The organism is Shewanella sp. SR43-4 (assembly GCF_014163845.1).
In the GTDB taxonomy this organism is placed as follows: Bacteria; Pseudomonadota; Gammaproteobacteria; order Enterobacterales; family Shewanellaceae; genus Shewanella; species Shewanella vesiculosa.
Genome location: NZ_JACJEB010000015.1, coordinates 1 through 57,671, shown reverse-complemented (window position 1 = coordinate 57,671; position 57,671 = coordinate 1). Strand labels below are relative to the sequence as shown.

General features: G+C 41.8%; 47 protein-coding genes and 1 riboswitch (1 of these 48 running past the window's edge). Of the genes, 16 read left to right on the top strand and 31 right to left on the bottom strand.

Annotation, left to right across the window (positions count from 1 at the left end; genetic code table 11):
• Positions 1-531 carry the 5' portion of a dihydroorotase gene (gene pyrC, locus H5123_RS15985; RefSeq protein WP_182698608.1) on the bottom strand. Its footprint begins 507 nt before the window's first position, so the window shows 531 of its 1,038 coding nt (coding positions 1-531); its start codon is at positions 529-531; the stop codon falls past the left edge of the window.
• Positions 532-820: 289 nt separating this feature from the next.
• Between pyrC and H5123_RS15980 the strand changes: the two genes are divergently transcribed.
• The 4 genes from H5123_RS15980 to H5123_RS15965 all read left to right on the top strand — a co-directional run bounded on the left by H5123_RS15980 (position 821) and on the right by H5123_RS15965 (position 4,453).
• Positions 821-1,726 (top strand): WD40 repeat domain-containing protein, encoded by a 906-nt coding sequence (locus H5123_RS15980; protein ID WP_259395681.1) that lies wholly within the window; start codon positions 821-823, stop codon positions 1,724-1,726.
• A gap of 205 nt (positions 1,727-1,931) precedes the next feature.
• Positions 1,932-2,216, top strand: coding sequence for a DUF134 domain-containing protein (locus H5123_RS15975; protein WP_124017354.1), 285 nt, complete (start codon positions 1,932-1,934; stop codon positions 2,214-2,216).
• Positions 2,217-2,257: 41 nt separating this feature from the next.
• Positions 2,258-2,698 (top strand): transcriptional repressor, encoded by a 441-nt coding sequence (locus tag H5123_RS15970; protein ID WP_124017353.1) that lies wholly within the window; start codon positions 2,258-2,260, stop codon positions 2,696-2,698.
• Between the two features lie 45 nt (positions 2,699-2,743).
• Positions 2,744-4,453 (top strand): FAD-dependent oxidoreductase, encoded by a 1,710-nt coding sequence (locus H5123_RS15965; RefSeq protein ID WP_182698607.1) that lies wholly within the window; start codon positions 2,744-2,746, stop codon positions 4,451-4,453.
• Between the two features lie 135 nt (positions 4,454-4,588).
• On the opposite strand, the gene lysS is transcribed toward H5123_RS15965, so the two are convergent.
• The 6 genes from lysS to H5123_RS15935 form a co-directional block, all read right to left on the bottom strand.
• Positions 4,589-6,091: a lysine--tRNA ligase gene (lysS, locus tag H5123_RS15960; protein ID WP_124017351.1), complete on the bottom strand. Its 1,503-nt coding sequence runs from the start codon at positions 6,089-6,091 to the stop codon at positions 4,589-4,591.
• Between the two features lie 54 nt (positions 6,092-6,145).
• A protein-coding gene (prfB, locus tag H5123_RS15955; protein WP_165870142.1) for a peptide chain release factor 2 occupies positions 6,146-7,244 on the bottom strand; the annotation gives its coding sequence in 2 pieces (ribosomal slippage) (positions 6,146-7,168 and positions 7,170-7,244; 1,098 coding nt in all).
• A gap of 351 nt (positions 7,245-7,595) precedes the next feature.
• Positions 7,596-9,260 (bottom strand): methyl-accepting chemotaxis protein, encoded by a 1,665-nt coding sequence (locus H5123_RS15950; RefSeq protein ID WP_124017349.1) that lies wholly within the window; start codon positions 9,258-9,260, stop codon positions 7,596-7,598.
• 138 nt (positions 9,261-9,398) lie between these two features.
• On the bottom strand, positions 9,399-10,550 hold the full coding sequence (gene chrA / locus H5123_RS15945; RefSeq protein ID WP_182698606.1) for a chromate efflux transporter: 1,152 nt from the start codon (positions 10,548-10,550) through the stop codon (positions 9,399-9,401).
• A gap of 322 nt (positions 10,551-10,872) precedes the next feature.
• The gene (rlmC, locus tag H5123_RS15940; RefSeq protein ID WP_259395682.1) at positions 10,873-11,949 is read right to left on the bottom strand and encodes a 23S rRNA (uracil(747)-C(5))-methyltransferase RlmC; all 1,077 of its coding nucleotides are present in this window, start codon (positions 11,947-11,949) and stop codon (positions 10,873-10,875) included.
• Positions 11,950-11,998: 49 nt separating this feature from the next.
• Positions 11,999-12,490, bottom strand: a complete 492-nt coding sequence (locus tag H5123_RS15935) for a MarR family winged helix-turn-helix transcriptional regulator (RefSeq protein ID WP_124017346.1) — start codon at positions 12,488-12,490, stop codon at positions 11,999-12,001.
• Positions 12,491-12,654: 164 nt separating this feature from the next.
• Here H5123_RS15935 and H5123_RS15930 point away from each other — a divergent pair, with 164 nt between their 5' ends.
• A complete protein-coding gene (locus tag H5123_RS15930; RefSeq protein WP_124017345.1) occupies positions 12,655-12,849 on the top strand; it encodes a cytoplasmic protein in 195 nt (64 codons plus the stop codon).
• Positions 12,850-12,979: 130 nt separating this feature from the next.
• On the opposite strand, the gene H5123_RS15925 is transcribed toward H5123_RS15930, so the two are convergent.
• The 3 genes from H5123_RS15925 to H5123_RS15915 form a co-directional block, all read right to left on the bottom strand.
• The gene (locus tag H5123_RS15925) at positions 12,980-13,360 is read right to left on the bottom strand and encodes an STAS/SEC14 domain-containing protein (RefSeq protein WP_124017344.1); all 381 of its coding nucleotides are present in this window, start codon (positions 13,358-13,360) and stop codon (positions 12,980-12,982) included.
• 290 nt (positions 13,361-13,650) lie between these two features.
• Positions 13,651-15,060 carry a multidrug transporter subunit MdtD gene (gene mdtD / locus H5123_RS15920; protein WP_182698604.1) on the bottom strand — a complete coding sequence of 470 codons (1,410 nt, stop codon included), beginning with the start codon at positions 15,058-15,060 and terminating at the stop codon, positions 13,651-13,653.
• An 11-nt stretch (positions 15,061-15,071) separates the two neighbouring features.
• On the bottom strand, positions 15,072-15,626 hold the full coding sequence (locus tag H5123_RS15915) for a TMEM165/GDT1 family protein (protein ID WP_124017342.1): 555 nt from the start codon (positions 15,624-15,626) through the stop codon (positions 15,072-15,074).
• 98 nt (positions 15,627-15,724) lie between these two features.
• A riboswitch (yybP-ykoY riboswitch) is annotated at positions 15,725-15,834 on the bottom strand.
• Between the two features lie 236 nt (positions 15,835-16,070).
• Between H5123_RS15915 and H5123_RS15910 the strand changes: the two genes are divergently transcribed.
• Both H5123_RS15910 and H5123_RS15905 read left to right on the top strand, forming a co-directional pair.
• On the top strand, positions 16,071-17,273 hold the full coding sequence (locus H5123_RS15910; RefSeq protein WP_182698603.1) for an aromatic amino acid transport family protein: 1,203 nt from the start codon (positions 16,071-16,073) through the stop codon (positions 17,271-17,273).
• A 204-nt stretch (positions 17,274-17,477) separates the two neighbouring features.
• Complete coding sequence (locus tag H5123_RS15905; protein WP_182698602.1) at positions 17,478-19,634, top strand: S46 family peptidase; 2,157 nt, start codon at positions 17,478-17,480, stop codon at positions 19,632-19,634.
• A 19-nt stretch (positions 19,635-19,653) separates the two neighbouring features.
• Here H5123_RS15905 and H5123_RS15900 read toward each other — a convergent pair whose 3' ends face one another.
• The 3 genes from H5123_RS15900 to H5123_RS15890 all read right to left on the bottom strand — a co-directional run bounded on the left by H5123_RS15900 (position 19,654) and on the right by H5123_RS15890 (position 22,621).
• Positions 19,654-20,361, bottom strand: a complete 708-nt coding sequence (locus tag H5123_RS15900) for a 23S rRNA pseudouridine(2604) synthase RluF (RefSeq protein ID WP_182698640.1) — start codon at positions 20,359-20,361, stop codon at positions 19,654-19,656.
• Between the two features lie 48 nt (positions 20,362-20,409).
• On the bottom strand, positions 20,410-21,093 hold the full coding sequence (locus H5123_RS15895; RefSeq protein WP_182698601.1) for a hypothetical protein: 684 nt from the start codon (positions 21,091-21,093) through the stop codon (positions 20,410-20,412).
• Between the two features lie 184 nt (positions 21,094-21,277).
• Positions 21,278-22,621 (bottom strand): Na+/H+ antiporter NhaC family protein, encoded by a 1,344-nt coding sequence (locus H5123_RS15890; protein WP_182698600.1) that lies wholly within the window; start codon positions 22,619-22,621, stop codon positions 21,278-21,280.
• A gap of 433 nt (positions 22,622-23,054) precedes the next feature.
• On the opposite strand from H5123_RS15890, the gene H5123_RS15885 reads away from it, so the two are divergent.
• A complete protein-coding gene (locus H5123_RS15885; protein ID WP_182698599.1) occupies positions 23,055-23,339 on the top strand; it encodes a hypothetical protein in 285 nt (94 codons plus the stop codon).
• A 91-nt stretch (positions 23,340-23,430) separates the two neighbouring features.
• Here H5123_RS15885 and putA read toward each other — a convergent pair whose 3' ends face one another.
• The 4 genes from putA to H5123_RS15865 all read right to left on the bottom strand — a co-directional run bounded on the left by putA (position 23,431) and on the right by H5123_RS15865 (position 29,714).
• Positions 23,431-26,625 (bottom strand): bifunctional proline dehydrogenase/L-glutamate gamma-semialdehyde dehydrogenase PutA, encoded by a 3,195-nt coding sequence (gene putA, locus H5123_RS15880; RefSeq protein ID WP_182698598.1) that lies wholly within the window; start codon positions 26,623-26,625, stop codon positions 23,431-23,433.
• 392 nt (positions 26,626-27,017) lie between these two features.
• The gene (locus tag H5123_RS15875; protein ID WP_182698597.1) at positions 27,018-27,599 is read right to left on the bottom strand and encodes a TIGR04211 family SH3 domain-containing protein; all 582 of its coding nucleotides are present in this window, start codon (positions 27,597-27,599) and stop codon (positions 27,018-27,020) included.
• A 140-nt stretch (positions 27,600-27,739) separates the two neighbouring features.
• Entirely contained in the window at positions 27,740-29,008 is a 1,269-nt protein-coding gene (locus tag H5123_RS15870; protein WP_182698596.1) for an inorganic phosphate transporter, read from the bottom strand.
• Between the two features lie 25 nt (positions 29,009-29,033).
• The gene (locus H5123_RS15865) at positions 29,034-29,714 is read right to left on the bottom strand and encodes a TIGR00153 family protein (RefSeq protein ID WP_124017333.1); all 681 of its coding nucleotides are present in this window, start codon (positions 29,712-29,714) and stop codon (positions 29,034-29,036) included.
• A 236-nt stretch (positions 29,715-29,950) separates the two neighbouring features.
• Here H5123_RS15865 and H5123_RS15860 point away from each other — a divergent pair, with 236 nt between their 5' ends.
• Positions 29,951-31,435, top strand: coding sequence for an inorganic triphosphatase (locus H5123_RS15860; RefSeq protein WP_182698595.1), 1,485 nt, complete (start codon positions 29,951-29,953; stop codon positions 31,433-31,435).
• Between the two features lie 195 nt (positions 31,436-31,630).
• Here the strand turns inward: H5123_RS15860 and H5123_RS15855 are convergent, their stop codons facing one another.
• The 5 genes from H5123_RS15855 to H5123_RS15835 all read right to left on the bottom strand — a co-directional run bounded on the left by H5123_RS15855 (position 31,631) and on the right by H5123_RS15835 (position 34,411).
• Complete coding sequence (locus H5123_RS15855; RefSeq protein ID WP_124017331.1) at positions 31,631-31,873, bottom strand: YgjV family protein; 243 nt, start codon at positions 31,871-31,873, stop codon at positions 31,631-31,633.
• A gap of 184 nt (positions 31,874-32,057) precedes the next feature.
• Entirely contained in the window at positions 32,058-32,495 is a 438-nt protein-coding gene (locus H5123_RS15850) for a PaaI family thioesterase (RefSeq protein ID WP_124017330.1), read from the bottom strand.
• 144 nt (positions 32,496-32,639) lie between these two features.
• Entirely contained in the window at positions 32,640-33,308 is a 669-nt protein-coding gene (locus tag H5123_RS15845) for a response regulator transcription factor (RefSeq protein ID WP_124017329.1), read from the bottom strand.
• A 259-nt stretch (positions 33,309-33,567) separates the two neighbouring features.
• Positions 33,568-33,711 carry a hypothetical protein gene (locus tag H5123_RS15840; protein WP_182698594.1) on the bottom strand — a complete coding sequence of 48 codons (144 nt, stop codon included), beginning with the start codon at positions 33,709-33,711 and terminating at the stop codon, positions 33,568-33,570.
• 79 nt (positions 33,712-33,790) lie between these two features.
• Complete coding sequence (locus H5123_RS15835; RefSeq protein ID WP_182698639.1) at positions 33,791-34,411, bottom strand: DUF2238 domain-containing protein; 621 nt, start codon at positions 34,409-34,411, stop codon at positions 33,791-33,793.
• Positions 34,412-34,591: 180 nt separating this feature from the next.
• Between H5123_RS15835 and serA the strand changes: the two genes are divergently transcribed.
• The 5 genes from serA (at position 34,592) to H5123_RS15810 (ending at position 41,546) form a co-directional block, all read left to right on the top strand.
• Positions 34,592-35,821, top strand: a complete 1,230-nt coding sequence (serA, locus tag H5123_RS15830; protein WP_124017328.1) for a phosphoglycerate dehydrogenase — start codon at positions 34,592-34,594, stop codon at positions 35,819-35,821.
• A gap of 164 nt (positions 35,822-35,985) precedes the next feature.
• Complete coding sequence (gene ygfZ / locus H5123_RS15825; protein WP_182698593.1) at positions 35,986-36,948, top strand: tRNA-modifying protein YgfZ; 963 nt, start codon at positions 35,986-35,988, stop codon at positions 36,946-36,948.
• A 147-nt stretch (positions 36,949-37,095) separates the two neighbouring features.
• The gene (locus tag H5123_RS15820; RefSeq protein ID WP_124017326.1) at positions 37,096-37,800 is read left to right on the top strand and encodes an ABC transporter ATP-binding protein; all 705 of its coding nucleotides are present in this window, start codon (positions 37,096-37,098) and stop codon (positions 37,798-37,800) included.
• A gap of 3 nt (positions 37,801-37,803) precedes the next feature.
• Complete coding sequence (locus H5123_RS15815) at positions 37,804-40,383, top strand: ABC transporter permease (RefSeq protein ID WP_182698592.1); 2,580 nt, start codon at positions 37,804-37,806, stop codon at positions 40,381-40,383.
• A complete protein-coding gene (locus H5123_RS15810) occupies positions 40,380-41,546 on the top strand; it encodes a lipocalin-like domain-containing protein (RefSeq protein ID WP_404948321.1) in 1,167 nt (388 codons plus the stop codon). The genes H5123_RS15815 and H5123_RS15810 overlap by 4 nt, the downstream gene beginning before the upstream one ends.
• 199 nt (positions 41,547-41,745) lie before the next feature.
• Here the strand turns inward: H5123_RS15810 and H5123_RS15805 are convergent, their stop codons facing one another.
• Entirely contained in the window at positions 41,746-41,901 is a 156-nt protein-coding gene (locus H5123_RS15805) for a hypothetical protein (protein WP_165870140.1), read from the bottom strand.
• A gap of 94 nt (positions 41,902-41,995) precedes the next feature.
• Here H5123_RS15805 and H5123_RS15800 point away from each other — a divergent pair, with 94 nt between their 5' ends.
• A complete protein-coding gene (locus tag H5123_RS15800; RefSeq protein ID WP_182698591.1) occupies positions 41,996-42,880 on the top strand; it encodes a LysR family transcriptional regulator in 885 nt (294 codons plus the stop codon).
• Positions 42,881-42,985: 105 nt separating this feature from the next.
• On the opposite strand, the gene fusA is transcribed toward H5123_RS15800, so the two are convergent.
• From fusA to H5123_RS15785, 3 genes are all read right to left on the bottom strand, one after another.
• Positions 42,986-45,079, bottom strand: coding sequence for an elongation factor G (gene fusA / locus H5123_RS15795; RefSeq protein WP_124017323.1), 2,094 nt, complete (start codon positions 45,077-45,079; stop codon positions 42,986-42,988).
• Between the two features lie 392 nt (positions 45,080-45,471).
• Positions 45,472-46,923 carry a diguanylate cyclase domain-containing protein gene (locus H5123_RS15790; RefSeq protein ID WP_259395680.1) on the bottom strand — a complete coding sequence of 484 codons (1,452 nt, stop codon included), beginning with the start codon at positions 46,921-46,923 and terminating at the stop codon, positions 45,472-45,474.
• A 157-nt stretch (positions 46,924-47,080) separates the two neighbouring features.
• Positions 47,081-51,634 (bottom strand): biotin carboxylase N-terminal domain-containing protein, encoded by a 4,554-nt coding sequence (locus H5123_RS15785; RefSeq protein WP_124017321.1) that lies wholly within the window; start codon positions 51,632-51,634, stop codon positions 47,081-47,083.
• A 129-nt stretch (positions 51,635-51,763) separates the two neighbouring features.
• Here H5123_RS15785 and H5123_RS15780 point away from each other — a divergent pair, with 129 nt between their 5' ends.
• Positions 51,764-52,675: a LysR family transcriptional regulator gene (locus H5123_RS15780; RefSeq protein ID WP_124017320.1), complete on the top strand. Its 912-nt coding sequence runs from the start codon at positions 51,764-51,766 to the stop codon at positions 52,673-52,675.
• A 166-nt stretch (positions 52,676-52,841) separates the two neighbouring features.
• Here the strand turns inward: H5123_RS15780 and H5123_RS15775 are convergent, their stop codons facing one another.
• Genes H5123_RS15775 through H5123_RS15755 form a run of 5 tightly spaced genes read right to left on the bottom strand, consistent with a single transcriptional unit; the run spans position 52,842 to position 57,421 of the window.
• Positions 52,842-54,170 carry a DUF3187 family protein gene (locus H5123_RS15775; protein WP_220487666.1) on the bottom strand — a complete coding sequence of 443 codons (1,329 nt, stop codon included), beginning with the start codon at positions 54,168-54,170 and terminating at the stop codon, positions 52,842-52,844.
• Between the two features lie 29 nt (positions 54,171-54,199).
• Positions 54,200-54,913: a hypothetical protein gene (locus H5123_RS15770; RefSeq protein ID WP_182698589.1), complete on the bottom strand. Its 714-nt coding sequence runs from the start codon at positions 54,911-54,913 to the stop codon at positions 54,200-54,202.
• A gap of 10 nt (positions 54,914-54,923) precedes the next feature.
• Complete coding sequence (locus H5123_RS15765) at positions 54,924-55,622, bottom strand: C39 family peptidase (protein ID WP_182698588.1); 699 nt, start codon at positions 55,620-55,622, stop codon at positions 54,924-54,926.
• A gap of 55 nt (positions 55,623-55,677) precedes the next feature.
• A complete protein-coding gene (locus tag H5123_RS15760; protein ID WP_182698587.1) occupies positions 55,678-56,778 on the bottom strand; it encodes a hypothetical protein in 1,101 nt (366 codons plus the stop codon).
• Between the two features lie 25 nt (positions 56,779-56,803).
• A complete protein-coding gene (locus H5123_RS15755; protein WP_182698586.1) occupies positions 56,804-57,421 on the bottom strand; it encodes a hypothetical protein in 618 nt (205 codons plus the stop codon).
• Positions 57,422-57,671 lie beyond the last annotated feature (250 nt).

The following is a 57,671-nucleotide window of genomic DNA, read 5'->3' as shown; positions in this document are numbered from 1 at the left end:
TTTTGTGGTGATATGCTCAAACACGACTTTAAGGCTAGGAATAGCTTCGACAATACGCGATAAGTAGCGATCGATAAATAACTTTTCACGATCAAAAATATCAATATGCGATTCGGTCACTTCGCCATGCACCAGTAATAACATACCTTGCTGTGCCATCACCTCAAATATTGGGAATAACTCATCTAATGCTTTAACTGCGGCATCGGAGTTGGTTGTCGCCCCAGCAGGGTATAATTTGCAAGCTACAACACCTGCCGCTTTCGCATCAATAATGTCTTGAGCGCTGGTATTATTGGTTAAAAATAGCGTCATTAATGGCTTAAAGTCACTTCCAATTGGACGAGCGGCTAAGATACGCTCCTTATAAGCCATAGCCATAGCAGCTGTCGTCACTGGTGGAACTAAATTCGGCATCACAATGGCGCGTTTAAATAATCTAGCTGTAGCCGGAACCGTCTCACCTAACATGTCCCCATCTCGAAAATGAAGATGCCAATCGTCGGGAGCGGTTAAGGTAATGTGCGTCATGTGGGTTCCTTGGCTTAAATAACATATTGTTAGCTGTTATTGTGCCTGAATTCGGATTTTCTTAATAGATGCATAATTTGAACGCAGACTTTTCTATATCAAAAAATCAGCCTATGTTGACGAATAGATCTAGGAATATGTCGCTATGCTATTATGTTAAAAGGACGTTTTTTATAAAGAGATGACATTGTTAACTAATATCGGATCAAAATTCCTGCTTAATACATGCCTTATTATCGCCAGTATCATGGCGATAATAGCGATTTCTGGCTGCGACAAAATGGTGGTAATGAAAACGCCTGATCATCTGCAGCGGCTGGTTAATGAGACGCTCATTGATGGCGTACTATCAAGCGATGCCAGCATAGCGGTGACATTAAGCAGAAGCCGTACATTATCGATATGGCAAGTTGCGACTGGCAAATTATTGCAGCAATGGTCTGACGATGACTTTGATGAAACCAATTACCTCGTGGCGTTGTCAGCGAATAAACATTACCTTGCGACGGCCAGTAAACACCAAATATCTATCTTTAACCTTAACACAGGAAAATTAGACATACGTTGGTTCGCTCAGGGTTTCAATCCTGATGCCAGTATTTCGAGCCTTGCTCTGAGCCAAACAGGCAGTACTATTTTGGTGGGGATGAATGATGGCTCAATTACTGTGATCCAAAGGAGCAGCATGACAATGTCATTATTTAAACAACATAGCGCTGCCGTTAATCATGTTGAGCTATCCAATTTTGAACAACAAGTACTATCGACTGGGATTGATGGCGATGCACACATTTGGGCCACGTATAGCGGAGAATTAATAAGCAGCTTTTCTCGCCCGCAGCAGATCACTAGCGTGAGTTTTGATGAAGCCAATCGACGCTTGTTCATTGCCGATGCCCTCGACAATAATGTCATTATCGATACTCAAACCACGCAACCCATTAGCCAACTTGATTACCTTGAACGTTACCGCTATTTTCGACAGGCGTTATTCATTAACCATGGTAAAAACCTAATTACCGCAACCTCAAAACAAAGTGTTATCTATTGGGATGTCGACTCAGGAAAAGAGCTTTCTCATTGGGACATTACCGCTTATAACGCTGGTACAACCGTATTTTCAATGGTGCTACAAACCAATGGAAAATTATTAACCCTAAGCTCAGACGGCGCGCTTGAAACTTGGAGTTTATGAGTGAGTATTGACTTGGAATTATCAATAATAAGTAGCAATATTGTTGTTATTTTGGCTAGCACTATGATGCAATAAACCTCGTATAAAATTAAATTTTGCTGGTGAGTTCAAAGATCTGTTTATATGTTAAATCGACATAAACAATAATCTTGCATGTACAAACTAAACTCAGTATATATAGCATATGCTATAAATGAGGTGCTAAATGGCAAGACCCAAAATCCCCCGAACCATATGTGGTCAATTAGCCAATATTTGCTTTAAGCCTAATGGTATTCCTATGGTGCAATTAGAGCAGGTTCCACTTGCAGAAGATGAAATTGAAGCTTTGCGCTTAGTTGACTTGCTAGGCATGCAGCAGCAAGAAGCCGCTAAGTCGATGGGAATATCCCGCCAAACCTTGGCTAACTTAGTGAAAGGAGCTCGATATAAAGTGGTTGATAGCCTTATTTATGGCAAAGCGTTGATGACAAATATATCAACTAAATAGTAAACACTGGTAACACGCATTGGCGTGTTTAGGTAAGTCTAATGCAAGCAGTATTAAAAGACTCTGGCCTCAAAATAACCACACAAAGATGTAAGTTACTTGAGTTTTTAACTCAAGTCGATGAGCAGCATTTCACAGTAGAAAATATCTATCAGGGGTTAAATGCTCGGGGAGAAGCAATTGGCCTTAATTCTGTATATCGAATTATGACCCATTTTGAGCGGGCTGGCCTCGTTGTTAGACGACTATTTGAATCTGAAAGTGCCGTTTATGAACTCAATAATAAGCCCCGCCATGATCATTTACTTTGCTTAACTTGCGGTAAGTTAATTGATTTTATCGATCCCTTGATTGAGCTGCGCTTAGGGTTAGCGGCAGAGCATCACGGTATGAGTATTCATCACCATAGCCTCAATATGTATGGTTATTGCTTTAATTGCCAACATGCACTTGACAAAAAATCAGATAAACAGAAAACCTAATAAATAGTCACTTCATTATTAATCAATTTTTTCTTGGAGACAGCTATGACTAAAATAGTCATTATTGGTGGTGTTGCCGGTGGTGCATCTGCAGCAGCAAGAGCAAGACGGGTATCTGAAACGGCTGAAATCATCATGCTAGAGCGTGGCGAGTTTGTTTCATTTGCCAACTGCGGTTTGCCATACCATATAAGCGGCGAAATCGAATCGCGCGACTCACTATTACTGCAAACACCAGAAAGCTTCAAGTCACGTTTCAATATTGATGTGCGTGTATTTAACGAAGTAATTGCTATCGACAGACAAGCAAAGCAACTTAACGTACGTAACCTTATTACTAATGAAACATATCTAGAGTCTTACGATAAACTATTACTCAGTCCAGGTGCATCCCCGATTAAGCCTCCAATCAGTGGCATTAATCATCATTTTGTTCATAGTCTACGTAATATTCCTGATATGGATAAAGTGTTATCTACCCTTTTACTGCATAAACCTAAACACGCAACTGTGGTGGGTGGAGGTTTTATTGGTTTAGAAATGGTAGAAGCGTTACGCCATCTCGGATTAGAAGTGAGCTTGCTCGAACTTGCTGACCAGGTAATGGGGCCAGTAGATATTGAAATGGCCAATATGATGCATCAAAAGCTTGTCGATAACGGGGTTGATTTACGCTTAAAAACAGGCTTGGCCGCTGTCAATGATTGCCCTATAAAACTCTCTGAAGCCGATAATACTGATAACTACGATAAACCTGTCTCTCCCCATTACCATTTGACATTAGACTTAACAGATAACAATAGCTTAGCAACAGATTTAGTCATTCTCGCCATTGGTGTAAAACCAGAAACTCGCTTGGCCTCTGAGTGCGGTTTAGTATTGGGGCCGCTGGGTGGTATTGCGGTTGATGCTGGGATGCAAACCTCTGATGCTGATATTTATGCTGTTGGTGATGCTATCGAAACAGCTGATTTTGTGACTGGTAAGCCGACACTGATCCCACTTGCAGGGCCAGCAAACCGCCAAGGCAGATTAGCCGCAGATAACATGCTCGGGGGGAAGAAATTATATCGTGCGACTCAAGGCACAGCTATCTGTAAGCTTTTTGATATGGCCATATCCTCTACTGGATTAAATGAAAAAAGTTTACTCAAGCAAGCTATTCCTTATGAAAAAATCTATGTGCACACTGCCAGTCATGCCAGTTATTATCCTGGGGCGCATCCTATTACCTTAAAATTATTATTTTGTCCTGATTCTGGCCGTATTTTAGGCGCTCAGGCCGCGGGAATTGATGGCGTGGATAAGCGTATAGACGTATTGGCCGTGGCACAACGTGCGGGCATGACAGTGTATGATTTAGCCGACCTTGAGCTGACTTACGCGCCTCCTTTTGGTTCTGCACGAGATGTGGTTAACCAAGCAGGCATGGTCGCTGCCAATGTATTATTGGGTGATGAAGCTGTTTGTCATGTTCAAGATCTACATCACTTGACTGCAACACAAATGATTGTCGATGTGCGAAATCCTGGTGAATTAACTGCCGTGGGCGCAATTGAGGGGGCGATTAATATTCCGCTACCAGAACTTCGAGATCGACTCAATGAGCTCCCAAAAGACAAAGAATTACTGGTGTTCTGCCAAGTCGGTTTACGCGGGCACGTTGCCTATTGCATGCTAGTCCAGCATGGTTTTAAAGTGCGCAACCTCAGCGGCGGCTATAAGACCTACCAGATGGTTAATGCGCATTTTTAGTCCATATAAAACGCTTAAATAAATACCTCAGCTAATGTGCTTATTCTGTAAGTGATAAAAAAAAAACCAGCCTGTTGGCTGGTTTTTACTTTTTATTGTTAGGCGACTAACTCGACGGCTAGCCGACAAGTACAATTACGCTTGTGGGCGCATCGCTGGGAATAAAATCACGTCGCGGATAGTATGAGTGTTAGTGAATAGCATCACTAAACGATCGATACCAATACCTTGACCCGCTGTTGGCGGTAAACCGTGCTCAAGTGCGGTGATGTAGTCAGCGTCATAGAACATTGCTTCGTCATCGCCTGCATCTTTAGCATCAACTTGCGCTTTAAAGCGGTTGTCTTGATCTTCAGCATCGTTCAGCTCGCTAAAGCCGTTTGCCACTTCGCGGCCACCAATGAAAAATTCAAAACGGTCGGTGATAAAGTCATTGTTATCATTACGGCGTGCTAAAGGCGAAATATCCGCAGGGTAACCAGTAATGAACGTTGGTTGCATCAGCTTAGTTTCAGCGGTTTCACCGAAAATCTCTTCTAATAACTGACCACAGGTCCAGAATTTCTCTAGCTTGATGCCTAGGCTCGATGCTAAGTCGCGCATAAACTCTACGTCTTTCACTTGCTCGTAAGTCATCGCTTGAATAGTCGCATTGTCAGGGTTGTACTTTTGAATAGCTTCTAACATGCTTAAACGTGCATAAGGGCCACCAAAATCTACTGTGTGCTCGCCGTATGGCATTTGCGCACTACCCGTTAACTCAATGGCGATTGAACTGAGCATTTCTTCAGTTAAGTCCATTAAGTCTTTGTAATCAGCATACGCCATATAGAATTCCATCATAGTGAATTCTGGGTTATGACGTGGTGACAAACCTTCGTTACGGAAGTTACGGTTAATTTCGAATACGCGCTCAAAACCACCGACCACTAAACGCTTAAGGTATAGTTCTGGCGCAATACGTAAGTACATGGCCATGTCTAATGCATTGTGATGAGTCACAAATGGACGTGCAGAAGCACCACCAGGAATAACGTGCATCATTGGGGTTTCAACTTCCATGAACTCTTTTTTGATCATGAAGTTACGAATGGCAGAAACCACTTTAGAGCGCATAATGAACGCGTTGCGCGAGTCTTCGTTAACGATCAAGTCAACATAGCGCTGGCGATAGCGAGTTTCTTGGTCGGTTAAACCGTGGAATTTCTCAGGTAACGGACGCAATGCTTTGGTCAGTAATTGATACTCTTCCATATTAACGTACAAGTCGCCCTTGCCAGATAAATGCAGCTGACCTTTAACACCAACAATGTCACCGATGTCTAAACCTTGATAACGCTCTTTTAAATCGCCTTGGACTGGCTTACCAGCATAAGCTTGAATACGACCAGACACGTCTTGAATCACTAAAAATGGACCACGCTTAGCCATAACACGGCCTGCAATGCTGGTTTGAAAAGCGAGTTCTTCTAACGCTTCTTTGGTCTGCTCACCATATTGCGCCTGTAACTCAGCCGCTTTATGGCTACGTTGCCATGTATTTGGATGCGCATTAGCAGGACAACTGGTGCGAATGTGCTCTAATTTAGCGCGACGTTCAGCAATCAGTTTGTTTTCATCTTGTACGTGTTCAGTCATGTTATATTCTCGCGTTTACTCGCCACACTTACATGGCGGAAAAAGTTAATTTAATTAAAGTCCTGATTTTAGGCTGGCTTCAATAAACTTATCTAAATCACCATCCAGCACTGATTGAGTGTTGCGGTTCTCAATCCCTGTACGTAAATCTTTAATGCGGGCGTCGTCTAATACATACGAACGAATTTGACTGCCCCAACCGATATCTGATTTTGCATCTTCAGCAGCTTGCTTATCGGCATTTTGTTTATGCATTTCTAACTCATACAACTTCGCCTTTAACTGTTTAAAGGCAGAATCGCGGTTTTTATGTTGCGAGCGATCGTTTTGACATTGCACCACAGTGTTGGTTGGCAAATGCGTAATACGTATCGCAGAATCTGTTTTGTTGACGTGTTGACCACCCGCGCCTGATGCACGATAAGTGTCGATACGTAAATCGGATGGATTAATATCGATCTCAATATCATCATCAATTTCTGGATAAACGAAAACAGAGCAAAAAGAAGTATGGCGTTTGCCAGATGAATCAAAAGGTGATTTACGCACTAAACGGTGGACACCCGTTTCAGTTCGCATCCATCCAAAAGCATACTCACCAGTGAACTTAATCGTAGCACCTTTAATACCGGCTACATCACCGTCGGTGACTTCCATTAACTCGGGGCTAAAACCATGTGCATCGCCCCAGCGTAAGTACATGCGCAGCACCATGTTGGCCCAGTCTTGCGCTTCAGTGCCGCCCGAACCAGATTGAATATCCAAGTAACAGTTTGACGCATCACTCTTACCAGAAAACATGCGGCGAAATTCGAGATCGGCTAGACGAGTGTCTAACACCTCAAGTTCTGCAGCAGCATCGTTAAAGGTTTCTTCGTCATCTTCTTCAATGGCAAGTTCAAGTAACCCTTCGATATCTTCAAGACCTGAGTCCATATCATCAATGGTTTTGACCACGACAACCAACGCAGCGCGCTCTTTACCTAATGCTTGCGCACGTTCAGGCTCATTCCACACTTCTGGGCTTTCTAGCTCGCGACTGACTTCTTCTAAGCGCTCACTTTTGGCAGCGTAGTCAAAGATACCCCCGAAGTAGCTCAGTACGTTCAGCGAGCTCTTTAATTTTGAATTTTACCGGATTAACTTCAAACATGAATATTCAACTTAAATTTAGCAGTTAACAAAAGGTGCAACGGCGCATTTTACCTCATGATAGGCGCTAAACCTAGACCGGAAGGATGATTATTAATAAACAAATGACGAATATATTTCACTGAATCAATATCAGAAAAACCATAACCGTGAGTGTAACGACTAAATGTACGCCATATTGTTGTATAACAACTTCCACAAAAGATTGAATAAGGATTCGGTTAAGAATTAAGCCTAGGAATGGCTGACTGATAATGCCAAAAAATACCCATAATAGTGAAAAAACACTTCAGATTATGATGAAAAAAAATGAACCCTTAAGGTTCATTTTCCAACCCAATAACAGTCACTATTATATTTTAAATTGACCGACTAACTTAGAAAGCGTAGAGCCTTCATTGGCCACCGTTTTGCTCATATCAGAAGCATCTTGACTGGCCGCTAATAGCGTATTCACAATCTCTTGCACTGAATTAATATTACGATTAATTTCTTCGGTTACTGAGCTTTGTTCGGTAGCTGCTGTAGCTATTTGAGTACTCATGTCATTAATGCTGGTCACTGATGAGGTAACAGCGCCTAAACTTTCAGAAATGGCCCTAGAAGACTCAACTGAACTTAAACAACTGGCTTGGCTCTGTTCCATGGCTTGTACCGCTTTGGTGACTAACTTATGCAGTTCAGACAGCATTTCATTAATTTCGACGGTACTGGTTTGAGTGCGACTGGCTAAATTTCTGACTTCATCAGCAACCACAGCAAAGCCTCGACCTTGCTCGCCAGCTCGGGCAGCTTCAATGGCCGCATTAAGTGCCAGTAAATTGGTTTGCTCTGCAATTCCACCGATCACACTCAGCACTGAGTTAATCTTTTTCGACTGCTCACTTAATGACTTCACATTGGCGGCGGCATTGTCAATTTGGGTCATCAAATTAGACACTTCAGTTAATGATGTATCGACACAGTCTTGCGCTTTTCCGACGTTATCAGAAGCCGCATGTGTTGCTTCAGCAACCATATTAGTATTATGAGCCACATCATGAGCGGTCGCAGACATTTCAGTAATCGCGGTCACAACCTGATCAATTTCATTGTTATGATTATAAAGCTGCTCAGTCATTGACACTGTTTGACCACTAATGCTTTGCGCTGCATGTTTAACCCTATCAGTCGCCCCCGCTACATCACCAATAATATTCTGTAACTTGTCAATGAACAGGTTAAAAGCACTGCCTAACTGGCCGATCTCATCAATGCTTGTTATCTCAAGACGTTTAGTTAAATCACCCTCACCTTTGGCGATATCATTTAATGAGCTAGCCATATTTTGGATAGGCACCACCATTCTATGGGCCATAATGACTACAGCAAAAGCAGTTATCCCTGTTAAACCCAAAGCAATTAATAAAAATAAGAATGCTTTTTGATTCATCTCTTCAGTTTTATAGGTTTCATAAGCCGCAATAGACTCTTCAATATCATCAATGTAAGCGCCAGAGCCTAACATCCAATGGGTATTGGGGACCATTACCGCGAAACCGAGTTTTTCAACTAACTGTTCTCTACCAGGCTTTTTGTAATAATAAGAAAAATTACCGCTCCCGGATTTAGCGGCATCTAATAGCCCAACAATAATTTTAGTGCCATTGGGATCGGCCATGTCAATTTTGTTTTGGCCTTCAAGTTCAGGCATAGTCGGATGAAAAATATTCATCCCCGCATCATCATAGATAAAAAAATACCCTGCTGTGCCAAAACGTAAGTCTCGTAATGCCGCATTAACATTACCTTTATCACCCAAAGAGAGTTCATATTCAACGACTCCCTGGGCAATCTGAACAGATTCTTTAAGTTGATTTTTGCGTTCTGAAATTAATTCACTGCGAAAATTATCAATATCTCTTTTCAGCGATGCACCTTCGTTAACGTAAAAAATGCTCAGTAATACTGTGAGGATCAACGTTAGCGGAATTAACGATAACCCCAATAGTTTATTGCGTAATGAAGATCTCAGCATAGTGGTAGCCTTTTGAAGGTCTTTTAAGATAATAGTCTACAAATATAATAGTCTATTTATTATAAATGGTTACATTAACAAACTATGACTACTCAAAAAAGTGCGGCCTATCGCAAAACGTACAATATAATAACCGTTTTACAACATAGACAACCCACTACCCATTGCTGCAAATCCTATGACTAACCATACAAGGCTTGGCTTAAAGACTTTTAATACACTAAAACCAATAATCACTAATGCCATGTCCTGCGGCAAGATTACCGCACTTGTGAATACTGGCTGATAAAGTGCTGCCAGCAATAATCCCACAACGGCAGCATTGACACCTGCTAACGCCCCCGCAATTGCAGGACGTTGGCTAATGCTATGCCAGCTTTTTAACCCCACCAGCATCAGTAAAAATCCAGGAAGAAAAATAGCCAGCGTGGCAACTATCGCCCCTAAAATAGGTGACTCTAACCATAAATCAGCGCCTAAAAAAGTAGCTAGAGTAAACATTGGCCCAGGGATGGCTTGTGCAAGCGCATAACCGCTGAGAAAACGATCGGCAGTAATGTATTCGCCAACACTAGTTTCAAGTAAGGGTAAAACCACATGTCCGCCACCAAAGACTAAACTTCCAACTTGGAAGAATTGTGCAAAAATTTGTCCTAGGCTATCTGGTTGATTAATAAAATATAAAGATGCCACTATTACTGTAATAAATAGCCCTAACCAAACATAATTAAGCTCTATCGGAGGGTTGTCTGGCGTAATACTGTCGCCTCGAGTCATCAACATGACTCCAACAATCGCTGCCACAATTAACACCCCAATTTGCATTAATAATGACGGCATTAAAATGATGGCAACAGCTGTTGCTGCCATAAGTATTTTAGCGGTTTTTCGTTGACAGAATTGGGTGAACATTGACAAAGTTGCTTCAGCAACAACCACGACAGCGAGTAGTTTTAAACCATGGATGGCACCCGCAACAGCAGTCAACTCGAGCCATTGTGCACTGGTAACGGCAAATAAAAACATCAATAAAAAAGACGGTAAGGTAAAACCTAAAAAGGCAGCAAGACCACCTAATAGACCACCACGATGATAACCAATTGCAAAACCAACCTGACTGGAACCTGGCCCCGGCATAAACTGACTTAGGGCAACAAAGCTTGAGTACTGTTTACTGTCTAACCATTGCTGATCGTCAACAAAAACTTTTCTGAAGTAGCCTATATGCGCTGCAGGGCCGCCAAAACTGATTAGACCTAATGCTAAAAAGCGAGTAAATATTTGCCACATTGTCCGAATACCTTTTTATAGTGATTAACAATGCTATGACAATGAGATGGCATTTTTATGACAATAAAAAAATGCCCCCATCACCATACATAATACTAATATTTATCAGCAACTTATATTTTCTCGTTAGGTAGAGTCATCGTGTAGTGCCACAAAGCTTAGTTGGAGAAAATAAACATTTATCAAATAATCCATTATTCGGCTAAATCGTATTACCTCAACTTGTCAGCAATAAAAACCACCAGCTTGCGATGAAATGCCTCAAATATTCTGAGCGTGGCTTACATGCTTTATATCAACTCAACGTTGAGATTAACTCGGCCTATTGCAGCAGCTCTAACATAACCAATACCTCAAAATGATCCGTATGAGGAAACATATCAAACATTTGTACTTTGGTAATTTCATAACCCGTAATACAGGCTAAATCTGTCATTAAGGTGTGTGGATTACAGCTAGAATACACAATGGCTTTGGGCGCAAACTCGCTCAATGAATCGCATAAGGTTTTACCTAATCCTCGCCGCGGTGGGTTAACAATAATAAGATCGGGTTTGACTTCAGCTGATTGCCCTTGTGCAAAATGGGTTGAATCAAGAGCACTAAAATCAACTTGTGTCAGCCCAAGTTTGCTGGCTGACAAGATGGCACATTCTATTGCTTCTGATTCAATCTCTATACCCGTTAAGCGAATTTGATGATCAGCACAATGCAACCCAAAACCGCCGACACCACAGAATAAGTCCCAAATATAGTTAGGTTTAAACTCAGTAACCCACTCCCTTGCAATCTGATACAACTGCGCCGCAACGTCATGATTTGTTTGAAAAAAGCTTTTTGGCCGAATAAATAACGGCACATGATTCAGTTGTTCTTCTAAGCGCGTAGTTTCGGTTAAAAAGATTTCTCTTTCACCTTCTAAAATAGCCATATGAATCGGCTGAATATTAGCCGACACTAAGGTAATTTGAGGAAATTCTTGCAGTAACTGCGGTAATTCTCGTTCAATTCGCGCGATCGCGTTATCGCTACGCAAAACAAAACGCAGCATAAACTGGCCACTACTTTGACTACGAGTCAGCAAAATAAATTTGAGCTCACCTTTGGCCTTATCGACTCGATAAGGAGGCACACCCGCTTGCTGCACAAATCGCTCTAAACGGTGTAATAACAATTGCATATCTTTAGGGTATAACGAACAATCACATAAACTGATCGGCTCCCCTTGTGGATTAACCAATCCTAAAATAGGCTCATGAGCGGCACCTAATACCACCATTTTGGCTTTATTACGAAAGCCAGATTCTGCACTTAATATCGGTGAAAACCATTGTTTAACCGACATGTCACGAAACAAATCCGTTAATTTTTGCTGTTTTACATTTACTTGCTCAACCATTGGCAGTTGAATATTGCGGCATGACAAACAATCGCCACGCTCAAAATAGTCACATTTCACAGCTGTTTGCCTCTCCAGAATTTAACATCATAAAAGCGTGATCACACAGTTGTTTGAGTTGCTGTAAGTCCTCAATAGTGCCACCCACTTTACAGCGCATTTGCTCAGGAATACTCAAGGCTTGTTGATATAATTGTTGGCCTTGCTCGGTAACATGCAGCACTCGCACCCGTTCATCTAATTCACTGCGACCACGGCTCACTAAACCTTTGCTTTCTAGGCGTTTTAACAAGGGCGTTAAGGTTCCAGAATCAAGGTGTAATTTTTCACCTAAGGTTTTGACACTAATTCCTGGCTCTTTCCACAACACCATCATCACTAAATATTGCGGATAAGTTAGTGATAACTCATCTAACAATGGCCGATAGGCGCGGATCATTGCATTAGTCGCACTATACAACGAAAAACACACTTGGTTTTCAAGTGCTAGCGGGTTTTGCACTGAAGGTAATTGAGATTCATTAAGCACTTTGCTAGACATAGGTCAAACTCCACTAACCACTAATATGGGTTAATCATAACATTGGTTGTGCACAACCTATAATCAAAAAAAGCATCTCGCGTTATTTTTGATAAAAAATAATCAAGTCTTTGGGTTTTCGGCCGTTATACTTATACCATTGGTTTTTTATATTAAGGTTAATCATGTCACTTAGCATTAACTCACCTTCTTCAATGCCTACAACGATTGATTCAGGCAACAGCTTAAAAGTTGCCGTTATGGCTAAAGATCAGCAAAAAGCTGAAGGACAAATGGCATTGCAACTCATCGAAGCTGCACTAGCACCAGCGCCGCAACCCGTAGGCAACAGTGGCCATAATATTAATACAACTGCATAAGTTATTTGTAGCGTCCTAAAACCCTAGTGAATATTTTTTATATTCCTAGGGCTTTTTTACGAACAACACACTGCACAAGAAGCTCATCAATAGTCGCGACTAAAGATTGGCTTATACCTGCTATGCGAATTTAGTAACGCAGCCATTTCAATGCGTCATCTTCATCTTCGAAATATTTAATCTCGCCCGCGATAAACCAACTACCGATTTTGGCCGCCCATTCTTGCCAATTTTTATTGCCCCAAATAGCCACTCTTTCAAACTCAGATTTGTGCTTTAATCCCAGTGATAAATCATCCCAAGCAGCGCGTAAATCCCAGCCCTCAAGTTCAGTGGCGTCGAGAAACAAACTCACTTTAGGTTGATTAACTTGGCTTAAAGCCCCTTCTAACATAGGGGTAATGACGAGATAGTCTTCGTGGGTTAGTGTGCCCGTTGCTTTTAATGTCACAAAAAACACATTTTCAATTCGGTTTATGCCTATTGATAAACCATGTTTCTTCATATCCATATCGTGGCTCCTTTAACATGCGATTACACATTTAACTGCACACGCCTATCAACAACGCTTATGCATGCTTACATTTTAAGCAATTATAAAATTAAGTATGTGCAGGGCTGCACAAAAAACAAACAGAGTGATGGTAATTAATGTCAAACAGCATCATGTATAGAGCATGATTTGGGTGACAAAACCACGTTATAAATAACAAATTCAATGCGAATCACAGGACGATTTAATTAAACAACAATAGATTGAAAATAAAGATTTTTATCAGAAAATGGCAAGATGATGTACCATTATGAATCGCTTATCAAACGGCCATCATCTTTAGATAACTGCGAAAAAATCACGGCGGCTAGCATAGTCATCACGCCGACTGTCACAAAAGTGAGCTGGAACGCCCCAAGTACTGTCGCGGCGTTATCGCTACCAATATTGGCACTAAAACCACCGAGTAAAGCACCGGCACAGGCAACTCCCAAACTTAATGATAATTGCCCGACTACCGACAATAGGCTGTTACCGCTACTGGCACTAGCATCATCAAGATCGATTAAAGTCACGGCATTCATTGCGGTAAACTGCAATGAGTTAATCGCGCCCATGAAGGCCAACACGCCCAGTAACAACCAATAAGGGGTGTGCTCGTTAACTAAGCCTATGCTCGCCAGCATCAATCCCAGAGCCAGTGTATTAGCGGTTAATACAAATCGATAACCTAAAAGTTCAATAATGGGACGAGCCACTGATTTGGCCATTATTGCCGCAGCAGCCAATGGCAGCATACTCATTCCCGCCTGAGATGGTGAATAACCCAAAGCGACTTGCAGCAACAATGGCACCAAAAAAGGCAATGCACCACTGCCCAAACGAGCAAACAGATTACCAAACAGACCTATAGCAAATGTTCTGGTTTGGAACAATAATGGGGAAAACAGTGGCTGATCAATTCGCCCTGCTCGAAGCCAATAGGCAATTAAGCATGCCATACCACCAAACAACAGCAACATCACTCGCAAGTGTGGCAGATGCAGTTCACCTAATCCTTCCATAGCAACGGTAATCAACAACATCGCCGCACCAAACAACAAAAAGCCTAGGGTATCGAAACGCGACCTTTCCTTACCACGAAGGTCAGGAATAAACCTCCAAACCGCATAACACCCCACAATGCCGACAGGTAAGTTAATCAAAAAGATCCAATGCCAAGTGAGATATTGCACCATCCAACCGCCCATCACTGGACCAATTAAAGGACCGAGTAAACCGGGGATGGTGATAAAGCCCATGATCCGCACCAACTCAGAACGCGGGTACGCCCGCAGCACAACTAGCCGACCAACGGGCAGCATTAACGCACCACCCAAGCCCTGAATGACTCTAGCGCCAATTAACATGTCCAACGAATGCGACAATGCACAAAGCAATGAACCAAAACTAAACAATAGGATGGCACCAAAGAAGATTTTCTTAGTACCAAAGCGATCTGCAATCCAACCGGAAGCGGGGATCAACAGAGCAACCGTGAGCATGTAAGCGATAATGACGCCTTGCATGCGCAGCGGATCTTCGTTTAAGTCATTGGCCATTGCGGGTAAAGCGGTATTGAGGATTGTCCCGTCAAGCGACTGCATAAAAAAAGCAATGGCAACCACCCAAGGTAATCCTCGAGCAGTTTGTGCATCAAGCAGTCGTCTATCGGGCATTGAACCTCCATTTACCACATGAGTGTCGCGACACCAAGCAGTGCAAATAGCACGGCACAACCGCGATGAATAAGCTTCATTGGTAGTTTGTTCGCACTAAAATGACCTGCTAATACTACAGGGACATTAGCAATGAGCATACCCAATGTGGTGCCGATAACAACCCAGGTTAATGATTGATATTTTGCCGCTAAGACGACAGTAGCGATTTGTGTTTTGTCACCAATTTCGGCGATAAAAAACAAAATAAACGTCGCAGTAAAAGCACCTAATTTATAAAAACGGTTATCATCGTCATCCATTTTATCGGGTATGAGCACCCATAAAGCAATGGCAAAAAATGAACCGGCTACCAAATAGGTGGCCCATTGAGGATCAATCCAAGCAATGGCCCATTGACCAATCCATGCAGCAAGAAAATGGTTTAATAACGTGGCAAGTAGAATGCCTAATATGATAGCCGTTTTATTGCTGAATCTTACAGCGAGTAGTAAAGCCAATAATTGAGTTTTGTCGCCGATTTCAGCAATAGCAACAGTAAAGGTTGAGGCAAATAAAGCTTCCAATGTGATAATCCTAGGGGTAAATGACGACTAAGCACAGACCGCCGCATACCCCTTGATGCAGTGACAGTGCTTAGGTCTTGCATGGCGAAATCATTAACATCAATAATTTTGCCGTAAGTACCATGGCATGAGGCCAAGTATGTTGACACTTACTCCTAATCATATCGTGTCGATATGCTTAGGTTAGCTACTCCCCTAAAACGATGGGCATTATAGCTTATGATTAGATTTAATCAACGCATTGATACAGTAAAGAGCTTAACGCAGTACTGTCGTAATGATACGCTATTGCAAAATCATAGTGTAAAACCGTTTAGCTAAATGTTGAGTAATTGTTTATAAACGCAGCTGTTAGCCTATAACCATCAAAGATCCTTGCCTGCTCTGTCACCCTTCTGCTAATGTCCGACACAAATAAAATAATAATTAGACAGGACGTTTTCGGTGAATTTTAAAACTTTAGGCTCTATTTCGATTGTAGCAGGGACTGCAATTGGGGGTGGCATGCTTGCGCTGCCATTAGCAACAGCGGCATTAGGCATAATCCCAGCATTAATTTTACTCGTGGTCATTTGGGGCCTATCCGCTTATACCTCATTATTGATGCTAGAAATTAATCTTCACTCTGGTATCGGCGATAATGTTCATGCCATTACCGGTAAAACCCTGGGTAAAGTCGGCCAGCTAATCCAAGGAGGTTCTTTTCTCAGCTTATTGTTCGCTCTGACTATGGTGTATTTGATGGGAGGGTCGTCGCTATTAGAAACCCGTTTACAGCCCATTGGCATAAACATGAGCAACCAAGTGGCAGTCATACTGTTTACGGTTATTTTTGGCGGATTAATTGCCATTGGCGTAAAATGGATTGATAAAGTATCACGTATTTTGTTTACTTCTATGGTGGTGTTACTGGTCATTGTGGTGGCATTTCTATTACCCGACGTTAACCTAATCAGTGCATTAAACAATTATTCAACCGAAGTCGCTTCAGGCACTGCGCTGCAGCAATTATGGTTAGCGGCTATTCCTGTGGTGTTCACCTCATTTGGTTTCCATGTGTGTATTGCTACCATTGTGCGCTACTTAGAAGGTAATGCCGTTTCTCTTAGAAAAGTGCTCTTAATTGGCTCAACCATTCCGCTGATTTGTTACATTCTATGGTTATTAGTGACCTTAGGCTCTTTAGGTGGTGAAACAGTACATAGCTTTGGAGGTTCATTACCTAAACTTGTTACCGCCTTACAAAGCTTAGCCCAATCACAAATTATAAGCCAAGCTATTGATTTATTTGCTAACCTCGCATTAATTACTTCATTTTTAGGTGTCACCATGAGCTTGTTCGATTACATAGCCGAGCTCACGCGAGCCAACGACGATGCTGCTGGACGTGCAAAAACCTGGTTAATGACCTTTATACCACCTCTATTGTGCGCGCTTTATTACCCCGACGGCTTTTTTAAAGTCCTTGGTTTTGCTGCTATCCCATTGGTAGTGATGATCATCTTCTTGCCCATTGCAATGGCATTAAAACAACGCTCACAGCAATTGGGCGGTTATCAAGTATCTGGTGGTACTTTAGGGCTTGTTGTCGCAGGTTTACTCGGTATATTAATTGTTATTGCTCAGTTAATAGTGGCATTAACCTAAATGAACTAACTGATTAACCGGATTTGTAAGCGAGTTTTTCAAACGCTTTTAAGATGGTTAAACATTTGTTAAAGTCAGGCTTAGCCTGACTTTTTTGTTTTATGGACTACCAACATTAGCCATGATGAAACAAGAATTAAGCAAAAAATTAGAGACAACAGCAATAATATTCATCGCACGCTAAACCCTAAACGGAATTATATAATGAAAAAATGGTTATTAACTGTCGCTATTGCAGCCAGCTTTGGCGCGTCGGCAGATGAAGGTATGTGGCAGCCACATCAACTTCCCGCAATGGCTGATGAGCTTAAAGCAAAAGGCTTAGAGATCAGCGCTGATTCAATTTCTAAATTGACTGAGTTTCCAATGAATGCCGTGATCAGCCTTGGTGGTTGTACCGCTTCATTCGTATCGCCTAAGGGCTTAGTGGTCACCAACCACCACTGTGCTTATGGCGCAATTCAGTACAATTCAACCCCTGAAAAAAACTTGCTTAAAGATGGCTTCTTAGCAAAGACCTATGCCGAAGAATTACCTGCAACACCGGGGTCTCGTATTTTCGTTACCGAAGCCGTAACTAAGGTAACCGATAAAATTACCGCTGGCCAAATGGATAAAGTAGGCAATGACTTTTATAAAGGTATTGAGCTACAAGAAAAAACCTTAGTTGCTGAATGTGAAAAAGAAGATGGTTACCGTTGCCAAGTTTATAGTTTCCATGGTGGCCTAGAATATTATTTGGTTAAACAGTTAGAAATACGCGATGTGCGTTTAGCCTACAACCCAGCCGCTAGCGTGGGTAAATACGGTGGCGATATCGATAACTGGATGTGGCCACGTCATACCGGTGACTTTTCGTTTTATCGTGCTTACGTATCAAAAGATGGTAAGCCTGCTGATTTCAGTAAAGATAACGTTCCCTATGAGCCAAAAAGCTTTTTAAAAGTATCAGCTAAAGGCGTTAGTGATGGCGATTTCGTCATGGTTGCGGGCTACCCTGGCCGTACAAATCGATATCGCACTGCAGATGAAGTTAAAAATCAATTTGGCTGGGCTTATCCGCAGGGTAAAGAGCTGCAAGAAAGCATGATTGATATCATCAAACAGACTGCAGCAGAGGGCAGCGATGAGCGTATTAAATACGAAAGCTTAATTGCTGGCTTAGCCAATTATGCTAAAAACTTTACCTCTATGATTGAGTTTTATGGTAAATCATCCATGCTTGCTGAGCGCGTAAAAGTTGAAACTGATTTAGCTAACTGGATTAACCAAGACAAAAAACGCCAGCAACAATATGGCAAAACCTTATCAAGCTTAGAAAAACTGGTCGCTAAGAGCCAACAAGATCAGCAGCGTGATATGTTGCTAGGCTATATTGGTTACACCACTATGGTGACCACTGCGCGTAATTTATATCGCTTAGCCCATGAAAAAACCTTAGCGGATATGGAACGTGAACCAGGTTATCAAGACCGCGACATGACTAACTTTACCTCAAGCATGGAGCGAATTGATCGCCGTTATGCAGCCAGTGTAGATAAAGCACTTCTCGCAGACTTACTTACCCGCTATGCGGCATTACCTGCAAAACAACGTTTAGCATCGTTAGACAAAGCCTTTGGTATTAGCGATAAGTTTGACGCTAAAGCATTGGCCAAAACACTCGACAATATGTATGCCAATACCAAGCTAAATGACAAAGCGACTCGCTTAGCATGGATGAATAAATCGGTTGCAGACTTTACCGCCTCAAATGATCCATTCATTCAGTATGCAGTACAAACCTTTGACGCCGATATGGCGCGAGAAAAACAGCAAAAGCAGTTAGAAGGTGAATTAATGAAAGTGCGTCCACAGTATATGGATGCGATCATTGCCTATAACCGCGAGCAAGGTAAACCTGTGTATGCTGATGCGAACTCAAGTCTACGTGTGACTGTCGGCAATGTGAAAGGTTACTCGCCACAGGATGGATTAGTTGCGGTGCCGTTTACGCGTTTAGAAGGTATTTTGGCTAAAGACACGGGTATAGATCCATTTGATGCGCCAGCTAAAGAGCTTGAGCTAATTAAGCAAAAACAATACGGCGACTATTATGTTAAAGCGATTGACTCTGTGCCGGTTAATTTCTTGTCAACCTTAGACACTACTGGCGGTAATTCAGGTTCTCCGACCTTAAATGGCCGCGCCGAATTGGTCGGTTTACTGTTTGACGGCGTGTACGAGAGTATCATTGGTGACTGGGGATATGATCCACAAACCAACCGTTCAATCCAAGTAGATAGTCGTTATATGCTTTGGGTCATGCAGTATTTAGATAATGCTGACAACTTATTAGCTGAAATGGACATTGTTAAATAATGACCATTTAACCCTATGCTCAGTTTACTGAGCGTTGAAGACTCAATAACTCTGCGGCCGTTAATGGCCGCATTGTTTTTTCTGCTAGATCATCAAGACACACATCCAGTAACTGGGTGCGAATTAAATCTACTACCTTATAGCCTAGTGCCTGACACATACGGCGTATTTGTCGATTTAACCCTTGGGTTAAGACTATGTTAAATCTGTCTTCATCCGCCGCAGGGCTCAATGCTCTAATATCACAAGGTCGTGTGTGCACATCGCCATATTGCACACCTTGAGCCATCATCAGTAAAAATTCTGGCTTAATAGGTTTATTCACTTGAACAACATAGGTCTTCGGATGATAAAAATCAGGATGCATTAATGCTTGAGTTAATTGACCATCATTGGTGAGTAATAATAATCCGCGAGAATCTTTATCCAAACGCCCAGCGGGATATAACCTTGGCGATTCGGGCAACACATGCAGTAAGCTATGGGGATCATCGGCTAATAAGCGGCAATCAATCCCAACAGGTTTATGATAGATAAAATACTGTTTGGGTTGCACCGGCAAAATCGGTTGACCATCAACCAAAACCGTTACCGCTTCAGACAGTTTTACTCGATCGCTATGCTGGGCTAATTGATGATTAACGCTCACTCGGCCACTGTCAATCAGTCGTGCGGCTTGGCGTCTTGAAGCCACACCACACACAGCTAAATAGTGGCTTAGTCGCATTGATGTCATAAACGATGCTCAAGTAATAATACACAGTAACAAACGGGATTAGATTAATTTATACAGGTTATTTTGTTGCGTTCTAATGGTTTTTAGCAAGCTTAATCCTAAGCAAACACACCATAAAATATTTGCCTGGGTTAATGACCACATGGATAAGGACACCACACAATATTGAGGAAAATCGGCTGAACACTCGCTAAAATCAAGCTGACTCCAATCAAGCAGCATCAGCAATACAAAGCCGCTACATAAGGAAATAATGCTCAAGGTAAGCATTCGTTTGGTCATCGTGCTGCCTGGTTTGAAATAATCCACTAAGCAAATACTGTGCAATACCAGAGAGCTGAGTAAATAAAGCGTCGACACTTTGCGATGTAACTCTAAAAAGTTAATCGGAAATACACCCATTAATACAATACTGATCCCCACCACACCACCAAGAACAGCGATATAACGGCTGATTAAATCAGGGAAAATATTAAACACAGCGACCATCGCCAGTAAGAAACATGAACCACTGGCTAGCAGTGATAAATTAAACACCACAGCAAACGATGAATTCATATAGTTTCCAAGGGCGTCAGGGCGGATCATTAACATCTCTACGCTGATACTGTCCACTTTAGCAATGAGCGCACTTGCGACACCAAAAGAGCCAATAACTGCCGCCGCCAATGACATAAATACAATCACTAGATGTAAATCATAATTACGGACTCTACTCGTCACTGTTCGATACTTATACAAAAAATGGGTGCGGGATATTAACGCGTAAAGTACAAAAGTAAAAGCCGATAATCAATAGCCCCATAAAACAATGCCCAATCGTTTAAGATTGGGCATTGTCGACTCCATAGCTGACGTTTACTTGCTTGAGCCAATGAAACCAGTGGATTATTGAGCGTATAGCCGATTAGACTCGTTTACGAAAAATCACGATAATCACAGCAATAACGGCCAAAATCATACAGTACCAAGCATTAGATACTGCCACTAATGGACTAATGGTAAACACCGAGGCAATTAATAATGCTTGGGCACCATGGGGGATTAATCCCTGAATGATACAAGCAAAAATATCTAAAATACTCGCCGCGCGTTTTGGCGAAACGCCATGTTTTTCAGCAAGCTCTTTAGCAATATCACCCGTTACCACAATCGACACGGTATTGTTAGCCACGCAAGTGTTCGTCGCGGCAACAATAGCGGCCATTCCTAGCTCTGCCGCTCGGCTTGATGCTTCACCATTAGCTTTAGAAAAACGACGGATTAAGGCTTCAATTTGGTTACTGACAAAGATTAATCCACCTTGTTTCTGCATTAATGCCGCTAAGCCACCCACTAGCATCGACAGAATAAAAATTTCCTGCATATTAGTAAAGCCAGTGTAAATATCATTACCAAATTGGATAACACTATAATCAGAGCTCAGCACGCCTGTCACACCGGCTAATACTATTCCGAGGGACAAGACAACAAATACGTTTAACCCGGCCACAGCCAACACCAGAATGGTTAAATACGGTAATACTTTTAAGATTTCGATGTCCTGAGCTGCAATATCTGCTTGGCCCTGACCAACAAACGAAAAAGCAATCAAGGTGAGGATCGACGCAGGGATCGAAAACACTAAATTCTCACGGAACTTGTCTTTCATTTCGCAACCTTGAGTACGCGTTGCCGCAATCGTAGTATCAGAAATAATCGATAAATTGTCACCAAATAATGCGCCCGACATGACTGCCCCCGCCATTAAGGCATAATCAATTTGCGCTTGATCAGCCACGCCTAATGCCACAGGAGCTACCGCAGCAATCGTGCCCATCGATGTGCCCATCGAGGTTGCAATAAAAGCGGCAATAACGAAAAAGCCCGGTAGCAATAGATTAGATGGAATAAACGATAAGCCAAGTGCAACAGTAGCATCAACACCACCAGTGGCTTTAGCCACTGCAGCAAAAGCTCCCGCTAATAAATAAATTAAACACATAGCAATAATATTGCTGTGGCCAATCCCTTCAATAAAGGTTTCTATCGCATTATTGATGCGCTGTTTTGATAACAATATTGCCAATACAATGGCAGGTAAAATAGCAATCACACTGGGTAATTGGTAGAAGGCATAATCAATACCCTGACTTTGAAAATATAAGCCAGCGCCAATGAATAATCCTAAAAACAAAAATAATGGTAATAATGCCACAAACGATGCGGGGCTATTTGGCTCCGTGGTGGCTGATGAAGTAGCTTTAGTCAAAGTGATCTCTCTTTATCTTAACGAATTGGGATTGTCGGATGAGAAAAGCGAGTACGACTCAATCTCGGTCATCGGTGATTATTTAACAACACAGTGAATGCTGCTAAATATTGCAGTCGCATCATAACAAGTTGTGCCAAGAATAAGAGAACTCTTCACCACTGTCAATCTAGACGTCTAGACTTCTTTGCTTCCAGAGCGTTTTTTATTCTAAACCTCAAAAAATGCTACAAATATTTTACATAAACATAATCAATTTATCGATTAATCGCTATTTTTACAGCAAAAAATTGATTTACGTTAATATTGCCCTTTGGCTGATTTGTTATTGTGAAAGTTCTCACTGAACGATTAATTGACCTATTCCATGACTGTAAATCATCAAGTTACCGGCTAGCGATAACAGCCGCGACTTCATCATCATAGGTGAAATATGCAGCACAAACCCGATAGGATCAGCGCGATGAAGCAACTCATTGCCCAAGTAAAACAGACTTTTCCATTAGATTCAGCTGATATCTTTCGCTGTGGTCCAGCCAATACCTGTGTTGGTTGCCCAAAAAAACTATTGGAGCTTGTTGATGCGGAACTCACCTACTGGGAATCAGCGATTAACCAAGGCATAACGCCTTCATTTGGTGATATCAGTCGCTTTGGTAAATTGTGTAGCAATGTCAGTCGTGGTTTAAAACGCAATAACATTCCAATCCAAAAGTAAATAACCGCAAACAAGTTAACAAAACCCGAGGCGGCATAATAACAAAAAGCCCACGAGAAGTGGGCTTAGTCAACTTGAGTAACTCACTCCGTTATTCGTCTGTATCACCTAATGATAATAACGTCGCATTGCCGCCAATTGCGGTAATGTTATTGGTACGAGTTTTTTCAGTTACAAAACGGGTTAAGTAATGTGGACCACCGGCTTTAGGGCCTGTACCCGATAATCCTTGACCACCAAATGGCTGCACACCAACAACGGCGCCAATTTGGTTGCGGTTAATATACACATTACCCACATTGACTTTATCAGCAAGGTTTAACGCATGGCCTTCGTTACGGCTATGGATCCCCAAAGTTAAGCCAAATCCAGTACTATTAATTTCATCAATCACTTTGCCTAAATCAGCCGCTTTATAACGGATAACATGCAAAATCGGTCCAAAATGCTCTTTTTCAAGCATTTTTATCGAATTGATTTCAACCGCTGTCGGCGCAACAAAATGGCCCTTTTCAGTACCAGCAGGTAACTCAAGTTTATTTATCAACTTACCTACTTGGCTAATATGATCAATATGAGCATCCAAGTTAGCTTTGGCAGTTGCGTCAATCACTGGGCCTACGTCTGTTTTCACAGAACTTGGGTTGCCAATGACTAACTGCTCCATCGCACCTTTCATCACTTCAATGACGCGATCGGCAATATCTTCTTGCAAAAACAATACTCGTAATGCCGAACAACGCTGACCTGCACTGGTAAATGATGATGATACAACATCATTTACCACTTGCTCTGGTTGTGAGGTTGAATCAACTACCATGGCATTTTGACCGCCAGTTTCAGCGATCAATGGAATAATTGCACCATCGCGATTAGCCAAGGTACGGTTAATCAATTTAGCCGTGCCAGTGGAACCAGTAAAACACACACCGCCAATACGTTCATCAGCAGTGATTGCAGAACCAACCACAGCGCCAGTTCCTGGAAGGAATTGCAACACATCGGTAGGAATACCGGCTTGATGTGCCAGTTGCACAGCGCGATAACCGATTAAACAGGTTTGCTCTGCAGGCTTGGCAATAACCGTATTACCTGCAGCAAGGGCTGCAGAGACTTGGCCTAAGAAAATAGCGAGTGGGAAGTTCCATGGGCTGATACACACAAAAATCCCGCGACCTTGTAAAAACAGTTCGTTTAACTCACCTGTTGGGCCTGGAAGCAATTCTGGCTGGGCCATCATTTTCTTAGCTTGAACGGCGTAGTAACGACAAAAATCGACTGCTTCGCGAACTTCATCAATGCCGTCTTGAATGCTCTTACCCGCTTCACGAGTACATAACACAATCAGTTCTTCACGATTCTCTTCGAGTAAATCGGCCAACTTTTGCAGTGCATTGGCACGCGTTTCAACCGCAGTACGAGCCCAACCACCAAAAGCAGCATCAGCACTCGCAATGGCTTGTTCAATGGCATTAGCATCAGCAAAAGCAACAGTACCTACCGTTAATGAGGTGTCGTATGGACTGACCACAGTTTGCACTTCGCCGGTTAAGGTTTTGCCATTGACCAGCGGGCCTGCGGTCCACTGGGTATCGCTAAATGTGTCTAGTGCAGCAAAAAATGGCTCTGACTCAGAAATAATATTCATGTTTAATCCTTTAGAGTTTTTACGTTCTGCACCAAAAATATCAGCTGGTTGAACAATTTTACGATTCGCTAAGCTCTTGTAGCCCAATAATGTCACCAGTGGATGAACCACTAAACTCTCAATTGGCGTATTAGGGTCAACAAGTTTATGCACAAATGAGGTATTGGCACCATTTTCCAGTAAGCGACGGACTAAATACGGCAGTAAATCTTTATGAGCGCCAATAGGGGCATAAATACGCACAGCCTTAGCACCGCTTTCAGCTAACATAGTGTCGTATAGCTCTTGGCCCATACCGTGTAAACGTTGAAATTCGTATAAGCGATCGCCCGCCATAGCATCAATGCTCGCGACGGTTTGCGCATTATGGGTGGCAAATTGTGGATAAATAGCACCGCGAGTGGCATCAGACAATAAATAGCGTGCACAGGCTAAATAAGACACATCAGTGCCCGCTTTACGGGTATACAGAGGGTAACCTGCTTCGCCAGCTTGTTGGGCCCATTTAAGCTCGCTATCCCAGTAAGCACCTTTAACCAAGCGAAGTGGAATTTCATCACCTTGATCTTTAGCAAGACGTGTTAACCAACACAACACAGGTAAACAACGCTTAGAATACGCTTGAACCACAATGCCCAGTAACCCCCAACCTTTAGCTGCTTCTGACTGATAAAGTTGCTTAAACAACTTTAACGACAGCTCAAGGCGGTCAACTTCTTCTGCATCAATAGAAATACCGATATTCAAGGCGCGGGCTTGAACAATTAATTTAACTACCGAGTCGTATAGTTCTGTTAATACGCGGTCTTCATTAGCGACTTCATAACGAGGATGCAATGCTGACAATTTAATAGAAATTGTCGGTCTTGGAGCGTTGCCAACGTCATATTGCTGTGCACCTAAATCATCAATAGCGTTGCTATAATCCATAAAGTACTTGAGCGCATCAGTGGCCGTTAACGCAGCTTCACCAAGCATGTCATAACTGTGGGTATAACCTAACTTACGTTTAGCTTCGCTGTTTTTAAGGGCTTCTTTAACATCGCGCCCTAACACAAACTGCTTACCCATGATCTTCATCGCCGCTAACATAGCTTGACGGATCATTGGCTCACCAACACGATTAACGAGACGTTTGAGTATGTGACTTGGCGAACCATCAGTATTGCGATCTAACTTAACCAGTTTACCGGTTAACATTAAGCCCCATGTTGAAGCGTTAACCAATAACGAATCACTTCGATTAAGATGTTCATCCCACTTGGCACCAGATAACTTGTCTTGAATAAGCGCATCAGCAGTTTCTGCATCAGGAATACGCAGCAAGGCTTCTGCCAAGCACATTAAGATAATGCCTTCTTTCGTTTCTAAGCTGTATTGCTGCAAAAATGCATCAATACCAACCATAAGGCCTTTCTTCTCAAACTGACGAACTTTACTGACGAGTTCATGGGCACGGCGTGTGACTTGTTCAATATCTTGTTCAGACGAAGGCACAAGCTTAATTAATTCAGACAGGTATTGCTCTTCATCGACAATATAGTTGTTGGTCACTGCAGTAAACAGTTCCTCAAGAGTGGCATTGTCATAGCAACCGCCCAGTACTTCACTCGCTTTGAACATAGTATTCGCTTCCATCTAGGTCAGGTTAAGGATGGTTATTATCGTTATTGAATGGACACTGTATTCACGAATTATTTATTTTGTATACAATGTACGATCTAATTTTCGGCGATTATACATTCAAAATGTGAACTTGGACACTCTAGTTAAATACTTGCTAATGATTGTTTGATTACGCTCACTGAAATGAATGAAAAAAATGTGTTATAGAAACAACAAAAACCAACTAAGTATTTGTTAAACAATCACTAAATAAAAATAAACCTAACTAAATATGAATAAATTTTATCAACAAAAAACACCATAAAAAAAGGCCAACGTTTGAATCGTTGGCCTTTTTTAGCAATAAGATTTATCACACAAGTGTTGTCATCTTATCCATGACAATCTGATGATTGTTGGAGACATTACATCCAGCGACTTTTTTGACGGCGCTGCGGACGAGGCAAATATACCAATACAATACCGATTAAAGCCCCGATACCTGCTATTAATCCACCTTGTTGCCACATGTAGTAACGTTGATTATCAGCTACTTGCTTTACTTCTGACTTAGCGACATCCCGTTCTTCAATCGCTTTGGCTAACTCAGCGCTTAACTCAGTCACCTTTGCGTTCGCCAGCGTTAAATACTCTTCGGTACTTTCAGTATTTTGCGTAATATTATTTAATTGCTCATTAGCTTGTTTTAGTTGCGCTTCCATCTCTGGAAAACGTTCACGAAAACTAGGCTGATCGGTTACTAAACTGGTTAATACCCAACCTTCACGACCTTTATGGTCGATAATTTGAGTGAAGTCACCTTGGGTATCACCTAATAAAGTAATAGGTTGACCCGCTTCAACACTGCCGATAATACGAAATTCAGTACCCGGTCCACCGTGGATATAGGTAAACACATCATCAGAAATGAAGCGCGTTGGCCCTTGGGCTGCAAATACGCCATTTGGCGCCAGTAAAAATATAAGAATTGAAAGTACTCTTAACACGGTATTTATCCAAACTCAGAAAACTTATCGTCATGCTATTTATTAAATGCTCTGAATGCAAGAAGGAAGTCATACGACTTCCTTCTTAAATACATTCAGCATTCACATTTTTGCTAATACTGCATGGCGTCTTCGTTATATTAACTAAAGATATTTTTAATAATAAAGAAGAACACAATAGACAGTGCTGCACCTGCTGGCAGGGTAATAACCCAAGACACCACGATGTTACGCACCACACCAATATTGATTGCTGCGATACCACGAGCCATACCCACACCCAACACGGCACCCACTAAAGTTTGCGTTGTTGAAATAGGTAAACCAGTACCAGAAGCAATCACAACCGTCGATGCTGCCGCTAATTCAGCAGCAAAACCACGACTTGGAGTTAAATGAGTAATATTTTTACCTATGGTTTGCATTACACGTTGACCAAAAATCGCCAAGCCCATAACAATACCAACAGCACCCAGTGGTAAAATCCACCATGCTAGAACGGCTTTAGCACCAATAACGCCGCCACTTTCAACCACAGAAACAACCGCAGCTAAAGGACCAATCGCATTGGCAACATCGTTAGAACCATGAGCAAATGCCATACAACATGCAGTCACTACCATTAAAATAGCGAACACTTTTTCAACATTACCATACTGGGTTTTTAGGTCAGCTTTGTCGCTCATTTTTAAACGACTAATCGCCATTTTACCTAGAAAACCCACTAATGCAGCAACAGCTGTTGCTAGCACATACGCTTCAATTGTTGAAAAGTTTATCCCTACATGCGACAAGCCTTTAGTGATAGTCACAAGTGACATCACAAAACCTGCAAGGGCCATGTAAAAAGGCACATAACGCTTAGCACTCGCTAACGGATCATCGGTGTTAAAAATCAGCTTTTGTACACTTTGGAAAATAATAAAAGCAATAAAACCCGAAATGGCCGGTGTCACAACCCAAGAGCCAACGATACCGACAACTTTACCCCATTCAACAGCATCAGCACTGACGCCTACCGCGGCGAAACCGACAATAGCACCAATAATTGAGTGAGTTGTCGATACAGGCCAGCCTAACGCTGACGCTACGACTAACCAAATACCCGCAGCAAGTAATGAGGCAATCATGCCGTATACCAATAATTCAGGTACATCAGTAAAATAACTTGCGTCGATAATACCTTTTCGAATTGTACTCGTGACTTCACCACCGGCTAAAAAAGCACCGGCGAACTCAAAGATCATTGCAATAATGATCGCTTGTTTAATAGTAATGGCATTAGAACCTACAGAGGTTCCCATTGCATTGGCTACGTCGTTTGCACCAATACCCCATGCCATCAAAAATCCAAATGCCGCCGCTATCATAATAAGCATAGGGCCGTTGGTGACTAATACATCAACCATGTTGTTTCCTTGATAACCTTTGTGATTAGTTACGAGCTAGCATTAGCTCTAGGCGGGAACCGACACGCTCAGCAATATCTGCTAAACCTCCTACCCATTCGATAATTTTATACATGAACATCACATCGATAGGATTCAATTCAGATTCTAATGCATATAACTGACGACGCACTTGAATTTGTAAATCATCTGAATCTTCTTCGATAAGATCTAATTCATTAATCATTTTGGCAACTAACTCAACTTCACGACCACGGAAACCGGTTTCGAGTAAGTCATCGAGCTCGTTAATAGCACGTTTTGCAAGCGATACTGCATCTAAACAACGCTTTAGATAAGCGCCAAAGGCAGCTTGCATTGGCTGAGGAAGGACTAATTCACGACCGATAATACGGCCAGAGATATCTTTTGCTTTGTTAGCGATTTTGTCCTGTTGAGTTAATAACTCAAGCAAGTCGGTACGCTCAACAGGCATGAACAATCCACCAGGAAGTGTTAGGCGAATTTCACGTTTAAGTGAGTCAGCATCTTTTTCCAACAAACTAATTTGTTTGCGTATCTTTACCGCTTCATCCCAGTCACCTGAGTTGGTTGCGTCAAAGAAAGGAACAAGAAGTGATGCACACTCATGTACTTTGTCGATATGCTGTTCTAAAGGCTTAAGAGGTGATTTTGCAAACACACCTAAAATAGAGTTTACTGGCATTGCCGTTTACCTATTTAATAAATTCCAGTTTGGAAAAAGCGGGCGCATGTTAACCCAAGCGTCCACATAATGAAACTGTGTTTTTTAATTTCGTACAACAGTTTCTCTGTTATCGTTGCTTAGTATATATGATGCGAGCAACGCTATCCTAAGAGATTTTTATTACAGCAATGTGACATTATGAAGATAACATGACGCATTAGTGAATATTTAATGACAAGGCAAATATAAAGTCAATGGACGCAGAAATAGAGTTAAAACTATTCATTCAATCACAACACCATGATTTTTTGAAAAAAATATTGAATGAATATCCAAATTCAACCCCACAAGGGCAGAAGAAACTCACCAACGGATATTTTGATACCGACGATTTACAACTGCGTCGTTGGGATATGGGCTTACGAGTAAGAGGGTTTGACAACCAACTCGAACAGACTATAAAAACAGCAGGCAGAGTGGTAGGAGGGATCCATTCTCGTCCTGAATATAATGTCAGCATAAATCAAAAAATGCCGGTTCTGTCACTTTTTCCAACAGAAATATGGCCAGTAGGAAATGATCTCGACAGTGTATCAAGATCACTAAAATGCATTTTTGAAACTAATTTTGAACGCCAAACTTGGCATATCTATCTCAATGACAGTTTGATTGAAGTTGCTTTAGATGTGGGTGAGATTATTGCGCAACATAAAATTGACCCCATTTGCGAACTCGAATTCGAATTACTTGCTGGTGATACTTCAGCCTTAATCCAATTGGCACGTGAAGTGGCTAAGTCAGTTCCGTTTCGTCTTGGCAAAGCCAGTAAAGCTCAGCGTGGCTATCAACTCGCGGGTAAGTCAAAACCTTTCTCAATCGAATCGATTGATCACGTCTGTTTGCCAAAAAACAATAATGTCCCCCAAGCCTTAAGCGCTATATTAGAAACAGCCCTAGAGCGCTGGCAACTTATTGAAAATATATTAGTAACTGTCACTAATGATGTGGAGCGACAGTCGGTATTATGGGGGGAATTACGCCGCTGCGTACGCTTACTCAGACTCACCTTAAATCAATTTGGATTACTGGATCAGCACATTAGTCCATTATTTGATCACCTTGAACGTGCGCTAGAATTTGTGGGTCCATTGCAAAGCTGTTGTTTATTGCTGCAAGATGATGCCAATATGCTTGCCAATATCAGCAATAAAGCTGTTGTTTGCCAGCAACTCGAAAACCATATTAACGCAATGTCATTTTCAACCCAGCTAGCCTCGATATGGCAACATGCCGAGTATGGCCAATTACAATTAGCGCTAGTCGATTTGTTATTAACCACTGAAAATGGTCAACATCAATTCAGTCAAGAGCCAGAATTAGACCTATTTGCCAACAAATTGCAGCAAGCCTCATGGAAACGTATTGGCAAATTAATGCCTATAACATCAGCAATGAGCAGCGAAGACTATCAAGATGTGGCAGATGCTCTTGATGAAAGCATCTTAGTGGGATTTGCTTATGGCGAAATATACCCAGCGAAAAAACGCGAAGCATTTCGCTTGCCTTGGCAAGACTTAGCATTAGGAATTAGTACTCTGTCTGCATACAAAATATTAAGGCTGCTTAGTGAGCTGCATCAACTTGATATTGACACCTGGCTAGACAATAAAGAAACCAGTTTATTGTTTGCAATGGAGCAGTCACGTAAAAGCGCCTTAAAAGTACCTATCTACTGGTAAGCTAAGACCTTATAACAACGGCTAACATCAATCATCGATTAAGCATTATTGATGATTGAAGATTGATGATTGATGATTGATGAAATAAGCCAAAATTCAAGTCAGAACCCATTCAACAAAAAAGACAAAATATTCATTTTGGCTTTAGTAGTAAACAGATTAATGACCCTCATGAGGTTAACTAAATGAGGTTAACTATTCAGCCGGAGGTGTCGGCTCGCGATATAACTTAAGCAAATAATATGCATCAATGAGTACAATAAAAAAGTTCACTAACGCCACTGGAATTGCGTCTATCGCTAAACCATAAGCCACAAATAGACCAGCACCAATCAAGTTCCACCAGCGGAGTTTTTTAATGTTGGCCATCATCAGCGAAATCGCCACAACGACCGAGGCTAAGTAACCGACCCATTCCCAGATATTGATACTGTCCATGGATTTTCCTTATGGTAATATTCTGCATTACCTCATATGACCACTAACACGCTTAAGCAACAAAATAGATCCGATTTTAGCGCAGTGAATTATGCGGGATCGCTTAATATTTAACTCAATATCTCATAAGCGCAACTCGGGATCATCAAGGCTAATCAAATAATCATCTTTAACCTATTATAGTCTATCGCTCGACCACAGCAGCTGTCATTCTTGAAATACAGCACAGTTGACCCGCGCTATTGTGGATCAATATTTCCCATACAGAACTGCGCTTGCCTATGTGTATTGGTTTTGTTGTTGCGGTTAACTCACCATTGCGTGATGCTTTTAAATGATTAGCGTTAATTTCTTGGCCAACACAATAGTAACGGGTAAAGTCGACCACAAAATTAGCTGCATAGCTGGCAACCGTTTCTGCTAACGCTACATTCGCGCCACCATGAACAATGCCTAATGGATTATGCACTGCTGGATTAGCGGGCATAGTCGCAACCATGTAATCATCGCCAATCTCAGTAATTTTAATGCCTAATGTTTGCATTAAGGTGCCCTTTTCATGCATCCCAGCATCTAAACGAGCACAATCTTCTAAAGTAACAGCCTTAAACCAAATACTCATTGTTAACATCCATTATTATTGTTATCAGAAAACCCAGTGTACTTATTAGCGTAAGCTTTTAAAAGATAACACTATCGATAAACCTGACAGATAAAATAGGAGCCTAAGCTCCTATTTTAATCACTCTATGAATCCATCAGCATATTAGCTGACTAATTCACTATGACTTTGATAGGTTTGTGCCCAACGTAATAATTCAACTCGGTTGCGAGATTCTGTTTTACGGAAAATAGACGAAATATGTGCTTTAACGGTATGTTCACTAATACACAACCGCTGGGCGATTTCTTTATTGCGAGCACCACTGGAAACAAGCTGAATAATGGTTCTTTCTCGATTGGTTAATCTTTGTAGAATGGCAACGGTATCGGAAGGGATTTCAGCACTGGTATCAAGTTTCTGAACTAAACGTCTAAAGATTTTACTGATCAATGGTCGGTCATACCATAATTCATCTGCCACCATTTTACGTAAACCCGTCAGCATTAAATCCATGCGCTGGTCACTGTACAATAAACCACGAACGCCGAGGAGTAATGCCGCTTCTTGATCGAGCGAGCCACGTTCAACTTGATATAATGCAACAGGAACATGCTCCACTAAACGCGACACTAACAAAGGAATACCTTTGCTGTCTAATGCGGCACCTTTTTGTGAAACAAGATAAAATTTATTGGATTTTTTTTCTAACTCAAGCTCAGCGGCATGTTTGACTATTCGAGTTTTCAACCCGATCGACTCAGCCAAAATAGCTAAATGGCAAGGTGCTGCGATTTGGTGTAAAAACACCAATTCATCGATATTTGAACTCATCACTCTTCTCCCTGAAAAGTATGTTATTGCCCAACGTACCTTGAGCACATCCTGAGATTATATACTATACGTAAATGAAGCTGGTTTACTAGCCTTAAGTACTAGGCAAAGCCTATTGTTTACTTTTATTTCACTCTATTAGCACATTTTTATAAGTGACTATTTATTGAATTTAAAGTGCAAAACTGCTCACTTAACACGGCACCAATCACGGTTAATCGCTTATTGTTAATCAAAGATTACTCTCATCAAAGACCTGTTATATGGCAAGGATAGTCAGTATTTTCTCGTATTTATGGCCATGGCGTAAGTCTAAGGTATGAATAATTAATTTGCCTGATGCTGTATCGCTTTGAACACTGATGTAACCCGGATAAGCAGATACGTTATATTGGCTTAACATCTGGAATTACCCCTAAGCACAGCGAACTAATCGACTTATTGCAATCACTGCACTTAGGTACCTAAATCAGCTAACTCACTTATATCGACTTATTATTAAGGGCCATTTTGGCGGCTATTTGTTTATTATGAAGCGGTGAAAGCAGTAAGACACCACAAATACCACCAATTAAGGCTAAGAACATATCTGATTGGGTATCCCAGACATACCCTTGAGTACCTAAAAAGGCTTCAGCATTTTCACCTGAAGCTGCGGCGACCCACCACTCGATTAGCTCGTAAAATGCCGAAAAAGCCAATACAAAACAAACGGCCAAAAACTGACACCATGCGCCTATTTGCATGACCTGCTTGCGGATAAATATTTCTCGCGCCAATATCACAGGAATAAAACCTTGGGCAAAATGGCCAACTTTATCGTAGTTATTGCGTTCGCTATCCATAATTTGGGCTAACCAGTCAAATAATGGCACTTCGGCATAGGTATAACGCGCACCCACAAATAATACACAGCAATGCACTAAAATAAGGGCATAAGCTAACGTGGTCAGCGGAAAGCTCTTACGACTAAAAAATAAAATAGGTAAGGCAATTAATGCGGGGATAGCCTCTAGCCACCAAGTGAACATATCCTTGGGATTACTGACAGACCAAAACAATACCAATAGGTAGATTGCCATCCAAATCACGCGTTTTTGCATCCTCAATTCCTCATCTGCGATATTGTTCTCAATTAAAGATATTACTTCAGCCATCTAGCCCTCCACAAGCCTTAAAAAAAGTGCTACTTTGGCATTGCGTCGGAAGTCCGCATTTATAGCATAACTATTGGCTAATTCATTAGCATAAGCATCATTTAATGATAAGAGGGTACCCATATCATGGCGAAACACTCGCTTGACAAGGATAAGATCAAAATCCTGCTGTTGGAAGGCGTCCACCAAACTGCGGTTGATGTTCTAGAACGAGCAGGTTATTCCAACATTGAATACCATAAAGCGTCGCTCGGCGAAGAGGCTTTACTTGAATCGATCAAAGATGCTCACTTTGTTGGATTACGTTCCCGCACTCAGCTTACCGCTGAAGTATTGCACCATGCAGAAAAGCTGGTTGCGATTGGCTGTTTTTGTATTGGCACCAATCAAGTCGATTTAGCCGCCGCCGAAAAATTGGGTATCCCGGTATTCAACGCCCCATTCTCTAACACTCGTAGTGTTGCTGAACTGGTCATTGGCGAAATCATCATGCTCATGCGCGGCATTCCACAGCGCAATGCTATGTCGCATCGTGGCGGTTGGTTAAAGAGTGCTAATGGTAGTGTTGAAGTCCGAGGCAAAACCTTAGGTGTGATTGGTTACGGTCATATTGGTACTCAGCTAGGTATTTTGGCTGAAACCCTTGGCATGAGAGTAATTTTCTTTGATATTGAAGACAAATTACCACTGGGTAATGCCTCACAAGTTCACTCTATGGAACAGTTATTGGCCCAAGCTGATGTTGTCAGCCTGCATGTACCTGAAACGCCGCAAACCAAAGACATGTTCGCTAAAGCTGAATTTGCCCAAATGCGTCAAGGCAGTTTCTTTATTAACGCCTCACGCGGTACCGTGGTTGATATTGATGATTTAGCCCAAGCGCTAAAATCGGAGCAGATTGCAGGTGCAGCAATTGACGTGTTCCCGGTAGAGCCAAAATCAAATGATGATGAGTTTGTGTCACCGTTACGTGGTTTAGACAACGTATTACTGACACCACACATTGGCGGCAGTACCGCTGAAGCACAAGAGAATATTGGTATTGAAGTGGCTGGTAAGTTAGTGAAATACTCAGATAACGGTTCGACCTTATCGGCAGTTAACTTCCCTGAAGTATCTTTGGCACAGCATAGCGGTACTTCACGCTTATTGCACATTCACCAAAATCGTCCTGGCGTGTTGATCAAAATCAACCAAGCCTTTTCTGAAAAAGGCATTAACATTGCCGCACAGTACTTACAAACCACTGCTGAAATCGGCTATGTGGTAATGGAAGTCGATTCAGATCAAGCTGAAGAAGCATTAGTAGAACTTAAATCAATTGAAGGCACTATTCGTGCTCGAGTATTGTTTTAACCTTACTTAGAAAGCGATTAGCTTAGGTTAATGAGCTTCTAAAAAGCTATCTTGGCAACAAGGTAGCTTTTTTTATTGGTTTTTAAAACCTTGCCCCCTGTTGAGCATTGTATTATTCCGTTACACTCCAACCATACCGTCTTATTCTCAGCTTAGGGATAGTTATGACCATTTCAGTAAATCAACCCGATTGGGATTTCATCGCCACTTCTCCTGCATTAATGCTATCAAGTTTGACTCACATGGGATTAATCGAAATCACTGGCGAGCAAGGGCGCAGCTTTATTCACGGCCAAGTCACTACTGACATCACTTCACTAGGTGAAAATGAATGGAAATGGGGCGCACATTGTGACCCTAAAGGCAAAATGCTTGCTAGCTTCCGTACGTTTGCAATAGCCGACAGCTTGTTTATGTTGCTGCCAAAAAGCGCACTATTGTTAGATTTACCCCACTTACAAAAATACGCGGTATTCAGTAAAGCTGAGTTGGCTAATGTGAGCGATGATTACCACATAATCGGTATTGCTGGCGCAGAAGCACAAGCCTTTGTTACGCAATATTTTGGTGAGGCGTCGCAAGCGCTTAATCTCGTCGACCAAGGGGCGATCATTCGTGATGGCGAACGTTTTATTGCCATTATAAAACGCGCTACCGCAGAGGCTATCATTAGCCAATCAGGCCAAACATTATTTGATGCCACTGCATGGCAAGCATTAGAGATAAAAGCCGGTTACCCCAACATAGATGCCGCCCACTCAGGCCAGTACGTAGCACAAATGTGTAATCTACAAGCCATCAATGGCATCAGCTTTACCAAAGGCTGTTACATGGGCCAAGAAACCATTGCCAGAATGAAATACCGCGGTGGTAATAAGCGTGCGTTGTATATTCTATCTGGCACTAGTAGCCTAAACATCACTACTGACACCCAATTAGAAATCGCCCTTGAAGACGGTTTTCGCCGGGGAGGCAATATCATTGAATGTGTCCAATATGGCGACAAAGTACTTCTGACGGCTGTACTGCCCAATGATACTGAAAACAACGCTCAACTGCGTATTGCTAACGATGAAAGCTCACAGTTATCCATTATTGAATTACCATATTCATTAGTCGATGCTTAACTAATTCAATGTTTTATTGTCACTAAGCGAGCCATTGGCTCGCTTTTTTTATGTTTAGACATAAACAGATTTTATCGCGTATATTGGTCATCATATGACACAGTCAATGCATTACGTTTATCAAAGCTAATTCGTTATGGAGCAATTATGACAAGCATCGTTACCTTAGAAAATATTAGTAAAGGGTTTCGCGATGGCGAGTCATTTCATCCCGTATTGCAGCAAGTGAGCCTGACACTGCAACAAGGTCAAACAATTGCACTAACAGGCCCTAGTGGTAGCGGCAAAAGTACTTTACTGAACATCATTGGTGGCTTTGAAACTATCGACAATGGCGACATGTTAATTCGTCAAGGCGATAACATGCTCTCAGTAACACAATGGCAAGATAAGCAATGGAGCCAGTATCGACGTCGGTCGCTTGGAGTGATATTTCAACATTTTAACTTACTGACACCATTAAATGTCCGTGACAATATTCAATTCTCACTGGCGCTCAACCAATTAACTTGGAGCCCTTGGTGTGATGAGTTATGCCATCAACTCGGCTTAACCCCATTACTGGAGCGTAATATTGAAAATCTCTCTGGTGGGCAACAACAACGGGTCGCCATTGCGAGAGCATTAGCTCACAAACCACAATTGATTTTAGCTGATGAGCCGACAGGTAACCTAGATCAACACGCTGGAATGCAGGTAATGCAACTACTCACTGAATTAGCTCAACAAGCAAACTGCTGCATTTTGATGGTTACCCACAGCGAGGAGTGTGCAGCGTTTATGCAACACCGTTGGCACGTTGAAAATCAGCAAATAGTAGTTAACCCTACAAATAAAAAGCTGCAGGGATAGACAATGATGACCGACTCCTCATCAATTAGTCGCTTAAGATTATGTTTGCGCTTATTTGTTAGTCATTATCGTCATGCGCCACTGCAAGCAAGTGCCATTTTACTGGGCATTATGCTGGCAGTGACTTTGCTTATTGGGGTTTATGCCACCAATGAAAATGCTAAACAAAGCTACGGCAATGTCTCCGAGCTACTCAGCCAACAAGCACGCTTATCCATTAGCCACCGTACAGAAAGCAGCATTGATGAGTCGGTATACTTTGCATTGGCTAATGGCGGATTCAACACCATCGCGAGTATTGAAGGTATAGCAACAGATGAACAAGGCCGGCTTTGGCGCGTCAACAGTAGCGATATTATTGCGGCAATCAGCAGCCGCAAACAGCAAAATACAGACTCTCACTCCTCTGCCGCGATAACGTCAACCAATATTCCCCTTGCCGAGTTGCTCAGCGGCCAAGCCAAGGTATTAATGTCGCTAAGCCAGCGTGATCGCCTTGACAATCTCAGCCGCACAACTGACCGCTTAGTACTGAATAAGGTCCCTGTTGAGATCATCGCCATTGATGATAACTGGGGACTTGGAACCGCTATTCTTGCCGATATATCTTTAGCCCAACCGTTACTGAATATGCAAGGAAAGCTCAGTTATATTGCGGTATTTGACTCAAAGCCAGCAGCCCCTAATGCAACAGCGCCTGAGTCAGATGAGCAACTCATCGCTCGGTTAACCGACACCCTAACTCAAGCAGGTATTGACACCAGTAAGCTAACTTTCACCACTCGAACCAGTGAAGGTGAATCGCTTACCGCCCTCACGGCGAGCTTTCACCTTAATCTTGATGCCATGAGCATGCTAGCATTTGTGGTCGGATTATTTATTGCTTACAACGGCGTGCGCTACAGTTTAATGAAGCGTCAAAAACTGCTGGTGCAAATCATGCAGCAAGGTATAGATAGGCGTACTGTGATGTTTGCCTTAAGCCTTGAAATAATATGTTTAGTGTTTGTCGGCTGTATATTAGGCTTTATTGGTGGCTTACAGTTGTCGCAGTGGTTGCAACCTATGGTTGCGATAACGCTTGAACAGCTTTATGGCGCAAAGTTATTACCCGGAATTTGGCAATGGCAATGGTTTGTACAAGCATTGATACTAACCTTGTCTGCGGCATTTGCAGCCTGTATCCCAATGCTAATTAGCCTTATCAAAACACCACTAGCCCAAGGGGCCCAAAAACAGCCACAAAACCAACAATTCAATATTATTCATTGGCGCCAATTTGTCATCGCAGTGTTGCTGTTACTCATTTGTACTGTCGGATTTGCCTTTACCGAGCAGTATCGCCATAGCTTGGTATTATTGGGTATTATCTCAGTAGCTATTCCATTGCTATTACCACAATGCCTGCATTGGGCGGTTAACTTACTCAGCCCATTTATGCCTAAAGGACTTTGGCAATATGTGATTGCAGAAACCAAAGAGATAATTGCCCCGCTTGCCTTGGCCATGATGGCTATGTTGTTAGCACTATGCGCCAACATTGCCATGAACACTTTAGTCGGTAGCTTTGAAATCACCCTAAAAAAATGGCTCGATGCCCGCTTACATGCCGACTTATACATAAGACCAAACCCAAATCAGATAGATGCTTTAATCTTATTATTAAATAACGATCCCAAAGTTGAAGCCATTTATGATCAATGGACTATCGATAGCAATCTTAATCGGATTGAAACACCACAAACACAAGTGCCTATCGATCTAGTCAGTCGCGATCATCTGTCGTTGACAGAAACAACCGTGTTTAAAATCACTGCGGATGACTTTTGGCCTGAGTTCACCAAAGGCCATTATGTGATGATCAGTGAACCCTTATCGATAAAATATCAACTCGATATCGGCGATAAAATTCAGTTATCACAACTTAATCAGCACACATTAACCGTTGGTGGAATTTATTACGATTATGGTAATCCTCAAGGCGAAGCGATTATTACCCAGTCTTTATGGCAACAATCTCAATTACCAGCTAAACCGATTAGCCTAGCAGTATCGTACCAAGGCGATATTACTCCACTACAAGATAGCATTAGCCAGAAAATCAATCTGTCTTCCGCTTATATGTACAGCCAGCAGCGGATAAAAACCGAAGCAATTACCATATTCAATAAAACATTCTCTATTACTGTGGTACTGAATAGTTTGACCTTACTGGTGGCGGCTATCGGCTTATTCAGTGCCTGCATGATGCTAACACAAGCAAGGCAAGCCCCCTTAGCACGCTTGTATGCCCTAGGTGTTAGCCGCAATCAATTACGTATAATGGTATTAGTGCAAATGTTATTCATTGTGCTATTGACCTGCTTGGTTGCATTACCCACTGGCGCATTACTGGGTTATTTGTTAATTCACAAGGTGACCTTGCAAGCATTTGGCTGGAGTATTGCTATGGTATGGGATTGGGCGGCTTATTTTCAAGTGGTGGTCATTGCGATAGTGAGTTGTTTATTCGCCGTATGTTTACCCTTGTATTGGCAGACTCGAAGACCACTCATATCGAGCCTACAACAGGAAGCATTATGATCTCTTTCATATCAACTATAGTGCCCAAAGCAGCCTTTAAAATGCCACAGAGTAAGGCTATATTAACGTTTTTTGTAATCGGCCTAGCGTTAACGGCTTGTTCACCAGCACAAGACACCGCAGTAAAAGAGTCAACCATTAGCAGCATGTCATCAACATCTGCTGAAGGGTATAGCGACGTTGTTCAAGGTAAAGTATTACAATTTCCACAAGACCATTTAGCTCACAATGACTTTAAAATTGAGTGGTGGTATTTAACCGCTAACCTCACTACCACAACCGGTGAAGACATTGGCGTACAGTGGACTCAATTTCGCATCGGCCTGAGACCACAGACAAGTACGATTACACTTAAAGAAAATGACTGGATAACTAATCAGCTTTACATGGCCCATGCCGCAGTGACCACCAAAAGTGAACACTTAATCGCCGAAAAATGGTCTCGCGGCCATCCTCAACTTGCAGGTGTGGAGCCACAACCATTTGAGGTTCATTTGCAAAACTGGCAATGGTTAAGTCAATCAGAACAACTATTGCCAGCTACATTAACCGTCGCAGGTGAGCAATTTAAGTATCAATTACAACTCAGTAGTCAACAACCGCTGCAATTACAAGGTGAGCAAGGTTATAGCAGTAAAAGCGCCGATAAAAGTGTGGCATCTTACTACTATAGTCAGCCTTTTATTGACGTCACTGGAGAGATAACCCGCCATGGAGTGACTGAGCAAGTAACTGGTAAAGCCTGGCTTGATCGAGAGTGGAGTTCGCAATTTCTAACTAAGGCTCAGCAAGGTTGGGACTGGTTTTCACTGCGTTTAGATGATGACTCAACGCTAATGATGTTTAGGCTTCGCGGGCAAGATGATACGGATCACTTCTACAGTGGCAGAAGAATGTTTGCCGATGGCAGTGGGCGTAATATCAACAGCCAAGATAATCCCGGTGACATCTCAATGGAGCCAACGCAGTGGCAACAAACTGCATTAGGCAAACACCCTATTGCTTGGCATCTTCGGATTGACAGTGAGGGCATTGATGTCACCACTGACGCATTAAATCCTAACAGTGACATGCTGGTATCAACCTCATATTGGGAAGGACCCATCACCATTAGCGGCAGTCACAAGGGTAAAGGCTATATGGAGTTGACCGGCTATCGCTAATACTGTGAGCATTTATAGCAAAAATAATGTCACTACTATCTGCATAAGTTGTATATCAGTTATCTTGCCATTTGGTTAGCTGCATGGGTCATAAAACCGTAACTGACAATATTGACTAACAATATAGAGCTAGTTAAAACAGTAATATTCACATCTGATAGAGTAATACTCTAATCCCTGGTTAAAAAATAAACCCAGCTTAAGCTGGGATTATTGGTTGAGATCTTTGCTGAACAACTTGCTCGTTGTTTACGGCTGTTGCTTTTGATGTCTTCGATGATTCAATCTCATCATGCTCTACTGGCATCGCTGCTTGCCATAATGCGCTAACCCATAAACTTGAAGTAGATTTCATTGTTATTCCTCCGTTTTTGCTAAGGAGTTCAAAGTAATCCTTTAAGGTTCATAGGTAAAATGAATAATTACCATGAAGTGGATTCCATTTAAGCATGAACATCCCAATCAAGAGCTTACAGATTTTTCTCACCATAGTTGAAACTGAAAACTTTACCCGTGCGGCACAAAAGTGCTTTATGACCCAACCGACACTGACCAAAACCATTCAACGTTTAGAGGAAAATATTGGTGAGCAGTTGCTTATAAGAAATAATCAAACAGTAGAATTAACCCAAGCAGGACAATTGTTTGAACAAAGTGCGCGGGAGATTTTAGGTCACTGGCATCGACTTCAAGAAGGGATTAGCAACCTTAGCGGCTTAAAGTCTGGACGATTACGACTTGGAGTCTGCCCGATGATGAGCAGTTTAATCACGCCTTTGTTGACCGAGTATCGACAAAAATACCCCGGAATCGAATTACAAATGAACGAGTATGGCGGATTTGGTTGTGAGCAAGCACTGCTGAACAACAGTCTAGATATTGCCTTCACGGCGCTGCCTACAACGCATAAGATAGAGTTAGCGAACCAAGCGCTAACTAAATACCCTTTACTTGCCTGCTTACCAGAAGGGCATCCTCTGGATAGCAAAGCGGAAATACGCTGGCAAGACTTTGAATCTTACCCCTTCATTCTTTACAACGAAGATTTTTCATTAGCCAAGTTAATTAATCGTTTAAGCCGTAAAGTTGGTGTACAACTTAATATTGCTTTTAGAACGGGTCAGTGGGATTTTTTAGCGGCAATGGTTGAAGCTAACTTGGGCGTCGCAATTTTACCCGAACCCATTTGCCAACGGCTAACCAGTAGCAAACTGATATTTAAACCAATGCAACCTGCCATGACCTGGGATTTAGCCTTGATATGGCGAGAGAACCTGCCATTAACTCCGCCGGCTCAAGCACTCTTAACCCTCAGTAGAGATGGCCATCAATAATGTGGTAAATGCTGTCAGGGTTTTTATGTGCTGTTAACAGCATAAAACAAGCATAAAAAAACCGCTGCCTAGGCAACGGTTTTTATGGGCAAATCGAAACTAGAATTACTTCTTAGCTTCAGCAGCCTTACGCTCTTTAACTTGAGCAACAACTTTCTCAGAAACACTGTTTGGACACGGGCTGTAATGAGCAAATTCCATAGAGAATTGACCACGGCCTGAAGTCATTGTACGTAGTGAACCGATATAACCGAACATTTCTGATAACGGTACTTCAGCTTTAATACGAACACCTGTAACACCAGCGTTTTGATCTTTGATCATACCGCGACGACGGTTAAGGTCACCAATTACGTCACCAACGTTGTCATCTGGGCTGAATACGTCAACGTTCATGATAGGCTCAAGAAGTTGTGCACCGGCTTTAGGCATAGATTGACGGAATGCGCCTTTAGCAGCGATTTCGAACGCGATAGCTGACGAGTCAACTGCGTGGAAAGCACCGTCTTGAAGCACAAGTTCAACGTCTAACACAGGGAAACCTGCGATAGTACCTGTGTTCATCATGCTCTTGAAACCTTTCTCAACAGCAGGCCAGAATTCTTTAGGTACGTTACCACCAACCACTTTAGAAGTGAAAGTGAAACCAGTGTTTTGCTCGCCAGGGCGAATAGTGTAATCAATTTTACCAAACTGACCAGAACCACCAGACTGTTTCTTGTGCGTGTAGCTATCTTCAATTTCTTTAGTGATAGTTTCACGGTAAGCAACTTGAGGCTCGCCTACAATTAGGTCAACGCCGTAAGTACGCTTAAGAATATCAACCTTAATGTCTAAGTGAAGTTCACCCATACCTTTAAGGATGGTTTCACCAGAATCAATGTCAGTCTCTACACGGAAAGATGGATCTTCTGCAATCATTTTACCGATAGCGATACCCATTTTCTCGCTGCCGCCTTTATCTTTTGGCGTTACAGAGATAGAGATAACTGGCTCAGGGAATACCATGGCTTCTAGTGTACAAGGGTGCTTAGGATCACATAAAGTGTGACCAGTTTGCACGTTCTTCATACCAACGATAGCGATAATATCACCGGCTTGGGCTGATTCAATTTCGATACGTTCGTTAGCATACATTTCAACCATGCGGCCAACACGCTCAGATTTACCAGTGAATGAGTTAAGGATGGTGTCACCCTTTTTCAAACGGCCAGAATAAACACGTACGAATGTTAATGCACCAAAACGGTCATCCATAATCTTGAACGCTAATGCTTTAAACGGAGCATCAACATCAACGATTGCGAATTCGCCATTTTCGTTACCTTCTTCGTCAGTTAGCGGTTGTGGATCAACTTCAACTGGATCTGGTAAGAAATCAACAACGGCATCAAGTAATAACTGCATACCTTTGTTTTTGAATGCGCTACCACAATATGTTGGGAACACAGCCATTGTACGAGTACCCGCACGGATACAACGCTTAACGTCTTCTATAGATGGTTGAACACCTTCCATATAAGCTTCTAGTAGGTCATCGTCTTGCTCAAGAGCAGTTTCGATTAGCATTTCACGGTATTCTTCAACTAAGTCAACCATGTCAGCTGGCACATCAGTAATTTCGAAGTTTTCTGGTAAACCAGAATCATCCCAAATGTGCGCTTTACGAGTTAGTAGGTCAACAACACCACAGAATTCGTCTTCAATACCGATTGGTAAAACCATTACCAATGGGTTAGCTGCTAAAACGTCTTTAGTTTGCTTAACAACACGTAAGAAGTCAGCACCCATACGGTCTAACTTGTTTACGAAGATGATACGCGCAACTTCAGAATCGTTAGCATAACGCCAGTTTGTTTCTGACTGAGGCTCTACACCGCCTGAACCACAGAATACACCGATACCGCCGTCAAGTACTTTAAGCGAACGATATACTTCAACAGTGAAGTCAACGTGGCCTGGAGTATCAATAACGTTGAAACGGTGATCATTCCAGAAACAGCTTACTGCTGCTGACTGAATGGTAATACCGCGCTCAGCTTCCTGTTCCATGAAGTCAGTGGTTGATTCACCATCATGTACTTCACCGATCTTGTGGATCTTACCGGTTAGCTTAAGGATACGCTCGGTGGTCGTGGTTTTACCCGCGTCAACGTGAGCGAAGATACCAATGTTTCTGTATTTGGATAATTCGGTCATGATTCAACTTTAATGATTAGTTTAAGAAGTAGACGGAGCATGCGAAAAAAAACCGACACACCGCACATCAGGTTATTAAGGCGCATATTGTAAATTGGAACCTTGCTGGGCGCAAATAGCTGTTGCAATATTTATTTACTTTTAGCAAAAAAAACCGCATTAAAAGCCATTAATACCATATAAAACAAAAGACTAAAAAATAATAGTTTATTTTTTAGTCTTTAGGCTTATTTCACCTTAAAATGTTAAATTTTAGCTTAAATGGGTAAATTAGCCTTTTTAGCCCCCAATAATGTCGCTATTGAACATTGTGCCATATCGAGCAAGCATTTATTAATCTACATAATGAATTGGTTTAGAGGCGTAAACATCAATCAAGATGAGGTTTTTATCTACGCACTACAATATTGATTACGTCCTGACTGTTTAGCTTTGAACAACGCAGCATCGGCACGTTCAAAGCACGCCTCTATGGGTTCACCCTCACCCAGCAGAGCAATCCCGTAGCTGCAAGTCACTTTGATATCGTTGTAAAAATGAAAATGAGTGAGTTCATCGGTAATTCTTTGGCATAGCTCTTGGGCATTGATCAACTGCACATGCTGGCAAACGATGACAAACTCTTCACCGCCCCATCTGGCGACAACGTCACGCTCTCTCACTGAAGTTTGCAGCACTTGGGCAACCTGGACCAATATTTTGTCACCAATAGCGTGTCCATGCTTGTCGTTTATTGCTTTGAAAAAGTCGATATCTATAATGATTAAGCCAATATTATTATGGTGATTTTGCTCAGTAGGAGCTTGTCTAGTATCGAGAAATGTTTGGTTGAAGTATTGACGATTATACAATTTTGTTAGTGGATCGTGTTGAGCCAAAAAGTCTAAATCACTATTTTTTTGCTCAAGTTGTAATTGTAATTGCTGTAACTGTTTATTGTTTGCCTCTAAATGAACATTGTACTTACCGATTGATATTGTGCGGTACAGGAGAAATAAAATAAATGTCCCTAATGCCGTTAGCACAGGGATCACTAGGCTATAATCAATGTCTTCGATCACGGTAATATTGTGCCATTTCTTATAAATTGCAATATGATCGGCTTGGGTGATTTTTGCCAATCCTGCATTAATCTGTGGCAATAAATCTTGCTTTGCGTGAATAACCCCCATGCGTAATTCATCTTCAGGCCCTCCCCAACCCGCTATTTTAAGCGAGGTTAAACCCTGTTGTTGAATATATGCATTAACAGAAAACATTGATCCAACAAATACATCAGCCTCACCATTCGCGACTTTTTCCAACCCTTGGCGCTCACTATTAGTCAATATAGTATTGATATTGGGGTAATACTGTTGGATGTACTCGACTAAGCGATAATCTTTGGGGATGGCCAATAAGCGGTCGCCTATATTTTCAAAACCTTGTAGAAAGGGTTGCGACTTCAACGACACCAGTACATTTGGCGATTTAAAAAAGACCTCACTAAAGTAGAGATATTGGTCGCGCTTTGGCGTTTGATTTAAAATAGGGGTTAACTCACATCGACCTTGTTTGAGTAATTCTAAACTCTGCCTCCAAGAGGCTGTCGGGACTAACATAAAAGTTAAACCGGTATACTTTGTTAATAAGGCTAAATAGTCAGAGGAAACACCAGTATGACGACCATCGACGATAGCTTCGTAAGGTAACCAATCGGGATCAACACAATAGCGGACGATATTACGGCTTTGTGAGTCGATTAAAGGCTGCACTTCGAGCACAGAAGCGCTGGCATGCTTAGTGTTGAACAGATTAATCAATATCAACAGCATGACCAATAACACGCTAGATATTTCAGGCAAACTCAACCTTCTCAATAGTATGCTCCACCCATTATGACTCAAGAAAATGGTCGAAAAAGAAGTGTATACGCTATTGAGTGTATGACAACATACCCAAATATGACAAAAAAATACCCGCCAAATGGCGGGTATTTCATTTACTGATCAATTATAGGTATTAAGCTTCGACTGGTGATATCACAAATAGTAAGTCGCCTTGTGAAACTTGCTGGCCATTGCTATTGAGAATACGTTCAATGCGATACTGTTGGTCTTCAGGATATAACACACCCGTTTGACGATTAAAGCCCGCTAACGTCAGTTGCGAGAACATCTTCATTGCTTCCATCAATGCCAATGTCTGTTCAACAGTAACAATGTCACCTTCTTTTACAAAGTCAGCTTCACCCGGTGCTGGAGAGGTATAGAAAATACCAGCCCCCTGAGCCATAACCTTCAGCTCGTTACTTTCACCAACACGTAATGATTCAGTATCAACCTCAATCGCTTCTGCTGCCGCTTCCATTTCTGCAATCAGTGCAGGTATATCTAACTCAGCCATTAAACGTGGCAAGTAGTTAGTGTCATATACCCCTTCGTTGAAGGTTGGATCTTTAAGGATAAGCTTTAACAATGGAATGTTAGTCGCAATACCTTTAATCACTACGCTATCGAGGTACGCATACATTTTAGATACAACGTCGGCACGGTCAGTACCACGTATAATGATCTGGGCGATCAAACTATCATAGTATGGCGATACTTCTTTGCCAGCAGCGGCAATCGAAATAATTTCAACATCATCACGCTGAGGCAATACACATTCAGTGATTTTACCTGGATTCGGAATAAGCTGCAGAATACCATGGCTATCAAGCGCTGCTTTTTCCGCCGTTACGCGCACTTCCATGGCGTAACCTTGGTCAACAGGCTCAAGCTTCTCAATTGATCGGCCAGCAGCAATATCAAACTGCGCGCTAACAATATCGATACCTGATGTTGCTTCTGTCACCGGATGCTCAACTTGCAGACGTGTATTCATTTCCATGAAGTACACTTCGTTAGCATCTAGGTTATAGATAAACTCAACAGTCCCTGCACCCATATAATCGGTTACTTCGCCTAACGCACGTGTATATTCCATCACACGTTGCTTCAGCTCTTCAGGCAACATAGTTGAACCTGATTCTTCGATTACTTTTTGGTTATTGCGCTGTACTGAACAGTCACGAATACCCAATACTTTGGTATTACCAAACTTGTCACGCAGTAACTGCACTTCAATATGACGTAATGAGGTAACGTATTTTTCTAAATACAAATCACCATTGCCAAATGCAGCAGCAGCTTCGGTGGCGGTTTTTTGGAACAAACCAATCATGTCTTCAGGACGTTTCACAACCTGAATACCTTTACCACCACCACCTTGTACCGCTTTTAGCAGCACAGGATAACCAATCTCAGATGCTACGTTTACGGCTTGCTCTGCGTTAGTCAAAATACCATGACTACCAGGCACAACTGGCACATTTTGCGATTGAGAAGTATGGATAGCATTAGACTTGTTACCCATTGTGGTCATTGAATGCACACTAGGACCAACAAAGTTAACCCCATTGTTGACACACAATGCTGCAAACTGCGGACTTTCTGATAAGAAACCGATACCAGGATGTAACGCGTCAACATTTTCATATTCAGCGACTTTCAAGACTGAGTAGGCATTAAGGTAACTTTCATCTGAAGTATTACCACCAATACATACAAGCTTATCTGTATCTTTCAGCATATCTGCTGGAACAGATGTCATGTCAGGATCTGAAGCCACCAACACCACATTAATATTGTTGTCGTGAGCTTTACGGATCAATTTAACAGCCGTACAACCACGAGCATGTACCAACACTTTATGAATAGGCTTCATCAGTGCACGAGGATCATTTTGGACAATGACGTCCTCTAACTCAATCACTTCAGGCACTAGCGTCGACAATGCTTTACTGATCACGTCTTCGATCTTCATTGTCGGTAATGGCATGAGTGGATCGATACCCGACAACTGAGTGTCTAAGGTGTCACTAAATGGATTATGAACTAATCCGGTCATGGCACCTGGCACTTTAGACAAATAGTTAGACAGTGTTGCTGTTGATGGTAAGTACGCAGGTACCACCATTTGGCCAGCAAACGGCATGTTGGTGCCAGATAAATAGTAAGTCTGTACTAACGGATGAGTCACGAAACTGGCTTGAGCACCACCCGTACAATCACCAAAACCAAACATTAATACCGGTAATTCGTTATCACGAATAAAGCGTGTAATACGGTCATTCACAACCGCCATTGAAAACAATGCCGCCGCGCCTTCTTTGGTTTGCATGCCACCAGAACTGATGAAACAAATAACCGGAAGTTTGCGCTTAGCACATTCGATGAGTAGCGAACTGAATTTTTCAGCACTGGCCATATCAAATGCACCGGCTTGGAATGCGGTATTTGAAACCGCAACACCAACACGTAACTTACTGCCGTTATTATTAAAATCAGCTAGACCAGTAATTAAACCGCAAGGACGGATCTTTTTATCAATAGCGTCTTCAATCGATAAACGGAAACCTGGGAAGTTAAGCATGTTAGCTGACATTTTGTCGGCATCAATTTCATCAAACTTATTAAAGAATTGTTTGATGATATTTTCCCATGCCATCTTGCCTTGTTTTTTCTCTTCACGAAGCACTTTTAGGATCAGTAAGTCTTGGTAACCCATGGTTAAGCGGTTCCAGAAATCCTTACGACGGCCAATACGCACAGGGTTAATGGTGCCGGTATATTTGTCATGATCGTCTTCACTGTCGAAATATTCAGGCAATAAACGTTCGAAGAAGTACGTCAAAATAACAAATAAAGAATCGTTTAACTGAGGGAAACCGACACTCTTCCATTGCTCTACACGCGTTAACAATTCTGCACGATTCGATTGATCCATGAAGTATTTTAACCACTTATAGAACTTACTCTTGTCGTTAGCTTTGTCACTTGTCGATAATGCGTTATCAATAGATTTGTGCAGTAACTTATCCACCGACTCGCGAGATAAGCTTTTTGACATCATGGCTTCTTTCGAAATTGACGCCAAGCTACCTACAACATTGTCATATAACGCATTAAAAATAAGCACGTTATGACACTGCCAAATAAAGTCTGCGCGTAATTCGTCATTAACTACGATATCCAACACAGTAAGTTGGCTAAGCTCAGGCCACGGCGCTTGTGTTGTAGACTTAGGCAATGACTCTAAATGTTTAATTAAGCCATTGAAGTTGTTAGCAGCATTACTTTTCCAACGATGGTATAACGACCAACCAATGTTAAATAATAACGCTTTACGCGCTTTTTTATAGTTCTCTTTTGGTTCACCCAAAATAAAACGAGTAATGACGTTACGCTCGGCAGAAATATCTTTACGTTTAGCGCTAAAGGTACCCCAAAGCTTATTCAGTTCTTCATCATAAACTAACTTATCTGGGTTGGTTAACCACGCTTGGAACACGCGTTCCTGCTCTTGCTTAATGCGCGCTAACAAGTCACCTTCTGGCACGCTCACTTTTGATAAGCGACCATACTGCTCTTGTGAGATTGAATGAATACGGCTACGCAAGGTCAAATAACGTAAATAACGATATGCACTACCAAAAATATTGTGGTACATGGTCGGGTTATTGGCGACAGACAAGCGAGTATTATTTTCAAGCGTCAGTAAATTAGCCGACGGCGCTAAAAAACGCTGCAAACTACGATCGTAATGATCTTTCAAATCGGTAGATTCACGCACAAAATTCATTGCTGCACGTTCAACTGCTTCAATAGCACTGATAATCGCACGACGGAAATTATGCTGACGCTCATCTTTATCTGATGGAGTGAAATCGATAATGCCGTCAATACAGCCTGCGGTATATAACTCTTCTGGAGAAACGCCAACAGACTTAGCACATTCCTGCCATGACAAGTTGTACTTACGCGCAATGCTTTGCAAACCTTGTGGCTGGATAGTGTTAAAAATGCCGTCTCGTACAGACAATAAAATATTAGCTGCCGCTAATGGAATAGCACCACCTGAGTAACCTGCACCAATCACAATACCGACTGTCGGCACATCAACATTGGCACTTTCAGCAATCGCTTTAGAAATGGTATGCGCTTGGTTTTGACTATTGGCAATTTCGCCAGCATCAGCACCAGGAGTATCAATAAGATATACAATAGGCATAGACAATTCGGCGAAATGGCGAATCGCTTTACAGGCTGCAAGATGATGCTCTGGCATCCATGCGCCATTGGCGGTAGTTCGTTCCTGCGCGATAAAACCAATACGGCGAGTACGGGTGCCAAAGTTAAGTTCCACTTCAGCACGATAAAACGGTCCGATGTGACTTTCGGCAATAATCTTGCCTTTCAAGTCAGCGATCATACGCTTCGCACCTGGGCGGGTTTTATCCAAGGTTGGTTGGATAACTTTATTGACGTAACCGTCAACGTCTAGAGATGCCAAACTTTTCAAGTTTGATTGAATCGCATCTTCTGTTAATAGCCCTTTCACTTCTTCAGATAAACTCTGCTTGTTATGAGCAGGAAATAATGAAAAGTCTTTAGCCAAGTGTTCAGCTTGTAAAAAAAGTGGGTCAGCCGATAGTGCTTGAGTCTTGTTAGCGGGCTGCTTTTTGCTGGTCATCCTTAGATCCTCTGCTTATATAGCCTCTGAAAATTTTTTTTAGCTTGTAAATATAACTTTGTTAATAGGTAAATTACCATATAAACTAGCTTGGACGCTTTGTTCCATAAATGAGACAGTGAGGTTTGAATGCCCGATTTGAACGGTATGATGCTGTTTGCAGCCGTTGTTAGAGCAAAAGGATTCTCTCAGGCAGCACGAGAGATCGGACAACCTAAATCAACCATTAGTCGTAAAGTTGCCCAATTAGAAGAACAACTCGGAGTGCGGTTACTGCAACGAGACACCCGAAATTTAAGCCTGACTCAAGTTGGAGCATTATTTTTTCAGCACTGTGATTCTATTAGTCATGAAATTGAAGCGGCTAAAGCAACAATAGAAAACACCCATAATGATATTTCGGGAGCATTACGCATCGCCATTCCGGTGTCATTTTCACAAGATGTCATTGGTCATTTATGCTCAAGTTTTATGCGACTTTATCCTAATATAGAACTGGATATTCAATTCACCGACAACGATGTTGGCCTAGTCGGTGAAGGTTACGATATCGCCATAAAATATGGGCCGCTGCAGTCATCAGATCTTGTGGCCAGGTTATTATTTGAACGCCAGCCTATTTTGGTCGCAAGTCCGGGTTACATTAAAAAATTCAGTAGCCCTGCCACGCCACAAGAATTAACTCAGCACAATGGTATTTTACTCGGCACCACCTTGTCGGCACCGATTTGGGCTTTAGGAAAAGGCAGCCGTAAGATAATGGCGACCTTTAAACGTAAAGTGCGAGTGAACAGCGCCAGCATGGTAAAACGTTTAGCGTTAGATGATTATGGTATTGCTATGCTGTCGAACACGAGTTGTAAACAAGAGCTTGCAACCGGAAGCTTAGTGCCAATTTTACAAGAATGGCCAATGGAACCCTTTAAAGTCTATGGGGTCTATTCAAGTCGCCGTCAGCTAGCCAGTAACATTAGTGCTTTTTTAGACTTCTTCACCAAACGATATACCAGCCAAGAATCATTACATTCAATGATGAGTTAAAGTTATATATTTAAAAATATGTCGCCAGCAACTCTTGATTATTATTGATATAATTTAACCTCAACACCAGTGCGATTAACTGAATAAATAACCTCAAATGGCCTAAACTAGCCGTTTGAGGTTATCTCGTTTTAGAGACGCATAATGCGAAACTTTGTGACTAACACTAAAATCGATAAGGGAATCGCAAACTAATTTGATAGTCTGGTGAGTCTTCTGTTAATCCGCTACCAATTGATGTCACCATCGACAAATTAGGTGATAAGGCTAACGTAGCCCCAATGCCCAAGCTTGCAGTATTGGTGTCAGTACGAGGTATTTTCTCCCATTCTCCACCTTCTGGTCTTTGTTTTGTTTTACTGTAGAAGCGCTGATTAAAGCTCATACTCAAACTCATGCGTTCAGAAACAGCAAAAGCCAATCCCACGCTATAATCCAGATAATTACCTAAATCAATTTCACCAGGGCTTAATCCTGGCGAACCAGATAGGTCATCAAACGCCTCTGTAAAGCTAACACCGTAATTTAAATTGAAAAATACAATCGCTGGATCAAAGGTTTTTGCTAAACTAAACCCTGTAGATGCTCCCCAAACACCAGAGCCCGTTGCCATTTCAGTCGGATACGTCAAATTACCGGTATCAGATGTTTCGAGTGGGATCCCAAAAGGATCTTTTCCCGTTGGCGCGCGAACTCTGACATTCCACACCCAGTCAGGCCAATCAACTGATTCTGCATTTATTCGGTAATAAACCGCGCCACTGACATCACCAATTTGACCACCACTAATGTCGGCAGTTTCATATCGTTGACTAGAGTTGCCTTCACCCACCGAATCATACTGAGTCCAACGATACAGATACGGCAAACTGAGCTCGAATTGCCAGTTGTCATTTAGCGTATAGCGAGTGGTGAGATCCAATCGTGTTGTATTAGTGCGAATACGGTCTAGGTTTAAGTTACCCAAAAAAATAGCATCAAGGGCTAAAAAACCTCTAAGAATAAGATCTTTTCGACTGTAGTAACTATAGGTAAATGAGGGCTCTACGGTAAATTTCCGAGAAAAGACATTATGTGCTTCTTGCAATACATCGTCAGTACTTCTTGCTCTGTCTGGCGCTTTTTTTCGCTCTGCAGCGTCACTGGCGATTGCAGCTTGCTGGCTTGATTGAGCTTTTTGTCGCTCGACTGATGGTGGTGAAGATGACGGTGTTGATGCAGAGACTGGTTGCTGTGTTGAGGTAACATCTTTCGTGCTGGCTTGTCTATTTAAAGCCTCTTGTTTGAGCACCTGTTGAGCCATCTGATTAATGGTCTGTTGTTGTAATTTAATTTGTTGATTCAACTGAATCAGTTTTTGTTTAAGTACTGCAATATCTTGTTCAGATAAGGTTGATTCTAAGGCTGGTTGAGGATCTGTATCTGCAGAATACGCAGGTACTGCCAATATTCCTGGCAGTATCACTGCAACAGCTGAGGTCCATTTATTATTCATAAATACATCCTTGGCTTGTACAAAATGAATTAAAATCCTAGTGTGGTTAAATCACTGATTTGCCTACCAAGTATATTTGACTCAATTGGTCCAACAGGCATACCCTCATATCTTAGTGTAGACTGGTTTATTACTCCATGACTAAGCCCATCAATAAAAATGCTCTGAACTAACTGTCCATTGCCATTTTGATAGCTAATTCCTTGACTTGCTCTGCCCGAAGCCAGTTCGACCTGATAGCCAACTGTGTTACCATTAGCTGAAAACGTGGTATTGCCATTGTTGCTTACAAGCGTTGTACCGACGGTAACATTAATTCCTTGCACTAGCGGTGTTAATCGCCCCTGAGCCATATCCAATTCATTTATCGCTAAATTTTCACTCCCAGCGATTTGAATTCGTTGTTGTAATCCTGCTGTTTGCCCTAAAGCATCCAACTGAAACCCATTATTACTACTAATGGCATTAGGATCACTGATCGTAATATTAACAGAAGGCTGATTGTTGACTTGAGTAAACTCAATTTGCATTCCCACTTGCTGTTGGACGCCATTATCTTGAATAAACTGTGTTTGCATCTGCAAGCCAAAGTAATAATCCTGTCCGTTATTAGTGTATTTACCTTTCATTGATTCCAATTCAAAGTCTGTCAGAACTTGGCTGTGCTGAAATACCGTCAATGAAGGCGAGCTGGCCATCACAGGTGCTGCGATAGCCAGTAATAGCATCATGCTTAGTTTCATATCTTCCTCCTTAAAGCATATCTGAATATGAAAAACCAAATTCAAGTAACTCAGCATCCGTCATAGGTGAGAGCGGATCGAGTGTCTTAAACGTTAGTTTTGCTCTTGGATGCAGTAATGGATTATCGCGTCGATAATCTTGCCCAATAACCACAAATACAACCCCATTCCACTTTTGAGTAAATTCAGCCATTGTCATAATCCGATTACCTAATGCTGGATCGCCTAAATAGACGTTTCCACCATCCTGGCGACGAAACACCACAAAATGGCTATAACCACCATCATTGAGTAACACAATGGCAGGTATTTTGAGCAAGGATATTTCAGCTTCACCGATTTTATATCCCCGCCCTCTTAATTCTTGAGATTGCAGATACCGTTTCATATTAAGCAGTGAAAATCCTTGCTCTTGAACCAGAGTCAAATCAGCATGCTCTAACATGCCAATCAACACTTTTTGTTCACTAATATCTTGACGGTCATAAGCATATTTCAACAGACTAGCTAAACTAGCCGCACCGCACGAAAAGTCGGTTTTTTGCTCTATAACATGTTCAAATTTTCGCTCACGTATACTCTGAATAGATTTTGTATAAGTTCCCATGCCAGGCACAACACCCGTTAATGGGATCTCGGCGGCATAATTGTAGTGAGTAAAGCTGAAAATGATCAATACAGAGATAATCAATTGGCTAATGTTGCGCATAAGATGAATCAGGGGGGCTTACCCCCCTGCCTTATTCATAATGATCAATTTAGTTTTATTCACCAGAGATAATTTCTGCTGCTCCGGTAATACTGGTCAAGGCTAAATTGTTTGACTGTAAGTTACCTGTGCCACTTGCCAAGTTAACCCCAATATTACCCGAGGCATTTTGGAAGGCTGTTCCAGCTAATAATGAAGAGTTATTAGACTTCTGCAGTACAGTTTGCACGAAGAAAGGTAATTGACCACTCACAGTACCATTAAGCGCTAAATCACCTTCTTCATCAAAGGTCATCACTTCGGCACCAGTTGGATTCTCAGTATCAAAGTCAATGTGTCCCACAACGGTTCCAGGTGGGACATCGTGAGAACCATTACCTTCAAGAATAACTTCTGGATAGTAAGCATCATTAAGTGCTGATGTACCTTCATATCCGCCATTGGCGTTTAACGCTAGATTAACATCAACATATTCAACGTTATCCTGAACAACCCCAATATTCATCGTGCCGTTATGTCCAGTATTTTGCACATTAGACACGCTTGCTTCACCTAGACGACCATTGTATGAAGACGCGGCCATATTATTCGCCTGAATATTATTGTTACCAGCAGCAACGTTGACACCAATATTACCCGTGGCATTCATGAATGACGCGCCATTAATGGTTGATGTGTTAGTTGATGCTTCATTCCACACACCATTGAAGCCACCCACCTGAGTACTAAAGATTTCAGCATCACCAGAACCAAAAGCAAAACCGGCATCAATAGAGGCTAACGCAGCAGAATTACTTTGAGCATTAAAATCACCTGCTGCTTGGTTAACACCAATGTTACCACTGGCATTTTCAAATGCACTGCCGGATATCTTAGCGTCATTATCGTGATAGTAATTTTCAACCATATTCGCGCTAGTTTCCTGCACGTTTTCAACTACAGCCATGCCTAATCCATTAGCAGTTATAGTGCCTTCAATGGCCACTTTACCTTTATATTCAAGGTCTTTAGATACATCTACTTTTTTAGTTAATTCAACACTACTGTCTGAATCATTCATTCCATTTCCATTTCCTGGTCCATTTCCTGGTCCATTTGCATATGCAGAACTACTCATTATTGCTGCAATACTTAGCACTAGAGTGAGTTTTTTCATCTTCCATTCCTCCGATCGATGATTATTAATTCCCGCTTGGTAACTGCAACGAGAACTGGTTAATGGCAACATTATTGTCACCAGAAATCTGATTTACCTGCATCACGCCCTGCGCATCCAAAAAACTGTCTGGCGCGATGTCGGCTTGATAGTATGATAATTGATAAGATGACGGTGCCATTTGGCTCGTCACTTGAGTTAACGCTTCATCATTCAATCCCTGACCCACTATGGTTGCTAGGCTCGAATCGATGGCAATGCTGCCGATGTTAGCTTGTATGTTTTGCTCACCGCTGACTTGATTAATACTTGCTAAGCCTTGAAACTGAGCGAAAGCTTGGCTGTCTATTCTTGCAGTAAGTTGTTTATTGGATTCTGATAATGATGTTGGTTGGGGTAATAAACTGTAATTAATCGTTTGGATCGATGTACGCTGGCCTAATGCATGACTGTTAGACTGAATATTAAAATCGCCAGCCGCTTGATTGATACTTGCTCGACCAGCACCTTGCATCACATGCGAACCAATAACACTGGAATCATCAGCGTAAGAGGGGGCAACCAGCAATAATACACTGAGCTGTATTCCTCGTATTAATGACAATTGCAATATGTCGTAATGTGATTTGCTAATGATATCCATAAGATGTTCCTTCCATACCTGATATAAGGATATAGCAACCCTTATGCCAAATTTGAAAGTTAATAATTTTCAAATAGATAGTGTTTTTTTAATGCAGAGATATTCTTAAAGTTAAGAATGAAAATAGCTAGGTTATTGATATAAGAATTAATTATATTTTTAGACTTAATCTTAATGTTAAGACTCGATAAGCAAACTATATGGATGGCTAAATTAAACCAAATTAAACCAAATTAAACCAAATTAAACC

Coding starts and splice junctions, on each gene's coding strand:
- H5123_RS15980 (WP_259395681.1), top strand. CDS start 821: ATGAAAACGCCTGATCATCTGCAGCGGCTGGTTAATGAGACGCTCATT.
- H5123_RS15975 (WP_124017354.1), top strand. CDS start 1,932: ATGGCAAGACCCAAAATCCCCCGAACCATATGTGGTCAATTAGCCAAT.
- H5123_RS15970 (WP_124017353.1), top strand. CDS start 2,258: ATGCAAGCAGTATTAAAAGACTCTGGCCTCAAAATAACCACACAAAGA.
- H5123_RS15965 (WP_182698607.1), top strand. CDS start 2,744: ATGACTAAAATAGTCATTATTGGTGGTGTTGCCGGTGGTGCATCTGCA.
- lysS (WP_124017351.1), bottom strand. CDS start 6,091: ATGACTGAACACGTACAAGATGAAAACAAACTGATTGCTGAACGTCGC.
- H5123_RS15950 (WP_124017349.1), bottom strand. CDS start 9,260: ATGCTGAGATCTTCATTACGCAATAAACTATTGGGGTTATCGTTAATT.
- chrA (WP_182698606.1), bottom strand. CDS start 10,550: ATGTGGCAAATATTTACTCGCTTTTTAGCATTAGGTCTAATCAGTTTT.
- rlmC (WP_259395682.1), bottom strand. CDS start 11,949: ATGGTTGAGCAAGTAAATGTAAAACAGCAAAAATTAACGGATTTGTTT.
- H5123_RS15935 (WP_124017346.1), bottom strand. CDS start 12,490: ATGTCTAGCAAAGTGCTTAATGAATCTCAATTACCTTCAGTGCAAAAC.
- H5123_RS15930 (WP_124017345.1), top strand. CDS start 12,655: ATGTCACTTAGCATTAACTCACCTTCTTCAATGCCTACAACGATTGAT.
- H5123_RS15925 (WP_124017344.1), bottom strand. CDS start 13,360: ATGGATATGAAGAAACATGGTTTATCAATAGGCATAAACCGAATTGAA.
- mdtD (WP_182698604.1), bottom strand. CDS start 15,060: ATGCCCGATAGACGACTGCTTGATGCACAAACTGCTCGAGGATTACCT.
- H5123_RS15905 (WP_182698602.1), top strand. CDS start 17,478: ATGAAAAAATGGTTATTAACTGTCGCTATTGCAGCCAGCTTTGGCGCG.
- H5123_RS15900 (WP_182698640.1), bottom strand. CDS start 20,361: ATGCGACTAAGCCACTATTTAGCTGTGTGTGGTGTGGCTTCAAGACGC.
- H5123_RS15885 (WP_182698599.1), top strand. CDS start 23,055: ATGCAGCACAAACCCGATAGGATCAGCGCGATGAAGCAACTCATTGCC.
- putA (WP_182698598.1), bottom strand. CDS start 26,625: ATGGAAGCGAATACTATGTTCAAAGCGAGTGAAGTACTGGGCGGTTGC.
- H5123_RS15870 (WP_182698596.1), bottom strand. CDS start 29,008: ATGGTTGATGTATTAGTCACCAACGGCCCTATGCTTATTATGATAGCG.
- H5123_RS15865 (WP_124017333.1), bottom strand. CDS start 29,714: ATGCCAGTAAACTCTATTTTAGGTGTGTTTGCAAAATCACCTCTTAAG.
- H5123_RS15860 (WP_182698595.1), top strand. CDS start 29,951: ATGGACGCAGAAATAGAGTTAAAACTATTCATTCAATCACAACACCAT.
- H5123_RS15855 (WP_124017331.1), bottom strand. CDS start 31,873: ATGGACAGTATCAATATCTGGGAATGGGTCGGTTACTTAGCCTCGGTC.
- H5123_RS15850 (WP_124017330.1), bottom strand. CDS start 32,495: ATGAGTATTTGGTTTAAGGCTGTTACTTTAGAAGATTGTGCTCGTTTA.
- H5123_RS15845 (WP_124017329.1), bottom strand. CDS start 33,308: ATGAGTTCAAATATCGATGAATTGGTGTTTTTACACCAAATCGCAGCA.
- H5123_RS15840 (WP_182698594.1), bottom strand. CDS start 33,711: ATGTTAAGCCAATATAACGTATCTGCTTATCCGGGTTACATCAGTGTT.
- H5123_RS15835 (WP_182698639.1), bottom strand. CDS start 34,411: ATGCAAAAACGCGTGATTTGGATGGCAATCTACCTATTGGTATTGTTT.
- serA (WP_124017328.1), top strand. CDS start 34,592: ATGGCGAAACACTCGCTTGACAAGGATAAGATCAAAATCCTGCTGTTG.
- ygfZ (WP_182698593.1), top strand. CDS start 35,986: ATGACCATTTCAGTAAATCAACCCGATTGGGATTTCATCGCCACTTCT.
- H5123_RS15820 (WP_124017326.1), top strand. CDS start 37,096: ATGACAAGCATCGTTACCTTAGAAAATATTAGTAAAGGGTTTCGCGAT.
- H5123_RS15815 (WP_182698592.1), top strand. CDS start 37,804: ATGATGACCGACTCCTCATCAATTAGTCGCTTAAGATTATGTTTGCGC.
- H5123_RS15810 (WP_404948321.1), top strand. CDS start 40,380: ATGATCTCTTTCATATCAACTATAGTGCCCAAAGCAGCCTTTAAAATG.
- H5123_RS15805 (WP_165870140.1), bottom strand. CDS start 41,901: ATGAAATCTACTTCAAGTTTATGGGTTAGCGCATTATGGCAAGCAGCG.
- H5123_RS15800 (WP_182698591.1), top strand. CDS start 41,996: ATGAACATCCCAATCAAGAGCTTACAGATTTTTCTCACCATAGTTGAA.
- fusA (WP_124017323.1), bottom strand. CDS start 45,079: ATGACCGAATTATCCAAATACAGAAACATTGGTATCTTCGCTCACGTT.
- H5123_RS15785 (WP_124017321.1), bottom strand. CDS start 51,634: ATGACCAGCAAAAAGCAGCCCGCTAACAAGACTCAAGCACTATCGGCT.
- H5123_RS15780 (WP_124017320.1), top strand. CDS start 51,764: ATGCCCGATTTGAACGGTATGATGCTGTTTGCAGCCGTTGTTAGAGCA.
- H5123_RS15775 (WP_220487666.1), bottom strand. CDS start 54,170: ATGAATAATAAATGGACCTCAGCTGTTGCAGTGATACTGCCAGGAATA.
- H5123_RS15770 (WP_182698589.1), bottom strand. CDS start 54,913: ATGAAACTAAGCATGATGCTATTACTGGCTATCGCAGCACCTGTGATG.
- H5123_RS15765 (WP_182698588.1), bottom strand. CDS start 55,622: ATGCGCAACATTAGCCAATTGATTATCTCTGTATTGATCATTTTCAGC.
- H5123_RS15760 (WP_182698587.1), bottom strand. CDS start 56,778: ATGAAAAAACTCACTCTAGTGCTAAGTATTGCAGCAATAATGAGTAGT.
- H5123_RS15755 (WP_182698586.1), bottom strand. CDS start 57,421: ATGGATATCATTAGCAAATCACATTACGACATATTGCAATTGTCATTA.